The 50647-nt window shown below is 63.5% G+C and carries 47 protein-coding genes, 7 pseudogenes and 2 riboswitches; of the genes and pseudogenes, 30 read left to right on the top strand and 24 right to left on the bottom strand.

Annotated elements, in window-relative coordinates; translation table 11 throughout:
- A pseudogene (locus tag Q427_RS00715) lies at positions 1-277 on the bottom strand (fructosamine kinase family protein); the annotation flags it as partial.
- A gap of 182 nt (positions 278-459) precedes the next feature.
- Between Q427_RS00715 and Q427_RS35865 the strand changes: the two are divergent.
- The 3 genes and pseudogenes from Q427_RS35865 to Q427_RS28445 all read left to right on the top strand — a co-directional run bounded on the left by Q427_RS35865 (position 460) and on the right by Q427_RS28445 (position 3312).
- Positions 460-942 carry an acyl carrier protein gene (locus tag Q427_RS35865; RefSeq protein WP_081785757.1) on the top strand — a complete coding sequence of 161 codons (483 nt, stop codon included), beginning with the start codon at positions 460-462 and terminating at the stop codon, positions 940-942.
- Positions 828-2317 (top strand): annotated as a pseudogene (locus tag Q427_RS28450) (fatty acyl-AMP ligase). The gene Q427_RS35865 and the pseudogene Q427_RS28450 overlap by 115 nt, the downstream one beginning before the upstream one ends.
- Positions 2260-3312: a lysophospholipid acyltransferase family protein gene (locus Q427_RS28445; protein WP_051496011.1), complete on the top strand. Its 1053-nt coding sequence runs from the start codon at positions 2260-2262 to the stop codon at positions 3310-3312. The pseudogene Q427_RS28450 and the gene Q427_RS28445 overlap by 58 nt, the downstream one beginning before the upstream one ends.
- A gap of 63 nt (positions 3313-3375) precedes the next feature.
- Here the strand turns inward: Q427_RS28445 and Q427_RS00705 are convergent, their stop codons facing one another.
- Positions 3376-3885, bottom strand: a complete 510-nt coding sequence (locus tag Q427_RS00705) for a fasciclin domain-containing protein (protein ID WP_051496010.1) — start codon at positions 3883-3885, stop codon at positions 3376-3378.
- A gap of 268 nt (positions 3886-4153) precedes the next feature.
- Here Q427_RS00705 and Q427_RS00700 point away from each other — a divergent pair, with 268 nt between their 5' ends.
- Positions 4154-4465, top strand: a complete 312-nt coding sequence (locus Q427_RS00700; RefSeq protein ID WP_043510228.1) for a Nif3-like dinuclear metal center hexameric protein — start codon at positions 4154-4156, stop codon at positions 4463-4465.
- A 19-nt stretch (positions 4466-4484) separates the two neighbouring features.
- On the opposite strand, the gene Q427_RS00695 is transcribed toward Q427_RS00700, so the two are convergent.
- Positions 4485-5042, bottom strand: coding sequence for an NUDIX hydrolase (locus tag Q427_RS00695; protein WP_043510226.1), 558 nt, complete (start codon positions 5040-5042; stop codon positions 4485-4487).
- Between the two features lie 102 nt (positions 5043-5144).
- Between Q427_RS00695 and Q427_RS00690 the strand changes: the two genes are divergently transcribed.
- The 7 genes from Q427_RS00690 to Q427_RS00660 all read left to right on the top strand — a co-directional run bounded on the left by Q427_RS00690 (position 5145) and on the right by Q427_RS00660 (position 12284).
- On the top strand, positions 5145-5789 hold the full coding sequence (locus Q427_RS00690; protein ID WP_043510224.1) for a CoA pyrophosphatase: 645 nt from the start codon (positions 5145-5147) through the stop codon (positions 5787-5789).
- A gap of 32 nt (positions 5790-5821) precedes the next feature.
- Entirely contained in the window at positions 5822-6481 is a 660-nt protein-coding gene (locus Q427_RS00685) for a 2OG-Fe(II) oxygenase (protein ID WP_043510223.1), read from the top strand.
- A complete protein-coding gene (locus tag Q427_RS00680; RefSeq protein ID WP_043510222.1) occupies positions 6481-8064 on the top strand; it encodes an ATP-binding protein in 1584 nt (527 codons plus the stop codon). The genes Q427_RS00685 and Q427_RS00680 overlap by 1 nt, the downstream gene beginning before the upstream one ends.
- Entirely contained in the window at positions 8061-8675 is a 615-nt protein-coding gene (locus Q427_RS00675; protein WP_043510221.1) for a response regulator transcription factor, read from the top strand. The genes Q427_RS00680 and Q427_RS00675 overlap by 4 nt, the downstream gene beginning before the upstream one ends.
- A gap of 230 nt (positions 8676-8905) precedes the next feature.
- Positions 8906-9394: a FixH family protein gene (locus tag Q427_RS28440; RefSeq protein ID WP_051496008.1), complete on the top strand. Its 489-nt coding sequence runs from the start codon at positions 8906-8908 to the stop codon at positions 9392-9394.
- Between the two features lie 546 nt (positions 9395-9940).
- The gene (locus Q427_RS28435) at positions 9941-10774 is read left to right on the top strand and encodes a c-type cytochrome (RefSeq protein ID WP_051496007.1); all 834 of its coding nucleotides are present in this window, start codon (positions 9941-9943) and stop codon (positions 10772-10774) included.
- A 193-nt stretch (positions 10775-10967) separates the two neighbouring features.
- Positions 10968-12284, top strand: coding sequence for an IS1380 family transposase (locus Q427_RS00660; protein WP_043510219.1), 1317 nt, complete (start codon positions 10968-10970; stop codon positions 12282-12284).
- Between the two features lie 167 nt (positions 12285-12451).
- Here the strand turns inward: Q427_RS00660 and Q427_RS00655 are convergent, their stop codons facing one another.
- The 7 genes and pseudogenes from Q427_RS00655 to Q427_RS30840 form a co-directional block, all read right to left on the bottom strand.
- Positions 12452-13450, bottom strand: a complete 999-nt coding sequence (locus Q427_RS00655; RefSeq protein ID WP_442905417.1) for a L,D-transpeptidase family protein — start codon at positions 13448-13450, stop codon at positions 12452-12454.
- Between the two features lie 241 nt (positions 13451-13691).
- Positions 13692-14785, bottom strand: a pseudogene (gene cls, locus Q427_RS00650) (cardiolipin synthase).
- A gap of 472 nt (positions 14786-15257) precedes the next feature.
- A pseudogene (gene lgt, locus Q427_RS00645) lies at positions 15258-16069 on the bottom strand (prolipoprotein diacylglyceryl transferase).
- A 40-nt stretch (positions 16070-16109) separates the two neighbouring features.
- The gene (locus Q427_RS00640) at positions 16110-16970 is read right to left on the bottom strand and encodes a WD40/YVTN/BNR-like repeat-containing protein (protein WP_043510217.1); all 861 of its coding nucleotides are present in this window, start codon (positions 16968-16970) and stop codon (positions 16110-16112) included.
- Between the two features lie 66 nt (positions 16971-17036).
- Entirely contained in the window at positions 17037-17396 is a 360-nt protein-coding gene (locus Q427_RS00635) for a multicopper oxidase domain-containing protein (protein WP_081785756.1), read from the bottom strand.
- Positions 17360-18748 carry a multicopper oxidase family protein gene (locus Q427_RS30845; protein ID WP_051496003.1) on the bottom strand — a complete coding sequence of 463 codons (1389 nt, stop codon included), beginning with the start codon at positions 18746-18748 and terminating at the stop codon, positions 17360-17362. Before Q427_RS30845 ends, Q427_RS00635 begins: the two co-directional genes overlap by 37 nt.
- Before the next feature lie 73 nt (positions 18749-18821).
- Positions 18822-19334: a hypothetical protein gene (locus Q427_RS30840; protein ID WP_155833407.1), complete on the bottom strand. Its 513-nt coding sequence runs from the start codon at positions 19332-19334 to the stop codon at positions 18822-18824.
- Here Q427_RS30840 and Q427_RS00620 point away from each other — a divergent pair.
- The 7 genes and pseudogenes from Q427_RS00620 to Q427_RS00595 all read left to right on the top strand — a co-directional run bounded on the left by Q427_RS00620 (position 19333) and on the right by Q427_RS00595 (position 24412).
- A complete protein-coding gene (locus Q427_RS00620) occupies positions 19333-19671 on the top strand; it encodes a hypothetical protein (protein WP_043510211.1) in 339 nt (112 codons plus the stop codon). The two genes, Q427_RS30840 and Q427_RS00620, sit on opposite strands and share 2 nt — an antisense overlap.
- A 199-nt stretch (positions 19672-19870) precedes the next feature.
- Positions 19871-20476, top strand: a complete 606-nt coding sequence (locus Q427_RS00615) for a Spy/CpxP family protein refolding chaperone (protein WP_043510210.1) — start codon at positions 19871-19873, stop codon at positions 20474-20476.
- Positions 20477-20640: 164 nt separating this feature from the next.
- A pseudogene (locus Q427_RS35860) lies at positions 20641-23063 on the top strand (heavy metal translocating P-type ATPase); the annotation flags it as partial.
- Entirely contained in the window at positions 23060-23350 is a 291-nt protein-coding gene (locus tag Q427_RS32975) for a DUF2933 domain-containing protein (protein WP_043510209.1), read from the top strand. The pseudogene Q427_RS35860 and the gene Q427_RS32975, both read left to right, overlap by 4 nt.
- Positions 23351-23435: 85 nt before the next feature.
- Positions 23436-23753 carry a hypothetical protein gene (locus tag Q427_RS00600; protein ID WP_043510206.1) on the top strand — a complete coding sequence of 106 codons (318 nt, stop codon included), beginning with the start codon at positions 23436-23438 and terminating at the stop codon, positions 23751-23753.
- A gap of 60 nt (positions 23754-23813) precedes the next feature.
- Entirely contained in the window at positions 23814-23972 is a 159-nt protein-coding gene (locus Q427_RS30835; RefSeq protein ID WP_155833406.1) for a hypothetical protein, read from the top strand.
- Positions 23969-24412: a DUF411 domain-containing protein gene (locus Q427_RS00595; RefSeq protein ID WP_043510204.1), complete on the top strand. Its 444-nt coding sequence runs from the start codon at positions 23969-23971 to the stop codon at positions 24410-24412. The genes Q427_RS30835 and Q427_RS00595 overlap by 4 nt, the downstream gene beginning before the upstream one ends.
- 152 nt (positions 24413-24564) lie before the next feature.
- On the opposite strand, the gene Q427_RS00590 is transcribed toward Q427_RS00595, so the two are convergent.
- The 3 genes from Q427_RS00590 to Q427_RS00580 form a co-directional block, all read right to left on the bottom strand.
- A complete protein-coding gene (locus tag Q427_RS00590; protein WP_051496002.1) occupies positions 24565-26361 on the bottom strand; it encodes a PHA/PHB synthase family protein in 1797 nt (598 codons plus the stop codon).
- A 187-nt stretch (positions 26362-26548) separates the two neighbouring features.
- The gene (locus Q427_RS00585) at positions 26549-26989 is read right to left on the bottom strand and encodes a YtoQ family protein (protein ID WP_043510201.1); all 441 of its coding nucleotides are present in this window, start codon (positions 26987-26989) and stop codon (positions 26549-26551) included.
- Between the two features lie 247 nt (positions 26990-27236).
- Positions 27237-28073 carry an MOSC domain-containing protein gene (locus Q427_RS00580; RefSeq protein ID WP_043510235.1) on the bottom strand — a complete coding sequence of 279 codons (837 nt, stop codon included), beginning with the start codon at positions 28071-28073 and terminating at the stop codon, positions 27237-27239.
- Between the two features lie 142 nt (positions 28074-28215).
- Here Q427_RS00580 and Q427_RS00575 point away from each other — a divergent pair, with 142 nt between their 5' ends.
- Complete coding sequence (locus Q427_RS00575; protein ID WP_051496001.1) at positions 28216-29580, top strand: sialidase family protein; 1365 nt, start codon at positions 28216-28218, stop codon at positions 29578-29580.
- Positions 29581-29647: 67 nt separating this feature from the next.
- A complete protein-coding gene (locus tag Q427_RS00570; RefSeq protein ID WP_043510199.1) occupies positions 29648-30028 on the top strand; it encodes a Rieske (2Fe-2S) protein in 381 nt (126 codons plus the stop codon).
- Between the two features lie 53 nt (positions 30029-30081).
- Here Q427_RS00570 and Q427_RS00565 read toward each other — a convergent pair whose 3' ends face one another.
- Both Q427_RS00565 and Q427_RS00560 read right to left on the bottom strand, forming a co-directional pair.
- The gene (locus Q427_RS00565; RefSeq protein WP_043510198.1) at positions 30082-30492 is read right to left on the bottom strand and encodes a carboxymuconolactone decarboxylase family protein; all 411 of its coding nucleotides are present in this window, start codon (positions 30490-30492) and stop codon (positions 30082-30084) included.
- A 38-nt stretch (positions 30493-30530) separates the two neighbouring features.
- Positions 30531-30797: a hypothetical protein gene (locus Q427_RS00560; RefSeq protein WP_043510196.1), complete on the bottom strand. Its 267-nt coding sequence runs from the start codon at positions 30795-30797 to the stop codon at positions 30531-30533.
- 156 nt (positions 30798-30953) lie between these two features.
- Here Q427_RS00560 and Q427_RS31810 point away from each other — a divergent pair, with 156 nt between their 5' ends.
- The 4 genes from Q427_RS31810 to Q427_RS00545 all read left to right on the top strand — a co-directional run bounded on the left by Q427_RS31810 (position 30954) and on the right by Q427_RS00545 (position 33806).
- Positions 30954-31349: a hypothetical protein gene (locus Q427_RS31810; RefSeq protein WP_197030435.1), complete on the top strand. Its 396-nt coding sequence runs from the start codon at positions 30954-30956 to the stop codon at positions 31347-31349.
- A complete protein-coding gene (locus Q427_RS00555; RefSeq protein WP_197030434.1) occupies positions 31265-31990 on the top strand; it encodes a GlxA family transcriptional regulator in 726 nt (241 codons plus the stop codon). The genes Q427_RS31810 and Q427_RS00555 overlap by 85 nt, the downstream gene beginning before the upstream one ends.
- Before the next feature lie 103 nt (positions 31991-32093).
- Complete coding sequence (locus tag Q427_RS00550) at positions 32094-32990, top strand: DMT family transporter (RefSeq protein ID WP_043510195.1); 897 nt, start codon at positions 32094-32096, stop codon at positions 32988-32990.
- A gap of 186 nt (positions 32991-33176) precedes the next feature.
- On the top strand, positions 33177-33806 hold the full coding sequence (locus tag Q427_RS00545) for a hypothetical protein (protein WP_197030433.1): 630 nt from the start codon (positions 33177-33179) through the stop codon (positions 33804-33806).
- A 100-nt stretch (positions 33807-33906) separates the two neighbouring features.
- Here Q427_RS00545 and Q427_RS00540 read toward each other — a convergent pair.
- The 8 genes and pseudogenes from Q427_RS00540 to Q427_RS00505 form a co-directional block, all read right to left on the bottom strand.
- Positions 33907-34679, bottom strand: a pseudogene (locus Q427_RS00540) (enoyl-CoA hydratase-related protein).
- A gap of 102 nt (positions 34680-34781) precedes the next feature.
- A complete protein-coding gene (gene acuI, locus Q427_RS00535; protein WP_043510192.1) occupies positions 34782-35762 on the bottom strand; it encodes an acrylyl-CoA reductase (NADPH) in 981 nt (326 codons plus the stop codon).
- A 47-nt stretch (positions 35763-35809) separates the two neighbouring features.
- Complete coding sequence (gene acuR, locus Q427_RS00530; RefSeq protein ID WP_043510191.1) at positions 35810-36442, bottom strand: acrylate utilization transcriptional regulator AcuR; 633 nt, start codon at positions 36440-36442, stop codon at positions 35810-35812.
- A 152-nt stretch (positions 36443-36594) separates the two neighbouring features.
- Positions 36595-37443 (bottom strand): 3-hydroxybutyryl-CoA dehydrogenase, encoded by an 849-nt coding sequence (locus Q427_RS00525; RefSeq protein ID WP_043510190.1) that lies wholly within the window; start codon positions 37441-37443, stop codon positions 36595-36597.
- Between the two features lie 21 nt (positions 37444-37464).
- The gene (locus tag Q427_RS00520; protein WP_043510187.1) at positions 37465-39096 is read right to left on the bottom strand and encodes an acyl-CoA synthetase; all 1632 of its coding nucleotides are present in this window, start codon (positions 39094-39096) and stop codon (positions 37465-37467) included.
- A 129-nt stretch (positions 39097-39225) separates the two neighbouring features.
- Positions 39226-41032: pseudogene (locus tag Q427_RS00515) on the bottom strand (acyl-CoA dehydrogenase).
- Between the two features lie 157 nt (positions 41033-41189).
- Entirely contained in the window at positions 41190-42611 is a 1422-nt protein-coding gene (locus Q427_RS00510) for an MFS transporter (RefSeq protein WP_043510185.1), read from the bottom strand.
- A gap of 254 nt (positions 42612-42865) precedes the next feature.
- Positions 42866-43510 carry a class I SAM-dependent methyltransferase gene (locus Q427_RS00505; RefSeq protein ID WP_043510183.1) on the bottom strand — a complete coding sequence of 215 codons (645 nt, stop codon included), beginning with the start codon at positions 43508-43510 and terminating at the stop codon, positions 42866-42868.
- Between the two features lie 40 nt (positions 43511-43550).
- Here Q427_RS00505 and Q427_RS00500 point away from each other — a divergent pair, with 40 nt between their 5' ends.
- The 6 genes from Q427_RS00500 to Q427_RS00470 all read left to right on the top strand — a co-directional run bounded on the left by Q427_RS00500 (position 43551) and on the right by Q427_RS00470 (position 50008).
- The gene (locus Q427_RS00500; RefSeq protein ID WP_043510182.1) at positions 43551-43943 is read left to right on the top strand and encodes a VOC family protein; all 393 of its coding nucleotides are present in this window, start codon (positions 43551-43553) and stop codon (positions 43941-43943) included.
- A gap of 92 nt (positions 43944-44035) precedes the next feature.
- Positions 44036-44425 (top strand): DUF4870 family protein, encoded by a 390-nt coding sequence (locus Q427_RS00495; protein ID WP_043510179.1) that lies wholly within the window; start codon positions 44036-44038, stop codon positions 44423-44425.
- Between the two features lie 5 nt (positions 44426-44430).
- Positions 44431-45360, top strand: a complete 930-nt coding sequence (locus Q427_RS00490) for a lysophospholipid acyltransferase family protein (RefSeq protein WP_043510178.1) — start codon at positions 44431-44433, stop codon at positions 45358-45360.
- A 66-nt stretch (positions 45361-45426) separates the two neighbouring features.
- A riboswitch (TPP riboswitch) is annotated at positions 45427-45561 on the top strand.
- Positions 45562-45640: 79 nt separating this feature from the next.
- Positions 45641-46309: a thiaminase II gene (gene tenA, locus Q427_RS00485; RefSeq protein WP_043510177.1), complete on the top strand. Its 669-nt coding sequence runs from the start codon at positions 45641-45643 to the stop codon at positions 46307-46309.
- 201 nt (positions 46310-46510) lie between these two features.
- Positions 46511-46620, top strand: a riboswitch (TPP riboswitch).
- Between the two features lie 78 nt (positions 46621-46698).
- Entirely contained in the window at positions 46699-48588 is a 1890-nt protein-coding gene (gene thiC, locus Q427_RS00480) for a phosphomethylpyrimidine synthase ThiC (protein ID WP_043510175.1), read from the top strand.
- 169 nt (positions 48589-48757) lie between these two features.
- The gene (locus tag Q427_RS00470; protein WP_043510172.1) at positions 48758-50008 is read left to right on the top strand and encodes a Card1-like endonuclease domain-containing protein; all 1251 of its coding nucleotides are present in this window, start codon (positions 48758-48760) and stop codon (positions 50006-50008) included.
- Positions 50009-50086: 78 nt separating this feature from the next.
- Here the strand turns inward: Q427_RS00470 and Q427_RS00465 are convergent, their stop codons facing one another.
- Positions 50087-50506 carry a porin family protein gene (locus Q427_RS00465; protein ID WP_231613288.1) on the bottom strand — a complete coding sequence of 140 codons (420 nt, stop codon included), beginning with the start codon at positions 50504-50506 and terminating at the stop codon, positions 50087-50089.
- Positions 50507-50647 lie beyond the last annotated feature (141 nt).

Here is a 50647-nt window from a genome sequence, read left to right as displayed (position 1 = left end):
CCGACCGCGACGTGCTCTCGAGGGCTTCCATCACCAGCCAGCCCCCGGCCACCCCCAGGACCTCGGGCACGATCAGCGATGTGCCCGCCTCACTCAGGGCACGCAGCCCATCGGCCTCGCCGGCCAGCCGGCCCGGGTCGTCACGCTTGATCACCACGGGCCCCTGGCGGGTATCCAGCCAGTAGACAGCGGCGATATCACCCCCGCTGAGGGGACGGGGTTCCCCTTTCGGCTCGAGCCCGGCGGCCTGCAGCAGCGACGCCAACGTGTGTTCCATGACCCTCTCCTGCATTGACAACCACCCACTGGACTCATCGGCAGCAAGCCGGCTCTCAAGTTCCCGGTTATTCAGGCAAATGCTGCAATGATCAAGCCCGCGTTATACAAGCCGGCGCCCGAACGCCTACAGTAACATTATCCCCCGTGCACGACTCTGGGAGGCATCACGAGAGGTACAGAATGACGGAACATTCCAACCGCGAAAAACCCAAGGATTCCGAGCCTCAGCAGCGGCTGCTCGCCCTCATTGCCGAGATGGCCCGCGAGCTGCAGCCAAGCCGCTCTTCGCCACCCACCCCGACAATGCAGTCGCGCCTGGACCGGGACCTCGGCCTGGACAGCCTGGCCCGTTCCGAGCTGCTGCTGCGAATCGAAAACGCCTTTGAGGTCAAGCTCCCCGAAGCGGCCCTGATGGCGGAGACGCCCGCCGCACTGCTGGAGGCGGTGCAGACAGCCCAGGGCAAGTCCACCTCCGCGCATACTGCCATCGACACAGCGCCAGCGTCGGTGCAGGAAGCGGCCGCCATCCTGCCACCCCGCTGGCGCCGGTGGAGGGGGAGCCCGCCAGCGCCGAGACACTCAATGCCACCCTGGACTGGCATCTGGAACGCCATCCCGACCGGCCCCACCTGTTCATCTATGGCGATGAGGACGAGCCACTGACGCTGAGCTACGGCGAACTCGACCAGCGTGGGCGAGACATCGCCGCGGCACTGCTCGCCCGCGGCGTCGAGGCCGGCGATCGGGTCGCCTGATGCTGCCGACCTCCCAGGACTACTTCATCACCTTCTTCGGCATCCTTCGCGCCGGTGCGGTTCCGGTACCGATCTACCCACCGGCACGACCGGCACAGCTCGAGGAGCACCTGCGGCGCCATGGCCGCATCCTGACCAACGCCGGGGCAGAGATCCTGGTCACCGTTCCGGAGGCGCGGCGTGTCGCCCATCTGCTGCGAGCCGATGCGCCACATCTCGAGGCCATCGTGACGGTGGCGCAGCTCTGCGATGGACTGGACACCGCGGCGGCCACGATACCCGAAGGCTCTAGCCTGGCGCTGCTGCAATACACCTCGGGCAGCACCGGCGATCCCAAGGGTGTCATGCTGACCCATGCGCAGTTGCTGGCCAACATCCGCGCCATGGGCAAGCGCCTGGAGGCCACACCCGAGGACGTCTTCGTCAGCTGGCTGCCGCTCTACCATGACATGGGACTGATCGCGGCCTGGCTCGCCAGCCTCTATTACGCGATCCCATTGGTGGTGATGTCGCCGCTCTCGTTCCTGTCGCACCCGCAACGCTGGCTTAAACTGATCCACCGCCACCGGGGCACGATCGCCGGGGCACCCAATTTCGGCTACGAACTCTGCCTGCGCGCGCTTCGCCCGGAACAGCTGGAGCAACTGGACCTGAGCTGCTGGCGAGTCGCCTTCAACGGCGCCGAGCCGGTCAGTTCCCATACCCTCGACCATTTTGCCGAGACGCTGGCGCCCTGCGGGCTGCGACAGGAGGCCCTGATGCCGGTATACGGGCTGGCCGAAGCCGCCGTCGGGCTCTGCGTGGCAGAGCCCGGACGCGGCGTGATCCTTGACCACGTCAACCGCGAGGTCTTCGCCACCACCGGTGAGGCCCGGCCGGAGCCGGATCCCGAGGCCGCCCACGCTTTCGTCAACTGCGGCCCGCCCTTGCCGGGCTACAAAATTCGCATCGTCGACCCCCAGGGTGAAGCGCTGGCAGAACGCCAGGAAGGTGACATCGAATTTCGCGGCCCGTCCGCCACCGAGGGCTACTTCAATAATCCCGAGGAGAGCCGCAAGCTATACCACGATGAGTGGCTGCGTACCGGGGACAGAGGGTATCTCGCCGGTGGCGACATCCACCTCAGCGGCCGGCGCAAGGATGTCCTGGTTCGCGGTGGGCGAAATATCTACCCTACGATCTCGAAGAAGCCATCGGCAGTCTCGATGGGGTCAGAAAGGGCTGCGTGGCGGTGTTCGGCAACCCCAATGCCGATAGCGGCATGGAGGAGCTGGTCGTTGTAGCCGAGACGTCTGTCGAGGACGCGGAAGAGCGAGATGCCATCGCCAACGAGATCGCCAGCGTGACGGTGGACATCGTCAACCTCCCACCGGACGACATATGCCTGGCACCACCCCACAGCGTATTGAAGACCTCCAGCGGCAAGATTCGCCGCGCCGCCACGGCAGAACACTATCGTTCCGGCAGCCTGGGGAAGAGCCAGACACCGGTCTGGCGCCAGGTCACTGGACTGGCGCTACGCTCGGCCGCGCAGCGCTGGCGCCATGCCGTCCCCCGAGCCGGCGCATGGCTCTACGCCGGCTACGCCTGGGGCATCTTCGGCATCGCGATGACGCTGGTCGCCCTCATCGCCCTGCCCTTGCCCCGACTCTCCTGGCGCTGGAGAGTCGCCCACCATATTGCTCGCGGTGCTTCGCTGTTGACCGGCATCCGTACCCGGGCACATGGCCTGGCCCACTTTCCCTGCCAAGAGCCCTGCGTGCTGGTGGCCAACCACGCCAGCTACCTGGATGCTCTGATTCTGACAGCCGTATTCCCGCACGACTTTCGCTATCTGGCCAAGGCCGAACTCAGCCAGCCGTTTCTCACCCGATTCGTACTCCGGCGCATGGGCGTGCTGTTCGTCGAGCGCGACAATACTCGGGAGGCTAACAACACCACCGAACAGGTCCTGCAGACCGCCCGAGAAGGAGGCTCGCCCGCGTTCTTCCCCGAAGGCACCTTTCGCCCGGAGCCCGGAGTGCAGGATTTCCATATGGGTGCCTTCGTCTCGGCCGCCAAGGCGCAGGTTCCGGTGCTCCCGGTGGCCATCCGCGGAAGCCGTGCGCTGCTGCGCGGCAGGGAGTGGCTGCCCCATCCCGGCATCGTGGATGTCACGGTGGGCGCCCCGCTCCAACCCAAAAGCTCGGAATGGTCCGAGGCAGTCAGGCTTCGCAACGAGTCCCGTGCATTCATCGTGGCGGAATCCGGTGAGCCGGACCTCGCCTCGGCAGGCTAATGGCCACAAAAAAGCCACTCCGAAGAGTGGCAAGCAGCAGAGAGACGAGATGCGGGGCTCGTCTCACTCCGGTATCAGAACGGTATCGATCACATGGATCACGCCATTGCTCGCCTCGATGTCGGCCTGGACGACGGTGGCATCGTTGATCATCACGCTGCCATCCATGGTGGTGATGGTGATGTCCTGGCCCTGAACGGTGGTGGCGCTATCCAGTTCCATGGCCTCGGCAGCCATCACTTTTCCGGCCACCACATGGTAAGTGAGAATCGCCTGCAGTTGGTCCTGATTCTCAGGCAGCAGCAGGGTGTCGACGGTACCCTCGGGCAGTGCCGCAAAGGCCTCATCGGTCGGTGCGAAAACCGTGAAAGGCCCTTCGCCCTTGAGAACCTCGACCAGCTCGGCCGCCTGAACCGCAGCGACCAGGGTTTCGAATTGCCCGGCGGCAATGGCAGTATCGACGATGTCGTCGTGGGCATGATCATGACTACCGGCATGGGCTGAGGTCGCGAGTGCAAGGCCTAGCAGGCTGGCGCCGAACCACTTGGGTGCTGCGACAATAAAGGTATTCATCGGGTGATGCTCCTGAGTGTCGTACTGCCCCGAGGGGCGGTGAAAGTGACCGGCAGGCGTGGGGCGATGACTGCGACTCCCCATATCCTTGTACACGGCATTATATTTGTACGCTATTTGGACAATTAGTTCAGCTTCTGTACAACCTTTTTTTCGCTGCCAATTCGGGCCCATGCCTGCCCACCGTTACGACACCTCTAGCGAAGAGAAAAAATAGCGAAAAAGAAAGAAAGAAAGAAAGAGCGAACCGAACGAGAGGAGATAGGCTATGTACAAGTTAGCGTTCTACGTCCCCGTCGAAGACGCCGAGGCAGTCAAGGAGGCCGTTTTCGTGACCGGCGCGGGCCGAATAGGCGACTACGAGGCGTGCTGCTTCCAGACCCCGGGTACCGGCCAGTTCCGCCCACTGGATGGCGCCAGCCCGCATATCGGCCAGGTGGGCGAACTGGAGCGGGTGGAGGAACTCAAGGTGGAACTGGTCTGCGAGGATGGCCTAATCGAGGAGGCGGTGGCGGCACTGAGAGCCGCCCACCCCTATGAGGAGCCTGCTTTCGATGTCTGGAAGCTCGAGGATTTCTGATCGTCACCAGAGCGAGGCATCAAGCCGACCCAAAGTAGCGTTCACGATCCTCGGCGGTAATATCGCTGATATGCAGTGGGAACTCGTTGCCGCCCCGGTCGGCATAGAAATGGCGAAGCGTGCGCTCGATGGTGGGGAAGGCCAACTCGTCCCAGGGGATCTCGTGCTCCTCGAAGAGCGCCACTTCCAGGCTCTCGGGCCCGGCGTCAAAACCGCCCGCCAGGTCGGCGCGAAAGATCATGTAGACCTGATTGATATGCGGTAGGTTGATCAGGGTGTAGAGGCCGTGAATGCTGACTTCGGCGCAGGCCTCCTCGAGGGTCTCGCGGGCGGCGGCCTCGACGGTGGTCTCGGCGTTCTCCATGAAGCCGGCGGGCAGGGTCCAGAAGCCCTTGCGCGGAGAAATGGCACGCCGACACAGCAGTACCCGAGAGCCGCTCACCGGCAGTGTGCCGGCAACGATTCGCGGGTTCTGGTAATGGATGGCCCCGCAGGCGTCGCACAGGTATCTTGGCCTGTCGTCCCCTTCCGGGATCGCAAAACGCACGGTATGGCCACAATGGCTGCAGAAGTTCATGGGGCTCCCTGGCAGGCTGACGAGCGGTGCGATACCGCCCGGCTTCGAGCTTGACGATGGCCATGGCGGCCGGTAGAACGAATCAAACCCGATGGAAACCCCATGTTAGAGAAACTTCGCAAACGCCTGCAAGCACATACCCCTTGTCGCATGCGACTCGACATGCCGCAGGCCGCGGTGTTGCTCCCTATCGTCGACCGCCCCGAGCCAACGCTGCTCTTCACCCGCCGTGCCAGCCACCTCAATACCCACAGCGGTCAGGTCGCTTTCCCCGGTGGCAAGCGTGAGTCGGCCGATCCCGACCTGCTGTTTACCGCACTGCGGGAATCCAGGGAGGAGATCGCCCTGCCACCAGAGCGGGTCGAACTGCTGGGGCGGCTCTCCGACGTGATATCCCTGCATGGCATCCTGGTCACGCCCTATGTCGGTCTGATTCCTCCCGACCTGCCCCTCGTCCCCGACCCCAGCGAGCTCGACACCATCTTCGAGGTGGAGCTGTCGCTGTTCCTGGAGGACAGGCGACACCATACCGATGTGATTCCCGTCGATGGGCGCCTGCATTTCGTTCCCAGCTATCATGTCGCCGGCCAGGTGATCTGGGGGCTATCGTCGATGATGCTGGTGGAACTGCTGGCCGAGGGATTCGGCCGGCCAGTCAGCCTGCTGGAGGAGCCACCCACCGGCCGCCTGTGCTACTTTCCCGAACGCCTGCTGCGCACGCTGCACAGCGAGACGCACACGCCCTGACCCCTGCACTCCCACGGAGAAGAGACACCCCGATGCCCCCAGCCCTCCGCCCGGTCCTCGATGTCAGCGCGCTGCCCCGTCTGGTCGACGCCCTGGTCGATCAGGGCTGGTATCTTGGCGAAGGCATGCTCGACGCCGAGCTGTGTCACGACCTGTACCGGGAACTACTGGCCCTGGCCGAGAACGAAACCCTCGAGTCCGCCGGCATCGGCCGTGGCCAGCAGCACGCGCTGCGACGCGATATCCGGGGTGATGCCATCCACTGGCTCGACCACGGCAGCCTGGCCCAGCGGTGCTACCTCGAGGCCATGGCCAACCTGCAGCGTGAACTCAATCAGGCGCTGTTCCTGGGGCTCTTCGAATACGAAGCGCATTTCGCCCACTACCCACCGGGGGCCTTCTACAGGCGACACCTGGACAGCTTCCAGGGCCGGGCCAATCGGGTGGTTTCCACGGTCGGTTACCTCAACCCCGACTGGCCCGCCGACGGTGGCGGCGAGATGGTGATCTTCGCCGCTGACGCCCCGGAGCGGGAGGTGGCCCGCGTGCCGCCCGCCGCCGGCAACTTCGCCTGTTTTCTCTCCGAGCACGTTCCCCACGAGGTACTCCCCACCCGCCTGCCCCGCGCCAGCATTGCCGGCTGGTTTCGGCGCAACGCCTCGCTGGGTGGACTGGTGGATCCGGCTCGCTGATGGCTGGCGACGACGACACCCACCTGCAGCGACGGCTGGCCGCCCTGGAGGCCCGCTGCGCCGAACTGGAAGCGCGCAACACCACCCTCGAGAAGGAGAAACGCCACTACCAATGGCTGGCGGAGAGTACCACCGACCTGATCTCCCGCCACGCCCGGGACGGCACTTTCCTTTACGCCTCCCGGGCGTCGCGGGAACTGCTCGGCTTCGAGCCCGAGGAACTGATCGGCGCCTCCGCCTACGATCACTTCCACCCGACCGACCTGGCTGACCTGCTCAACAAGTCGCCCCGGGTCTACTACCATGACGGCTTCTACCAGCAGACCTATCGCTTCCGGGCCAAGGATGGCCGCTACGTCTGGTTCGAGACCACCAGCCGTACCCGCCGCGATCCGGTTACCGGCGAGCTAATCGATATCCTCTGTGTCTCCCGTGACGTGGGCCGTCGCATCCGCGCCGAGGCCAACCGGGAACGCCTGGCCAGAGTGGTGGAATCGACCACCGACTACGTGCTCTTCGCGGACGGCTCCGAGCGACTCTTCTACTCCAACGAGGCCGCACGTCGGCTGCTGGGCCTGCCCCGGGAAGGCCTCGACGCATCGCTGGACCAGGCCTATACCCCCAGCTCATTGGCGATCCTGCGAGAGATCGTTCTGCCTGCCGTCGCTCGCTACGGCTCCTGGAGCGGTGAGCTGGAAATGCCGGGCCTCCAGGGACCGGTGCCGGTGCTCAGCGTGGTACTGGCCCATCGCGGTCCCGGCGCCGAACCTGATCACCTCTCGCTGCTGAATCGCGACATCGGCCTGCGCAAGGCCGCCGAGGCCCAGGCCAGGCGTCATCAGGAACAGATCGCCCACGCCAACCGTCTGGCCACCACCGGCGAGCTGGCTTCCAACATTGCCCATGAGCTCAATCAACCCCTGGGCGCCATTGCCAACTATGCCAGCGGCGCACTGATGCAGCTGCGTGCCGACCCCACCCGCCCCGCCAGCGACCTGGCCCTGCCACTGGAACGCATCGACGAGCAGGTACAGCGGCTGGGCCAACGGCTGCGCCATATACGCACCTTCGTGCGCAAGGGGCAGACCCGGCCACACCCGGTCACACTGTTCGAGGTCGTCGAGGCCGCCTGTCGTCTGTGCGAATGGCAGTATCAGCAGACCGAGATCGTGCTCGCTATCGACCTCCCGAAAACCCTCCCCCGGGTGCTGGCGGACCCTGTCGCACTGGAGCAGGTGCTGGTCAACCTGTTGCTCAACGCCCTGGAGGCGAGCCGCGAGTGGCCGGCGGCCGCACGTGTCGAAATCCGCGCGCGTCGCAGCGGTCACCGTGAAGTGGCGTTCAGCATCGCTGACCAGGGCCCCGGCATCTCTCCCGACGATGCGCAGACAATCTTCACGCCCTTCCATACGAGCCGCCCGGAAGGGCTCGGCATGGGGCTCGCCATCAGCCGGTCCCTGATGGAAGCCATGGGCGGCAGCCTGGCCCTGGCCGACGGTTCCGACGGCGCCACCTTTACCGGTACACTGCGGTCTGAACCGCGCCCCATCCACCACAACACCCCGCCCCGGAGCCAGCCGTGACCGAGCCTGATCGCGCCCCCTGTATCGCCGTGGTCGATGATGACGAGGCGCTGCGTGACTCGCTGGCCTGGCTGCTCGACACCGTTGGCCTGACTACCCTGGCCTTTGCCGACGGCGAGGCCTTTCTTGCCGCCGCGCCCGATGCCTGCGATACCGTGTTGCTGGACGTTCGCATGCCGGGACTCTCCGGACTGCAGGTACAGCAGCGCTTGATTGAGCGAGGCGACACCGCACCGGTGATCTTCATGACCGGCCACGGCGACGTACCCATGGCAGTTGCGGCACTCAAGGCTGGCGCCTTCGATTTCATCGAAAAACCCTTCAATCACCAGCAACTGATCGATGCCGTCCAGCAGGCTCTGGCAGAGCACCAGCGCGTGAAGGCCATGGGCGAGCGTATCGATGATCTGCGAGCCCGCTATGAGGCCCTGCGACCCAAGGAGCGCCAGATACTGGTGCATGTGGCAGAAGGCATGACCAGCCGCGAGATAGCCGAGCATCTCGATGTCAGTGCCAAGACGGTGGAAATCTACCGGCTACGCGCCATGAAGGCACTGGGTGCCAACAACCTGGCCGAACTGGTACGGATCTGCGTGGCGCTGGGCTGGTGAGTCCGCTACCCGATTGAGCCTCGCCTTGAGGCCACTCTGATTCAGGGCCTGCGCCGCCCTTCCAGCATGGCCGGGGGTCACGGCCTGGCAGCCAGACCCGCCGCCTATCCGGCAGAGGTTTGACCGACATCATGAGGGTGGTGACTTCTGCCGCAGGCTGGTTGGTGCCATGGCATGATGAAACGATTCGTTAACCAACGCCGTATCACCTCACCTTGGAGCGATTCCCGATGACCGGCTCCCGCACCACCTCAGACCCCGCGACTCGCGCGGCCCGCCGTGTTGTACTGGCCCTGGGCATCCCCATCCTGCTGGTGCTGGCCGTATTGTTCGCCATGCCCTTCATGGCGGGGAACGAAACCACCCTCCAGGTCGACGGCCATGTACCGGCAGAGCCCGGCACGGAAAGGGGCGGCGTACATTTTTCAGGTACCGTCCACCAGTGGGCCGTTTCGGGCAGCCTGGCGATCGATGCCGACAGGCAGACACGACTCTCCTTCCGGCTGCGCGGCCCCGACGGCAGCCCCCCCAGGCAAGCCATGCAGGTTCCCATCACCTTTACCATGCCCGGGCACGACATGGAGGTCACTGTGACGGCACACCAGACCGGACCCGACAGCTTTGCCGCCAGATCGTCGCTGCCCATGTCCGGCGACTGGCAAATGCGCATGACCTTCTCCGACGTGGACGGCGTGCTCTCCTTCGATACCCGGGGATAAGCGGAACCGACTCGCGAATTGCCTGACCAGGATCAGATAGCGGCCACCTTTCGCGGGATCGTACCCATTCATGGCTTGCGCCGAATCACCGTCAAGGTAATGATTGGCGTAGCACCCTATTCCACTGGCCACCAGGTCCTCCATACATGCGTCGAGTCATTTGCCAGTTGGTCAGTCTCAGCCTGATCCTCGTCCTTTCGGCGGGGACACTGGCACTGGCCGGTCTCGACACCCAGGGTGTAGCGTCCCACGAGCTGCACATGAGTTTCGAGGCAGGCAATGCCGCCTGTGAGCACGCCACTCACACCGACCTGATGACTGCTGGACGCCCTGCCTGGGCGCCAGCCACTGTCTGTCCGGTGCGACGAACCTGGATGGGGCCATGCCGGTCACGGCCGTCAACTACCCCCCGATGACCTGGCGTGGCCAGTTGCCACCATCGCCCTACTACCTGCACGAACGGCCCCCCAGAACTACCTGATTACCGCGGATCCTACGGCGACTCCTGTGAGTGGCCGAATACCGATTGTAATCAGGAGACTTTCCATGCTCATGAATGACAGCAAGCGGCCCACCGGCTCGCTGCCACTGCCCGGCCCCGTATCGCACTCCCTTCGCCACGTGGCCCTTCTCGTCGGAGGATTAGCCCTGGCTGTGGCGATAACCGCCCCCGGCCAAGCCGATGCCTCACCGAGGCACGACACAGGCGGCCATGCCCATGCGTCACCTGACCTCGCTGAACCGGCTCACGGCGACGATGACCACGCCCATGGCAGTCACGACCACAGTGATAACGAGCACGCCCATGGCGACGACGACCACGCCCATGGCGATGACAACCATGCGGCACACGGCGACGACGGCCACGCCCATGGCGATGACGACCATGCGGCACACGGCGACGACGGCCACGCCCATGGCGATGACGACCATGCGGCACACGGTGACGACGGCCACGCCCATGGCGATGACGACGATGCGGCACACGGTGACAACGACCACGCCCATGGGAATGGTGGTCATGGCTGGCAGGCACCGCAGGGTTGGGCCGAGCGCGAAAGTCCGCTGGAGCCTGATGCGGAGACCCTCGCCTATGGCCAGCAGGTCTACCAGCGCTACTGCTCGGCCTGCCACGGACCAAGCGGACAAGGTGATGGCCTGGCACCCGCCAGCATCTACTACGACCCCAGCCCGACCAACCTGGCCCTGCATGGCGCCGCCCATGCTGCCGGCGAATACGTTTGGCTGATCAAGGAAGGCGGCCATGCCAGCGCCATGCCACGTTACCAGGACAAGCTGAACGAAGACGCCATCTGGTCCGTGGTGCTCTATATCCGACATGAGTTAGCAGGCGGCCAGTCCTCCGATCATCAGCATTAGGCTGTGCAATCAAAGCCTGGTCCAAACAAGAGGACGGGCGCCTGGGGCGCCCGTCCGCTTTCTCGCTCTGATTGCCTGCTTCAGCCTGACAGGCCCTGAGGCCTAGCCCGGAAATTGCACCAGACATGCAAAGAGCGGCTGTAAATCGGTTATGATTCAAGGGCCTAATCCAGAATCAACCGCTACAGCCGCCATGACAAAATGTACCATGCCGACCGCCTCCTTTCCACGCTGTAAAGGCCGCCAGATCACCGCCAGTTTCGACGGCGGCGAGATCACCTCTGAGGGTGGCGCCTTGCTGCTTCGCCAACTTGACCGTGAGATGGGCCTGACCCGCGCCATCGCGCGCCGACTGGATGACGCCCGTGTCTCTCACCGTTGCCAGCACCGGGCCGAGACCATGCTCCGGCAGCGCGTCTTTGGCCTGGCGCTGGGGTACGAAGACCTCAACGATCATCATGCCTTACGCCGCGACATCGCCCTGCAGACCGCGGTCGATACCGACAGCGTGCTGGCCAGCCAGTCGACGCTCTGTCGCTTCGAGCAGCAGGCAAGTCGCCAATGGGCGGTGGCCATCCAGGAAGAAATCGTCGAGCAATTCATCCGCTCCTTTCGGCGACCACCGAAGAAGCGCTTGATCCTCGACTTCGACGCCACCGACGACCCGGTGCATGGCGAACAGCTCAGTCGGCATTTCTCCGGCTTCTACGACGGGTATTGCTTCCTGCCGCTCTACGTCTTCTGTGGTCAGCAATTGCTGGTCAGCTACCTGCGGCCGGCCAATCGTGATGCGGCCCACCATGCCGGCGCCATCCTGGCGCTGCTGGTGCGACGGCTGCGCCAGGCCTGGCCCGAGGTGAAGCTCGTGTTCCGCGGCGACAGTGGCTTCTGCCGACCGCTGATCCTCGCCTGGTGTGAACGCCACGGCGTCGAGTACATCGTGGGTCTGGCCACCAACAGCCGCCTCGAGAAGCTGTCGCTGGATATTCGCTATGAATCCGCCATCCGCTGGGACGCCGAGCGCACCAAGCAGCGCCACTTCGGACGCATCGACTATGCCGCCCACAGCTGGAAGCGCCCTCGACGCAAGGTGGTGGTCAAGGCCGAGACCAGCCACCGCGGCTTCAACACCCGCTACGTGGTGACCAACCTGCACGGCAGTCCGAAGTGGCTCTACGACCACCGCTACTGCCCGCGTGGCGACATGGAGAACCGCATCAAGGAGCAGCAGTGGCTCTTCTCGGATCGCACCAGTTGCCATGAGTGGTGGCCCAATCAGTACCGACTGCTGCTGGCCGGGCTGGCCTACCTGCTGCTGGAACGACTGCGTCGGGTTTACCTGAAGCGTACCGCCTATGCCACGGCTCAGGTCACCACCCTGCGCCTGAAGCTGCTGAAGATCGGCGCCGTGGCGATCCGCAATACTCGGCGGGTTCGGCTGATGCTGAGCAGCCACTACCCCGACCAGGACCTCTTCCTCAAGCTGGCCAAGAAACTGGTGCCGGGATGACCGGCACGGTGCTGTCCCCGGCACGGCATAAACAACGGGGGTAGGGGGCAGTGCGTCTTGAGGCCGGAAAATCGATCAAAAAGTGATTAAACTGCCGACGGAGGGTACCGGTCCCGCGACTCATGAGCCAGAGAGCGCCGACTGGCGGCGCTCATGAAATATCCGGGCTAGAGAGCAGCGAGCTCTTCATAGAGCCCCCCCGCTTCAGGTTCTTCCGGCTTCTCTTCGGGCTCCGGCTCCGGCGCCTGCTCCAGTGCGACGACCGCACCATTGGGGTTCTCCAGCAGGTAGCGCAGCTGCTCGTAGTTCAACGGCACCGAACTCTCGTCGCTGCTGCGCTCCAGCAGCGACAATGTCTCCATCAGCGCCGCCATGCCATACTCCTGGTCCTCGAGCGTCTCGAAGACCTGCACGTAGGGCATGTCGCCATCCCAGCCGGCCTTGATCGGCTGGTTGATGATATTGACCTGCATGCCCACGGGCACACGGTCGAAGATCGACTCGATGTCTTCGGGGAACATGCGAATGCAGCCGCGGCTGGCCCGCATGCCAATACCATCCGGATCATTGGTGCCGTGGATGAGGTAGCCCGGGATATCCAGCAGGATGGCGTGCCTGCCGAGGGGATTATCCGGTCCCGGTGGTACCACGGCGGGCGCCGGTTCACCTCGCTCGGCGGCTTCTTCACGCATGGAGCGGGGGGGATACCAGGCCGGGTCCTTGAGTCGCATGGTCGTCTTGGTCTTGCCTAGCGGGGTGTCATACCCCTCTCTGCCGATACCAATCGGATAGGTCTCCACCCGGGGCGTTTCGCCATCGGCGACCGGCGGATAGTAGTAGAGACGAAGCTCGGCGATGTTGATCACGATGCCTTCCCGTGCCGCGGCGGGCAGAATGTGCCGCCCGGGAATGACCACTTCGGTACCTTCACCGGGTAGCCATACGCTCACTTCGGGGTTGGCAAGCCGGATCTCCTCGTACCCCACATTGTGGTCCCGGGCGATATCGAGCAGCGTCTCTTCCTCGCGTGCCTCGACGGTATAGTTCTCGCCGATGACGTCGCCGGCCTCCGGCAACGGGTGGTGGCCCTTGGGCCACTCCGTCGCCGCTTCTTCATCGGCCTCATCGGCTACCGCAGCGATCGTCATCAGCATGGCACCTGCCATCACCAGGCTCAGTACAGCGGACCACACCGCTGAGCGCGTGCGAAACGGCATTGACCATGCGCTATTGCTGCCAGTGTCTCTCATGTCATTTGCCTCATGCGCAACCTCTACCCTAGGGATGCGAAGTCTTTGAAACGTTGGTCGGCATCATATCGACTCCCTTACACTTTCTAAAGCGACACCGGATTCTCAATGGAGGCACCGGGATTCCGGCGATAATCTCAGCGCTTGTCACGCGCTCTTAGAGTACCGGCGCAAACAGATAGGCCCCTCGGGCAGCCAAGCGATGCCACAGCGGCTGCCGCTCGATCTCCTCGAGCTCCATACGGCGGGAGCGAGCAAAATCTGCCTCGAACATCGCTTCGACATCGGCCGCAAACGACGGATCCATGACCAGTGCAGTGATCTCGAAATTCAGTCGAAACGATCGGTTGTCCAGGTTTACGGTTCCCACCGCGGCGCTGGCATCATCCACCAGGAATGCCTTGCCATGCAAAAATCCCGCCTGATAGCATGGATCTCGACGCCGGCATCCAGCAGGGGGCCCAGGAAGGCGTAAGCGGCGTAGTAGAGCAGGATATTGTCAGGCTGCTCGGGAATCAGTATCCGTACGTCCACTCCATTGATAGCCGCCAGCTTGAGCATCGATTGCACCCCCTCGTCCGGCACGAAGTAGGGGCTCGAGAACCAGATTCGCTCCCGGGCGGAATGAATGGCCTGCTGGACCATCAGGCTGGCGGTTTCGAAGCGATCCGCCGGGCCGGAAGGCAGGACCAGTACCGGTGCGCCCTGGTCGGAGCGCACTACCGGCTCCCAGGGCAGCTCGGGCAGCTCTTCCGTGGCCCAGTGCCAGTCCTCCAGAAATACCAATTGCATGGCCAGTGCCGCCGGCCCCTCGACCTTGAGGTGGGTGTCTCGCCATGGCCCGATACCTTCCTCCCCATGCAGATACTCGTCGCCGATATTGAACCCACCTAGCCACGCCCTGGCGCCGTCGGCCACCATGACCTTGCGATGGTTGCGGAAGTTGAGCTGGAAGCGGTTCCCTGGCCCACGGGTGGAGTGAAAACGGTGGACATTGACCCCCGCCTCCTCCAGCTCCTTCACATAGGAACTCGGCAAGGCGTAGCTGCCGATCTCGTCATAGAGGAAATAGACGGCCACCCCCTCCCTCGCCTTCTCGATCAGGCGCTGCTGGAACTCGGTGCCGACATCGTCATCCCTGACGATGTAGAACTGCACCAGCAGATAACGCTCGGCAGCCTCAATTCCGGCGAAAAGGCTCTCGAAGGTCGCCTCGCCATCGATCAGCAGCGTCGTCTCGTTACCGCCCATCAGCGGCAGCTTGGCCAGGCGCTCCACGCCATCCAGATAGTGGCTGCTCCTCGACGACTCAACCCGATGCGATTGCAACTCGGTCAGCTTTCCGGATAGTGCCCGCCGGATCTCCGAGTCCTCATCGCGCCGTGACATCGCATAGCCTTCGAACTTGTTGCGCCCGAATACCCAATAGGTAGGTACCGCCACATAGGGGACGGTATTGAGGGACACGATCCAGGCGATGGCCCCTTCGGACGTTCGGCTCGACATCAGCGCCTCGACCGATGAGGCCAGCCCCACCAGGTGTGCCAGCACCATGAAGATAACAAGCTTGCTCCAGCGCCTATGACGCCTGCCGGCCGGGTTCACTGGCGAACCAGGCGTCTCACCCTGGTCGCTCCTGTCCTGTGACCGAACGTCTTGCCCTCCTTGCATGGATGACTTTCCTCGCATCCTCATCGGGCCAGCCCCGACCTGCCGGACGCCATCAGGCATCGCCGCTCGGAGCCAATACCGCTTTCGTGTCTCGAGTCTGTTGCCGCGACCATACTATCAGGCCACACCGCCAAGGATCATTGGCAACGTCAGCAGCATCCCCATGGTTACCCAGCCAAAGGCGATGAAGCCGATGTGCGGATCGGGCAGGCGCACGAATTCGACGGCAAATCGGAACACGCCATAGAGCAGCAGGAACATGCCGGAAACCAGGCCGCGACGGCGAGGCTGGCTCGACAACCACCACAGCACCACGAACAGCACGACCCCCTCGAGGACGAACTCGTAGAGTGCCGATGGATGACGCGGCTCCGGACCCATGTGGGGAAACGGCATGGCCCAGGGCAGCTCGCTGACCCGGCCCGGCAGTTCATGATTGATGAAGTTGCCGATCCGCCCGGCGCCCAGACCGATTGGCACCAGGGGAGCGATGAAGTCGGTCAGTTGGAAGAAGGTGAGGTTTTTCTTGCGAGCAAACAGCAAAGCCGCCAGAAGCACCCCGATCAAGCCGCCGTGAAAGCTCATGCCACCGTCCCAGATGCTGAACAGCCACAGCGGGTTGGCAAAAAACTGATCCATGCCGTAGAACAGCACGTAACCCAGGCGCCCACCGGCAACGACGCCGATAGCCGCATAGAAAAGCAGGTCGCCGATGTCATCGTGGCTCAGCCCCAGGCGATGGGCGCGGTAGCGCCCCAGCAGCCAGGCGCCAACGAAACCGACGACGTACATCAGGCCATACCAGTGAATCTGCAGCGGACCGATGGCAATGGCCACCGGGTCGATCTGGGGATAGTCCATCAGGAATCATCCATGTCGGTTGCAGTATATGAGGGAGCGGAGGTCACAGGTTTGACCACTCCCTGCCACCGTCCTCGCTGAGCAGCAGCACGCCTTGGTCATCGGCTGCCACGAGGCGCTGCGGGTCCCTTGGGTCTACCGCCAGGTGGGTGAAATAGCGCTGGCCCCAGTCGCTGCTCAGCGGCTCCCACTCCCGGGTCGCCTCATCGGCCTTGATCAGCCCCACGCCGAGCATGAAGGCATACAGCTCGCCACCGCTCGCCACGACGACACTGGCCGGGTTGCGCTGGGGATGGACCTGACGCCAGCGCTGCCCGCCATTGGGACTCATCACCAGCCCGGTCTGGGTCGCAGCATACAGATGCTCCGGGTTTCGACTGGATGCCGCCAGACCGATCAGCCCCTCCGGGGCAGTGGCCTGGACCTGCCATTCATGGCCCCCGTCACGACTCACCTGCAGCCGGCCGGCATAGGCGCCATAGAGCACGTCCGGGTCGGCCTCGCTGACCGTCATCTGGTGAAAGTCGACCGGCCCGTTGACGCCGGCGGAACGCTGGTCCCAGGTACTGCCGCCATCGGTGGACACCATGATGCCGAGGTTGCCACCGCGAGCCGGGTGGCCGCTGGCAAAGAGTGTGTCGGCATCCTGCGGGTGGGGTGAAAAGCCCATGAAATCGTGTGTCTCGCTGGAGACCTGGTGTGCCCTGCCATCGGCACCGATGACATGGAAGCCGTGGTGTGTCGCCAGCTGGATTCGCTCACTGTCGGCGCGGTCAAAGGCCACGCCATGAATATGGGTCTTCTGGCGCAGCTCCTCGAGGCTGATGCCTTCGGGCTCGCCGGAACAGCCGGCGAGTGGCAGCGCTAATAGCAGCAGGGGGAGAATCAATCGAAATCGTGTCATGTTCGTTGGCTCAGTGCTTCGCCTTCGACCAGCAATAAGCAGGCCGAAGGCGAGTAAGGTGGAGGATCAGCGAATCCGAATCGTGGCCATCATGCCCAGCTCTTCATGCTCGATGATATGGCAGTGGAACAGCCAGTCGCCGGGCTCCTGAAAGACCATGCGCAGGCGCAGCCGCTGATAAGGTGCCAGGTTGACGGTGTCCTTCCAGGCCACCCAGGGCGAATCCGTCCATTCACCGTCAACCTGACGGCTGGCGAGCACCTGGAAGTGGGTGCCGTGCACGTGGAAGGGGTGGTCCATATGCGAATTGTTGAAGACCTCCCACTCCTCGACCTCACCAGCCTTGCCTTCGAACAACACCTCATCCATGGCGAAGGCACGGCCATTGATCAGGAAATCCACCTGGGGTGGTTCATCGCCGGGCATGCCTCATGACCAGCACCGCCATGGTCGGCATGAGCGTCTTGGGCAGCGTGCCCACCGCCATGATCGCCGTGATCGCCGTGATCGCCAGCGTCGTGCTGGACACCATGGGCGGCACCGTGGTCGCCGTGGTCGCCGTGGTCGCCGTGGTCGCCGTGGTCGCCGTGGTCGCCGTGGTCGCCGTGGTCCATCATGCTGCTGTCATCACCATGGTCCATACCAGGCATCACTTCGGTGAGCTCGACCTGTCGGCGCACCGAAGGCTCTTCCAGACGGTCGATCATGGTCAAGCGGTCGGGCAGCGTCACCGCCGGCTTCACGTCAGCGTTTCCAGTGCGGATATTCAGCAGGGGCGATACCTCGCTCAGATGGGCGGGCTCGGGTCCCATCCAGCCACGGTCATAGGGGTGGCTGGCAAGCTGGAAGCCGCTATCGGGCTGATCACTGATTCGCACCAGCAGATCGGCCCGCTCCCCAGGGGTGAGCAGCAGTTCATCCAACGGTTGCGGCTGCTCGATGAGGCCACCGTCGGTACCGATCAGGGTGAGTTCGTGACCCTCCAGGCGTAGCCGCAGGTAGCGACCAGCACAGGCATTGATCAGCCTCAGCCGCAGCGTGGTGCCTGGCGCCACGTCCAGATACGGCTGCTGCTGGCCATTGACCAGCAGCAACTCGCCCTCGCGACCATTCATCCAGTCGACCGCCGTATGCGGCGCCACCCGTCCATCGGCCGTGAGCCGCAGATCGCTGACCAGCAGCAGATGCTCTTCGACCTCCGGGGGGATAACTTCCTTGGCCGGACGCACCAGCAGAGCCCCCGCCAAGCCATGGGCAACCTGCCTGGCCGTGCCCTCGTGCGGGTGAGGATGAAACCAGTGCAGGCCGGCACTGCCTTCAGCGAAGCGATGCCGGTATTGGTGAGAGGCCCCTGGCGCTACGGCATCCCAGGGCGTGCCATCGTGCTGATGCGCTATGCGTACGCCGTGCCAGTGCACGGTCGTATCCTGTTCCAGCTCATTGATCAACGTGATGTCGAAATCATCCCCCTCCCGAACCTCGATCAGGGGCGCCACCTTGTGATTGTAAAGCCATAGATGGGCCTGTCGGTCTTCGCCCAGCGCAACCTCGCTGGGCGCTGCCGTCAGGGCACTGCGAAACAGGTCGGAGCGATCGCTCAGATTGGTGATCCGGGGCAGTGACTGAAGCGGCTGCCCGTCGGGCAAGGCCGACGGGGACAGCAGTGAACGCTTGCCGTGGTCACCATGGCGAGACGCCATGCCATAGGAGATCAGGCCGGACGTCGAGAGAGCCAGCCCGCCCAGGGCGGAATAGAGCAGAAAATCACGACGCTTCATGGGGTCGTTTCCTCGTTATTTGAACAGCAATTACCATCCGCCTTGTGCGGAAGGTTACGTCAGGGAAGGCTGTTCAAGCGCGAGGAGGACGATCGAGACGATCACTGGGCGACCAGGGCCACGAGTGGACGAGCATCAGCTGCGGTGGCGCTGATGCCGCGGACAAGCCGGAAGCCTGAGGCACTAGTGCGGCACAGAATCCGGCCGACGAACAGCTGAGCGATTGGCGTTCATGATCATCCGTCGCAGCGTCGGCGATATGAATTGCCGAGGCCGACTCCAGCACAGTCACGCTGAGACAGGCATCACCATGACCATGATGAAAAGTACCCGCCATGGCGCCCATGGGCATCACCAGGGTGAATGCCAACAAGAAGAGCAGCCAGGTCGCGATGGAGCGGATCATTTGCGTCGCTTTATTGCCGTAGGGATTAGCCAATGGGAAGTATTTCACGCTGCCGAGGTGAACGGCAACCCATGGGCAGCACGCAGGTTTTTCTGATATAGCACATTGACCTGAATCAAATGCGAAAGTGCCTTTCTGTTCTATGGTGTTAGTAGAATACACCACGGGAATCTCATTCATGGTTCAGCACCGCGCGACCACTTCATGCCAGACCCTGCCCTTTGCGGCATGGCTGCGCCATGGGTTGTTCGCACTGCTGTGCCTGGTGCTGCTGTTCGCCAGTGGTGTAGCAGCCCATGTCGCCACCGATTCCGGTACTCACCATGGCGCTGTCGGCCATGTCCACACCACGGCAACCGCCACCGCCTTCGCGGCTGATGAGTATCAGACACCACTCTGCCATGCAGGGCATGCCCCCCTCTTCGCGCCTCATACGCTAATGCGCACCGAACGCCAGGAGATCGAGCATGGCGTAGCGCTGTGCAGCCTCACTCACTTGGCTCCTCCCCCGCTGTGATTGCCGTATCAGGTAGCCGAATGGCCAACCTGATTCCAACGCCCCGCCTATCTATCTATTGACCCAGCGCCTACGGCCCTGAGCCCTGCGCTCGGGGGCACGCACCTCCCCGCCTTTCTCATTGATTCCGGTGACGTCTTTTGGACAGTCGCCCCTTGCAGTACTCATCACTGGGCTATCAAGCCCACAGGAGACAGACATGACACTTCACAAACACGCCATTGCCTTGGTTCTCGCCATGGTAATCGGTGGTACCGCTTCTGGTGCTGCCTTCGCTCAGGGTATGGAGTCGGGGCAAGGCGCCATGATGCAAGGCGACAGTCAGGGCGGCATGGGCCCCGGCATGATGAGCGGTGGCCAGGGCGGCATGATGGGCGGCGGCCAGGGCCCCGGCATGATGGGCGGCGGCATGGGCCCCGGCATGATGGGCGGCGGCATGGGCCCCGGCATGATGCCCTGCCCGATGATGGAGGGCGGTATGGGCATGATGTCGATGCTCGACCCCGAACAACGCAGCGAGTTACGCGAGCTGATGCAGGAACACCGCCCTGCCCAGTTCGAGCGCATGGGGCAGATGATGAACCTGCGCGATGACCTGATGGCCGCCATGCATGCCGAGCGCCCCGACCCCGATGAGGTACAGGCCCGGCATGGCCGGATGGCCGAACTCCACGGCGAGATGATGGCGGAGATGGTGCGCATGCGAAACGCCATGCACGACCTCATGACCGATGAGCAACGCGCGCAATTGCAGCAAATTATGCCGGAGGCCGCCGATCCGGGCGATCACGACGCCCATCACTGATCGACGGTGCCACTGAGCAGGCAAAACAGCGGGCGGCCGACCTTGGTCGCCCCCTCGGCCCCGCCAGCAGGAGAGACGCGATGAGCGACACCGCGACAAGGATGATCACCCTGACAGTACCGGGCATGGGCAGTGACCACTGTGCCGGCATCGTGCGCAAGACGCTCGAACGCCTCGATGGCGTGGGCGAAATTCAGACCAATATCGCCAGCCACCGGGTCAGCGTGACCCTCGATGATGGCGGGCCCGACGGCGATACCCTGAAGGAAGCCGTCGAGGGGGCCGGCTATGACGTGGCCGCCGTCAGTGGCGGTAACGGCAAGCAGCAAATTCGCCTGACGGTGCCCGGCATGGGATCGGACCATTGCGCCGGCATCGTACGCAAGACACTCGAGCGCCTGGAAGGCGTCGAGTCAATCGACACCAATATCGCCAGTCATCGGGTCTCGGTGACCGTTGCTACCGATGGCCCCGATGGCGAGGCGCTCAAAGGCGCCGTCGAAGGGGCCGGCTACGACGTGGCCGCGGTGCAGACCGAGGAGCAGGAAACCGGCGAGGGCGATGCCGAGATCGAGGAGGCCTACCTCTCCCAGGCCCGCAAGCGGCTGATCATCGCCGCCGTGCCCACCACCCTGATCATGCTGCTGATGATGCCGCACATGTTCTGGCAGCCGATCCCGGGCTACCTGGCCATCGTCGCCCTCCTCGCCTTTCCGGTGGTGTTCCTCTACGGCGGTATCGCCACCCATAAATCGACCTGGCGCTCACTGAAGAACGGCACCTTCAACATGGACGTGCTGATCTCCATGGGTAGCCTGCCACCCTACCTGATTGGCCTGATCGGCTTCGTCTTCCCGATGACCTCGTTCATCGAGATGGCCGCCACCATCATGACCTTCCACCTGCTGGGTCGTTATCTGGAGGCACTGGCCAAGGGGCGCGCCTCCCAGGCCATCCGCCGCCTGATGACCCTGGGCGCCAAGACGGCACGTGTCGAGCGCAACGGCGAGGAAGTCGAGGTACCGGTGAAGGAACTGGCACCGGGCGACATCATGATCGTACGTCCCGGGGACAAGATCCCCACCGACGGCGAGGTAGTCGAGGGCGAGAGTCATCTCGACGAGTCCATTGCCACCGGCGAGTCGATACCGGTCTACAAGAGCAACGGCGACAGCGTGATCGGGGCCACCATCAACAAGGAAGGGCGATTGCGGGTCAAGGCGACCCGCGTCGGCGGGGATACGTTCCTGTCCCAGGTGGTGCGCCTGATCGACCAGGCCCAGGCTCGCGGGTACCCATACAGGAGTTCGCCGATCGCATGACCGGGCGCTTCGTGCCGGCGGTGCTGGCCATTGCCCTGGCCAGCCTGGTCGTCTGGTCGCTGTTCCCGGATGCCCTGCGACCGATCCTCGAATGGGGCGCCAACTTCCTGCCCTGGGTGAACCCCGAGGCTACCACGCCGGTACTGGCGATCCTCGCTGCAGTCGCAGTGCTGGTCATCGCCTGCCCCTGCGCCCTGGGACTGGCCACGCCCACGGCACTGATGGTCGGTTCCGGCATCGGCGCCGAACGCGGCATCCTGATTCGCTCCGGCGAGGCGATCCAGACCTTCAAGGACGTCAAGGTCATCGTGCTCGACAAGACCGGCACCATTACCCGCGGCGAGCCGAAGCTCACAGACGTGATCACCGCCGAAGGCGTCGATGAAAGCGAGCTGCTGCAACTCGCTGCCAGCGTCGAGAACGCCTCGGAACATCCCATCGCTCGCGCCATCGTGGACGGCGCCGGCGAGCGTGATGTCAAGCCCGGCGAGGTCAGTGAGTTTCGCTCCACCGGTGCCCGCGGCGTTTCCGGCAAGGTCGATGAGAAGTACGTGCTGATCGGTAACCGCCGGCTGCTGGAAGAAGAGGGCATCCGGGGTCTGGAAGCGCTTGATGAAGCCATGCAGGAGCTCGAAGGCAAGGGACGTACCGCCGTCATCGTTGCCGCTGACGGCCAGGCCATGGGCATCGTGGCGGTCGCCGATACCCTCAAGAAAGAGTCGGTCCAAGCCATTCGCGGCATGCATGACCTGGGCCTTCACGTGGTGATGATCACCGGCGACAACGAGCGAGCCGCCCACGCCGTGGCCGACGAGGTCGGCATCGACGAGGTCCAGGCCGGCGTATTGCCGGAGGGCAAGGTCGACGCCATCCGCAAGCTGCAGGAAAAGCACGGTAACCACGTGGCCATGGTCGGCGACGGCATCAACGATGCCGCGGCCCTCAAGCAGGCCAATGTGGGCATTGCCATCGGCGCCGGTGCCGATGTCGCCATCGAGGCGGCAGACGTAACCCTGGTACGCGGTGAGCTCACCGCCGTGGTCGACGCCATGCTGCTCTCCAAGGCGACCTTCGGCAAGATCGTGCAGAACCTGATCTGGGCCAGCGCCTACAACCTGGCCGCCATACCCATCGCCGCCGCTGGCCTGCTGCACCCCATGATCGGTGTCATCGCGATGACGGCCAGTTCACTCTCGGTGATCGGTAATTCACTGCTGCTCAAGCGGCGCTATGCGAAGGAAAAACCCTCAGGAGAATACTCATGACTCGACCTCACCTCGTCAAACAGCATGCGCGAGAAGAGATGGCGCAAATTAATGGCGACCACTCAAATGGCTCGCAAGACAATAAACTGCCACAGGACGGACACTCACGCTTGCACCGCTGGATGATGACGATTTGCCTGGTGGCGATGGGGGGTGCCCTGCTGTTCACCGTCTTGCGTGGCCAGAGCCTGGGTAGCGGTACCTGGCTGCTGATTCTGCCCATGCTGCTTTGCCTCGGCATGCATTTTCTGATGCATCGCCATGGCTACCGACATGACGATGACTGATCGGCACGCACCCTTTGCGCTGCGTCAATGAAATGTCGCGCTGGATCGGTTCCAATGAAGAAGCACCACCCTTGAGGAAGTTTCCATGACACGACATATCAGTACATCACAGCACAGACGAGCGGGAGGCCGATTCCTGGCCCTGCTGCTCGCGCTGTTGCTGGCGATGACCAGCCTGTCGAGTCATGGCGCAGCCCAGGCCAATCAGGCCGACTGCCTGCAGCCCCAGGCAATGATGCAGCTCGACTCGGTCGACACCGACGACCATCGCTGCTCTGCCTGCTCGGCGCTGATGTCCTCACTCTCCCTGTCGGCTGAAGAACCAGCCGTAACGGCCACCGTACCTGCCGTGGCCTATGTGGACCGCACCACCCTGCCTCCCCGGCGCCCTCCTAAAGCCTGAGCGAATGCATGACGAGCCGTAACAACTCGGCACTCGAATCATTCTTCAGGAGTTACTGTCATGATGACCAACTGTCTTGCCCTGATGGGCAATATGAGCTGGCTTGGCTGGCTGATGCCACTGGCCGTCCTAACCCTTCTGGGCCTGGGCATCGCCGCCCTCGGGAAATACCTCTTCACCTCGACCAAGCCAAAACCGACGTCCGGAGCACACTCATGAACCGTCCCATCACCTCACTCATGTTCTCCTCCGCCCTGCTGCTGGGTGGCATTGCCACGGCACAGGCGACCATGCCCGATGAAGCCACGCTCTACATGAACCCGCAATGCGGCTGCTGCCACGAATACGCTCGCCTGCTGGAGGAACGCGGCGTGGCAGTCACCCTCATCGACGATGTGGAGGTCGGCAAGATCAAGCAGCAGGTGGGACTGCCCTATGGCAAGGGCTCCTGTCACACCACCTTGATGGGCGACTACGCCATAGAGGGGCACGTGCCCTTCGAGGCCGTGGAGCGACTGTTCCAGGAGCGGCCGAAGATTGGCGGCATCGGCCTGGCCGGCATGCCCATCGGCACTCCCGGCATGCCCGGGCCGAAGCGTGGTGATTGGGAGGTCTATCAGTTTACCGACCAGCAGCCGCTGCCGTTCATGACCCTGTAGTCGGTACGTCGCGCTCTCGACCCAAGGTCGGGAGCGCGCAGCCCAGCCTGAAGCCCTTGCGGCAGCTCGGGAGTACGCAGGTCGCGTCATCTCCCGACAGGCAGGCGACGCCTACCCTACGGCCAACCAGGGATCCGCCGATACGCCTCGGCTCAGGGCATCAGCACATAGCGCCCGGGGGCATCCTCAAGCGGCGGATAGCGTTCGCTACCCAGGTCGGGTGGAGCCACCTGCCCGCCGGAATGCCCCACCAGCCACTCCTGCCAGGCCGGCCACCAGGAGCCCGGTTGCTCCGGAGTGGTCTGCTGCCAGGTGTCGGGATCGAGGTAGCGCTCGCCCTGTCGCTGTGTACGCAAGCGAAAACGGCGCCGCGGGTGAGCAGGCTCGCTGACGATCCCCGCATTGTGGCCACCGCTGGTGAGCAGGAAGGTCACTTCGTCCGCATCCGTCAGCAGGTGTATCTTGTAGACGGACTGCCAGGGCGCCACGTGGTCGGCGGTGGTGCCGACGGCGAAGATCGGTGCACGAATATCCTGGATCGCTACCGGACGATGATCGACCTGATAGCGACCGCTGGCCAGGTCGTTGTCGAGAAACAGCCGACGCAGGTATTCGCTGTGCATGCGGTAGGGTAGCCGCGTGATATCGGCATTCCAGGCCATCAGCGCGTTCATCGGCTGGCGCTGGCCGAGCAGGTAATCATGCACCACCCGCGACCAGATCAGGTCATTGGAGCGCAGGATTTGAAAGGCGCCGGCCATCTGGTAACCGTCCAGGTAGCCCTGGCCCCACATCATGTTCTCCAGGTAGGACACTTGGCTCTCGCCGATGAACAGCATCAGCTCCCCGGCCTCGGTGAAGTCCACCTGGGTGGCCAGGGTGGTAAGAGTAGCCAAGCGCTTGTCGCCGTCTCGCGCCATGGCAGCAGCGGCGATGGAGAGCAGAGTGCCCCCCAGGCAATAGCCGACGCCATGGACGCGGGGGCTGCCGGTGATCTCGGTTACCACCTCCAGCGCTGCCATGGGGCCGAGTCGACGATAGTCATCCATGCCCAGGTCACGATCCTCCGAGCCGGGGTTTCGCCAGGAGATCATGAATACCGTATGGCCCTGGTCGACCAGGTACTCCACCAGCGACTTGCCCGGGGCCAGGTCGAGCACGTAGTACTTCATGATCCAGGCCGGCACGATCAACACCGGCTCGGCCTGAACCTGCCGGGTGGTCGGCGCGTACTGAATCAGCTCCATCAGATGGTTGCGGTAGACGACCTGGCCGGGGGTAACCGCCAGGTTCTCCCCCACCCGGTAGGCCTCCGCTCCCACCGGTGGTTTTCCGGAGAGGGCACGCTCCCCGTCCTCGAGGAAGTTCTGCCAGCCTTCGACCAGGTTCCAGCCGCCGGAGGCCAACGAGGCACGAGTCACCTCGGGATTCAGCCAGGGGATATTGGAGGGCGAGGCGTGATCGAGCAGTTGGCGCGTGACGAAGTTGATCACCTGCTCCCGCGCCGGCGACACGCCCTCCACGCCGGTGGTGGCGTTGTGCCACCACTGCTGGGTCAGCAGGAATGACTGATATATCAGGTTGTAGGGCCACTGCTGCCAGGCGTCATCGCGAAAGCGGCGATCATGGGCCATGGGTTCGATGCAGGCCGGCGTCAGCGGGTCCATGGCCAGGCGACCGGCATACCGGGCCAGGCGATTGGACTTGCGCACGAGCTTTTCACCGAGCTCGAGCTGCTTGCCGGGTGAAAGCGTCAGGTGCGCCAGCCACTCGACGTAGACGCTGGCGAGACCGGCGGGCGTGATGCCCGCAGTCATTCTGGCCAGGTTGGCCTTGAAGGCGCGATCCAGCGCATGGGTGGCGAAGTAGCCTGGGTTGGGCCGCTCAGCGGTAGCGGGTGGCGATGTACAGGGCTTGTGCTCGGGTGCCGTCCGGGATTCCTGCGCCATGGGACTGAGCCTCCATGATGACAATAGCTATCGGCGAATCGTCGGTGACTATTCTCCAGACTAGCATATATTGCACCGCATCATGGAAGGGACAGTTGCCCGGGTAGAGTCGGCTCGACATCCATTGAAGTCGCCCCAAGACGAGCAACGAAATGGCCAGCTCGTACTTGGGACAGGGGGCCGGCTGTCAGGCCTTGGTGACGTAGCGCAGGATCTCGATCACCTGCTCGGTGGTGGTCGCCCATGCCATGGCCTGGGCATCGACTTCCTTGAGCGGATGAATGATCTCCTCGCCATGCAGGGTGACATAGGGCTTGCCCAACGCCGCACAGTAGCCGGCATCGAAGGCGGCGTTCCACTGCTTGTACTTGTCGCCGAAGCGCACCACCACCAGGTCACTCTGTTCGATCAGCGTCTTGGTGCGGATGGCGTTGACCTTGGAGGACTTGTGGTCGCGCCAGAAGGGATCGCTCTCCGCCCCGAGGTGGTCACCGGCGGCATCGCTGGCCGCGTGGTCTGTCACCGGCGAGGTGAAGACGATGTCCAGGTCGGCCGCCTCGGCGCCACGCTGAATTTCATCACGCCAGTCGGTGTGAATTTCACCCGAAAGATAGACGTAAAAGCTCATGAGTCCTCCTGCAGACAAGAAATGGGCGCCATCATAGCCTAGGTAACCGCTCATGACTTCCTGCCCGGCGCGATATCTGGCGTAAGCCATATCGCACGGAAAGTGAGTCCATGGACTGACATGCGAACAGCAAACAGACAGCTACACTAGCAACGACTCACAGGTCCCTGCATAGCAGTCGTGAGTTCCCTTGCCTTGATGCCCGCTCCTGCGGGCTTTTTTCGGATTGCAAGATCTACCGGACGGCTCAGCCGACCAGACTGTCACCGACGGCGATGAACTGGTCCCGGCCTTCGAGCAGGGTGGCATTCTGGCCGAAGTACGCCCCGGGGCGAAACGGCTGGGTCTGCATCTCTATCAGTGTCTTGAGCGGCTCGCCGGGGGTAGCGATGCTTCCGCTCGACTGGTCCACCGTGGTGATCTTGCACCGCTGGCAGGGCTTGCGGATACCGAAGCGGTAACTCCCTTCGAAGGAGACAAGCTCACGCCAGCCGTCCTCGGCAAAGGGCGCGGCTCCCTCCACCACGATATTGGGGCGAAAGCGGTTCATTGGCAGTGGCGCCAGCCCCTTGCCCTGCAGCACCTGATTGAGCGCCGTCAGTGACGCCTGCGAGGCGATCAGGAAAGGATAGCCGTCGGCGAAGGCGGTGTGGGCACACTCCCCCTGTTGGTAGAAGGGCTCCACGGCGCGACGCTCGTCGGGGGCAAATCGCACCAGACGCAGCCCGCTGCCTTTCCAGTCACCCAGGACACTCGTCAACCAGCGTGACGCCTCAGTGCCTTCGTCCAGGGCCCGGCAGGCATCTTCCCAGACATACACCGTCAGTGTCGGCTGGTCGCTGCACGCCAGCTCGATGCTCAGCGGCGCCACACCGGGATGTTCCAGCAGCAGCCGGTCGTTTTCCAGATGGACCGCAATCCGGGCCATGGCCGGTATCTGGCGCTGGGTCACGAAGCGCCCCACCTCGTCTACCACCATCCAGTTGCGGTCGTGGGCAATACCCCGTTCACCGAGTACCGCACGCTCCAGGGCAATGCCTTTCAGCGACTTGACCGGATACAGATGGATCCCTGAAATTCTCACGTCGACCTCCCCCTGTCGTCCAAACTGGTCTTTCACACCTGTCCTTCACCCCTGCCCTTCATCAGAGAAGCGGCTAGGTCATGCGGCCCCATCTCGCTGCTACACTGCGTTGATATCATCCTCAGCCGCACGAGGAGACGCCATGCACAATGTCCGGACATGCCGCCTGGCCCGCCACCCTTCGCCTTTGACACTTCGACAGCCGATCATGGCAGCGACCACGTCACTGCTGCTCTCCCTGGCGGCCACCGTTATCGCCGACGAGAGTGGCATTTGCTGGCAACCCGCCCAGGTGATCGCCAGCGGTGACGCCCATGTAGGGCCATGGCGCATGAACGAGTCGGACTTTCGCTACGTGGACGACCCGACGGTTGCCCTGCGCCAGGACGGCACCGCTGCCGTGCTCTGGGTTGACCAGGCGCGCCAGGACATCTTCTTTCAGTCTATCGACCCTGGCGGCGAACCACAGCAAAACGAGCCTAGCAACGTATCACGCAGCGGCGATACCTTCTCCTGGCTTCCTCGCGTGACAATCGCCGGCGACGACCCCGAGACTCTCTACGTACTCTGGCAGGAAATTCTCTTTTCCGGCGGCAGCCATGGCGGCGACATTCTTTTCGCCCGCACGCAGGATGGCGGCAAGACATTCAGCGAACCCATCAATCTCTCGCAGTCGCGGGAAGGCGCCGGCAAGGGACGGCTGACCGAACAGCGCTGGGACAATGGCAGCCTGGATCTGGCAGAAGGCCCCGATGGCACGATCTGGGCAGCCTGGACGGCCTATGAAGGGGACCTGTCCATCAGCCATTCGCTGGATGGCGGCAGCACCTTCACCCAACCTCAGCCGGTCGCCAGGGACGACAGCCGTCCCGCCCGGGCCCCCAGCCTTGCCGTGGATGGTGAAGGGAGAGTGCATCTGGCCTGGAGCCTGGGCGAGGACACCGCTGCCGACATTCATTACATCCTGCTCGACAGCAGCGGCGCCATTCTGGCTGAGCCCGCCGCCGTCGCCACTTCCCCGGGACACGCGGACGCCCCCTCCCTGGCGGTGGATGCCAACGGTACCGTTCACCTGGCCTATGCCGAGGCCGCCGATGGCCCTGGGCACCCGGCCAGCATCCTCTATTCCCGGTCTGAACGTGACGAACACTTTATCGTTCCCAGGGAACTGGTCGACGAAGGGAGTGAACGCACTGCAGGCCAGGGGTATCCATCGATCACGGTGACAGGCCGCCACATTCACCTGCTCTGGGAGCGGTTTCCCGATCCTCGCCAGCGGCCTCGCGGCCTGGGCATGATGCACTCAGCGGATGGCGGCGAGACATTTTCGCCCCCAAGCAGCGTGCCGGAAAGCGTGGTGGAGGCCGGCTTCAACGGCAACCTTCAGGGGCTGTTGACCCACAAGCTCGCGGTGAACGACAACGGCGACATCGCCGTGGTAAACAGCACTTTTCTACCCGACGAGGCCAGCCATGTCTGGTTGATCCGAGGGCGGCACGAGCGCTGACAAGCGAGTCCCGATACGCAACAATGCCGGCACCCCCGAGAGCATAAAGAGCATAAGGAGAAACGGCATGTCCCAGGCATGGCAGCAATATCGTAGTGCACCCAAGCAGGGAACGCGCCTCATGCGATTCGAGGAGCTGCCTCCCGGCGACACCCGCTCGCTGACCCTGCAGAGCGAAAGTGGCAGTTTTCCGCTGCTGTTGGTTCGCCTGGATGACACCCCGCTCGCCTACGTCAATGCGTGCCCTCACCAGTACCTGCCCCTCGACCAGCGCGGCAAGCGCGTTCTCAGCCAGGATGGTGAACAATTGCGCTGCACCAACCACGACGCGACCTTCTCGGCCCGCACCGGCGAAGGGATCGGGGGGCTTGGCGAGGGGTGTGCGCTGGACCCGGTCCCCCTGAGCCTCGACGACGACGGCTGGCTGGTGATCGGCATGTCCGACTAGGCGGTAGCGACAGGGCGCACGCCATGATGGCCCGCGCCCTGCCAACGCGCCACTCACTCCTGCGCGAAGATGGCATCGACCTCACGACGCCACTCATCCTGATCATACTGCGACCCGTTGAGCATCGTGCTCCACTTGCGGACCAGTGCCGCCGACGCTAGCGCCTCCCTGATCTCGTCGTCGCTGGCTCCATGGGCCTGGGACGCCTTGGTGTGGTAATAGACGCAGTAGTCACAGGGAACCTGCGCAGAAACCGCCAGGGCAATCAGCTCCTTGGTGCGGGCGTCCAGGGCCGCATCGGGGTCAAGAAACACAGACTGGTAGCTCTGCCAGGCCGCCTCGATCCCTTGTGTGGGGAAGGTCTCCTGGATAAAGCCCGGCGCCTCTTCTGCCTGGACGGGAACCAGGCTTGCCATTCCGGCTATCGTCAGGGTGGAGACGGTGGTCATCAGCAGGGATTTCATAGCAACCTCCTCTCTCGGTTGTCAGTGTGATACGGAATTCAGGCCAACTGCTGCATGGGCAACCCGATGGCGTGCGCCTCGGCGACCGGGAAGTAGCGCTGGGTGCTGGTTTGCCCAAGGAGTGGATCCAGATAGTCGCGAAGCCGATCGATCGAGGGCGCTTCGTAGAGGCAGACGGCACGGCTCAGATCCTCAGCGGGCAGGAACTGGTGCACATGGAGCGCTTCCGGCAACGGAAAGACACGCTCGGCGCACTGCTGAAACCCGGCCGAGTCGTGGATCTGGTGCTCAATGGTGATAAACATGATTTTCTCCTCGCCATTGATGGTGGGTTATCCAGGATTCCGGCACAGGTTTGCGCCTTCCTCCTGCTGCCCACGATCCACCTTGCGAGCCCCCCTCACCAGAGCCAGACTGATCGTAAACGGCCCATTCTGATCAGCGGGGCTGAAAAAAAAGCGATGAGCGTATATCCCAGGCGGGTCAGCTTGCTTGCGCTGCCGGCAGAATCCACCGGTACGCCGATCCACGGTCTCTACGAGACCTTGGTGCTTGCCGATGCCGTAGTGGCACGGCCGGAGAACAGCGTTACACGCCTGTTCGAGGTCGAGATCGTCGGTCCCCAACGGGGGATATTCCCCAGCGCCTGTGGCCTGCCGCTAGAGGTGCACCGGGCCATCAGCGAGGTGGACGACACCGATATCGTCATCACCGCCTCCATGCTGTTCGAGAATCAGGCATGGGTAACCGGGCAGCATCCGGAGACAGTGGCGTGGCTACGGCGCATGCATGCCCAGGGTGCCGACCTCTGCTCGGCCTGCGCCGGCGCCTGCTGCTCGCCGAAACCGGCCTGCTAGATGGGCTGGACACCACGACGCACTGGGCCTTCGCTCCCACCTTTCGGCAAAATTTCCCCGGTATCCGGCTGCGAGTCGAGGAGCTGCTTATCGTCACAGGCCGGCATGGGGAGTTCGTCATGTCCGGCGCCGCCAGCTCCTGGCAGGACCTGATCCTGTTCCTGATTGCCCGCCATGTCAGCCCGACTGCGGCCCAGGAGATAGGCAAGTTTCTCCTCTACCACTGGGACTCCCGCAGCCAGGCCCCCTTTGTTCCCTTCGTCCCGCCCACCGACCATGGCGACGGCACCATTCGACAGCTTCAGGAGTGGCTAAATGCCCGTGATACCGTGGATGTCTCCGTCGACGACCTGGCCCATCGGTGCGACCTGCCAAGGCCGACCTTCTACCGCCGCTTCAAGCGGGCGACAGGCTATTCGCCGGTCCACTATCTGCAGCAGCTTCGCATCGAGGAAGCCAAGCGCCTGCTCGAAAGTACCAATGAGCCGGTGGACGACATCAGCTGGCAGGTAGGCTACGAGGAGACGGCCGCTTTCCGCCGCGTATTCAAGCGGATTACCCGTCTCAGCCCCGGCGAGTTTCGCCGGAAATTCCGTTTCCCCGTCAGCCATCGGAAAAGTGCGGACATCAACAAGGGTTAACGTCAATAAAGGCGTTCAGCGCGATATATTCGGGTTACAGCCTTCCCTTGTAGTGTTTTCAACCGTAACCTACAGGATCCCCTGGGACCCATAAGGATGCCGCATGTCGCCGGCCGATACCCTCCGCCTGATACTGCTCTCGTCACTGTGGGGCATGTCATTCATCTTCATGCGGGTGGCGGTTCCCGAGTTCGGCCCCGTGCCGCTGATTCTGGTGCGGATGGGCGTGGGTGCCCTGCTGCTGATTCCCCTGCTGCTCAGCCTTCGCTACCTGAAACTGGTCTGGGAAAACAAGGGGGGACTGCTGCTGCTGGGCCTGGTCAACCATGTGCTGCCCTTCGTCCTGCTGGCGCTGGCCACGGTGCGCCTGGAGGCAGGCTTCACCTCGCTGATCAACGCCACCACCCCGATCTTCACCGCGCTACTGGGGGCCCTGTTCTTCACGACACCGGTACAGCGCCAGCAGTACCTGGGACTCGCCCTCGCCTTCATCGGGGTCTATGTGCTCTCGGCCAACCGGCTGGACTTCGCGCTGGGCGGTGACGGCTGGTTCATTCTCTCGGCCCTGGGGGCCACCTTCTGTTATGGCGCCGCCAGCAATTATTCGAAGACCTATCTCTCGCACCTTCCGGTACGCGTCCTGGCGGCGGGCAGCACGGCGATGTCGGCCCTGATCCTGCTGATACCCGGCCTCTTGCTGTGGCCGACCGAACCCATCAGCGGACTGGCCTGGGCCAACGGCCTGGGCCTTGCGGTGTTCAGCACCACCGTGGCATTCCTGCTCTATTTCGGGTTGATCTCCAGCGCGGGGGCAACGGCCACCTCGACGGTCACTTTCCTGGTACCGGTCAGCGCACTGCTGTGGGGTTATCTGCTGCTCGGCGAGCGACTCAGTATGCAGATATTGGTCGGTATGGCGATCACCCTGGTGGGTACCGCCGTCGCCACCGGCATCCTGCGGCTACGTCGACGGAGAGTGATACCCACCCAGGAACAATGACCTGCTTCTTTGACCACGCTTTCAGCCACCTTACAGACTAAAAACCCCGTAGCACATGGGATTCCGCTTGCTATTCTGAGAACGATGCCGGGAATAGTCGCGTCAGCGTTTCACTCACGACTATCCCCATGGACCATGACGGTTGTCCATGAACCCGGCAGGTCTACTCTGCATGGGGATAAAACCATGAAAACAACAAACACATTGAGCGCCACATTGGCGGGCCTGCTAATCACTGGCAACCTGGTTTCCAGCCTCGCCCTGGCACATTCATCTGACACTCCGGTAGGTGAAGATGTCGCCGCACTGGTCGAGTCGATTCGAATTGCCAATCAGAGATTCGAGGACGTGAACGTAGCACTGGCAGAGGGCTATATCCCGGACCCCTCCGGCCAATGCGTCAGCGCGGCTGAAGAAGGGCTGCCCGCCGAACTCGGTGATATGGGCATCCACTACATCCGCCCCGACCTGCTGGGCATCACGGCGACCGAGCCGCGAATCGACGGCACCGGAACCCATACCGACTTTCTCAATCCCGCCATCCTGCTCTACGAGCCGCTGCAGGACGGTTCACTGGTGCTGGTGGGAGTCGAGAACCTGGTGTTCCAGAAGGCCTGGGAGGCGGCAGGCAATACCGAGCCCCCCACCTTCGCTGGCCGCACCTGGGACTACATGGCCAACGACCCTGATACCGAGATCGACGAGGCTCACGGCTTCGCACCCCACTACGACCAGCATGTGTGGTTTCGTGACAATGCCGCCACCCATCTCGAGCCCTTCAATCCCTTGGTGAGCTGCGCCTATCACGCAAAGTGAACCGATAGACTCCCACAGTGCCAGTTGGCAGTGACACCGGAGAACGAAAAAAGGCGGTAGTGGGGAATTCGCCACTGCCGCCTCTTCGTATTTCAGCGCCTTAGAAGTTCGGTTTGCGCTTCTCGACGAAGGCACTCATGCCTTCGCTCTGCTCCTCACCGGCGAAGCAACAGGCAAACAGGGCCGTTTCCAGGGCCAGGGCGCTGTCCAGATCCTGATCCATGCCATCGTGAACCGCCTGCTTGGCACCGCGCACCGCCTGAGGGCCGTTACCGGACAGCTGCTTGGCCAGCTCCTCGGCATAGGCTTCGAGTTCCGCCTGGGGCATCACACGATTGACCAGGCCGATGCGCAACGCTTCCTGGGCATCGATCTTGCGACCAGTGGTGACGAGATCCAGCGCCATGGCCGGGCCGACCCGGCGCGGCAAGCGCTGGGTTCCACCGAAACCCGGAATCACGCCGAGCAACACCTCGGGCTGGCCGAAAATGGCATTGTCGCTGGCTACTGCCCAGTCGCAGGCCAGTGCCAGTTCGCAGCCGCCGCCAAGACAAAACCCGTTCACCAGGCGACCACCGGCACCGGCAACAGCTCGAGTCGCTTGATGGTACGCAGCGCCTGGCTGGCGAAGGCCCGAGCCTGTTCCGGTGTCTTGTCCCGCATCTCGGTAATATCGGCACCGGCGACAAAGGACTTTTCACCGGACCCGGTGATCAACACGCCGCGAAGGTCATCGCGCTTCTCGAGCTCCGTCAGCACCGCTTCCAGTTCAGTCAGCAAGGCGCTGTTGAGGGCATTCAACGCCTTGGGGCGGTTGATGGTCAGGCGCACGATGCCGGCGTTCTCCGCCAAATCGATCAGCTTTTCGCTCATGTGGGGCTCCTGATGAGTCGCGTTCTTGTGGAGTGGCTACCGACCAACCCTAGCGAACGCTTGGTTGGTCGGCAATCCCTCATTTTGTCGGAGACGAGTGAACTACTGCATGCTGACGACGACTCTTCCCCGCACCTGGCCCTTCAAAAGCTCCCCTGCCTTGTCGATGGCCTCATCGAGGCCTACGGTCTGGGTGATGGCATCGAGTTGAGCGGGATCGAGCAGCTCACCCAGGCGACGCCATGCCTCGATTCGCTCCACGCGAGGTTTCATGACACTGTCGATACCGGCAAGCGTCACGCCTCGCAGAATGAACGGCGCGACGGTGGCGGGAAGGTCCATCCCCTGGGCCAGGCCACAGGCTGCCACCGTGCCACCGTACTGCGTGGAGGCCAGGACATTGGCCAGCGTGTGGCTACCCACCGAGTCAATGGCGCCCGCCCAGCGCTCCTTGCCCAGGGGCCGACCTGGCTCCGACAGTTCGCTGCGATGCAGGATCTCCTGTGCCCCCAGCTCACGCAGATACGCCGATTCCTGCGGCCGCCCGGTGGCGGCAATGACCCGATATCCCAGTCGCGCAAGCAGCGCGATGGCATAGCTTCCAACGCCACCATTGGCACCGGTCACCAGTACGTCTCCCCGGTCCGGCACGACGCCCTGACGCTCCAGCGCCATGACGGCAAGCATCGCCGTGTAGCCGGCAGTGCCGATGGCCATGGCTTGGCGAGCGCTGAACGCCGCTGGCAGGGGAATCAGCCAATCGCTCTTGAGGCGTGCCTTTTCAGCCAGGCCGCCCCAGTGCGCTTCACCCACGCCCCACCCATTGAGCAGAACGCTGTCACCAGCCTTGAATTCAGCAGATGAAGACTCTTCCACTGTTCCTGCCAGGTCTATCCCCGGCACCATGGGAAACTGCCTGACCACCGGTCCCTTGCCGGTAATGGCGAGGGCATCCTTGTAGTTCAGCGTGCTGCATTCAACCCGCACGGTGACGTCACCTTCGGGAAGTTGCGAATCGTCCAGCGTCTGGATGGCGACTTGCTGGCCCTTATCCTGCTTCTCGATCAAGATTGCCTTGAACATCATTCACCTCACTTTTAGACCGATCGTCTAGTTAATGGCATGAAAAATCAGCGAGGCAGCCCTTGAAGATAGCACTCGAGAAACACTTCCATGGGCCGCACGCTGCGTGCCAGCCGGGAACGCATCACGGCGCCCTCCCAGCCGATCCAGAAAGCTTCGGCAAGCAGACTGCAATCGGCGTCCCGGGAAAGCTCACCCGCCGTTTGCGCCTCTTCCAGGCAACCCGCCAGGCGCCGCTGCCAATCATCCAGCGTCTCCTGCAGCCGGTGTCGATACGCATCCGGCAAGCTGCCGACCTCCTGCCCCAGGTTCCCCACCAGACATCCCCGCCGAAAATCATGACGCGCCATCCCGGTCTTGGCATCGGCCACGAAGGCATCGATTCGACGAAGCGGCGGTAGCTGCGTGTTCAACAGGTGGCGATCCAGCTTGTTGGCGAAATAGACCCCGTAATGCTCCAGGATGGCGAGGCCGAAGGCGTCCTTGCTGGAGAAGTAGTAGTAGAAGGACCCCTTGGGGACGCCGACTCGCTTGAGAATGCCGTCGATCCCGGACGCCGTGAACCCCTGCTCGGTCAGCACCTCGGTGCCGCTTCGAATCAGCGCGGCGCGCGTGTCCTGATCGGCCCGAGGCGACTTGGGGGGACGCCCGCGGCGGGGCTTGGCTGCTGAATGGGTCATGCGACACAATATAGACCGACCGTCTATAAAATAGCAAGAACAAGCCGGGGGACATGTCGCCCCCCGGCTCGTATCACAGCATTACCGCGCCATTGCGCCGATATCGGCCCAGCCATCGCCGAAGGACGACCGGACCTGGCTTCGTCGACCTGCTATTCGTAAACGTGGAAGCCGCGTCCGCTCTTGCGACCCAGATAGCCGGCCGCGACCATGCGCCTGAGCAGCGGGCAGGGGCGATACTTGGGATCGCCGAAGCCCTCCTGCAGCACCTCCATGATGGCCAGGCAGACGTCCAGGCCGATCAGGTCCCCCAGCGCCAACGGCCCCATGGGGTGAGCGGCACCGAGCTTCATCGACTGGTCGATATCCTCCGCCGTGGCGGCTCCCTCCTGGAGCAGGAAGGCCGCCTCGTTAATCATCGGCACCAGCAGCCGGTTGACGGCGAACCCGGGGGAGTCGGCAATGGCAACCGGCGTCTTGTCCAGTTCCTTGGCCAACGCCTCGATACGGGCCACGGTGGCGTCACTGGTCTGCTCGGCGCGAATCACCTCGACCAGCTTGAGCACCGGCACCGGATTGAAGAAGTGCATGCCCACCACTCGCTCGGGCCGTTCGCACACGGCGGCAAGCCGGGTCAGCGACAACGAAGACGTGTTGGAGGCCAGGATTGCCTCATGGGTCAGCCGGCTGAGATCGCGGAAGAGCTTCTCCTTCAGCGCCGGCTGCTCCGGTGCCGCCTCGATGATCACCGCGCAGTCACGCAGGGCGTCCAGTGCCGTGGTGACTGCAACCCGCTCCAAGGCCGACGCCTTGTCGGCCTCGGAGAGCTTCTCCTTGGCCACCAGCTTGCCCAGCCCCTTTTCGATACCCGCCTGGGCCCGGGTGAGCTGTTCGTCGGCCACGTCATAGAGCTGGACCGAGAAGCCGCCTATCGTCAGAACCTGAGCAATCCCCTGGCCCATGGTTCCGGCGCCGACCACACCTATCTGCTGTGAGCTCATCTGCTTTTCTCCTGTGAGGCGTTATGACTTGCGCGCTTCTTCACGCAGCACGAATTTCTGGATCTTGCCGGTGGAGGTCTTGGGGAGTTCGCTGAAGATCACCGTCTTGGGCACCTTGAAGCGAGCCAGGTGCTCGCGGCAGTGCGCGATGATGTCCGCCTCGGTGACCTCACCGTAACCCACCTTCAGCTTGACGAAGGCGCAAGGGGTCTCGCCCCACTTTTCGTCGGGCTTGGCCACTACCGCGGCCTCTTCCACGGCCGGGTGCGCATAGATGGCGTTCTCCACTTCGATGGTGGAGATGTTCTCGCCGCCGGAAATGATGATGTCCTTGGAGCGGTCCTTGATCTCGATGTAGCCATCCGCATGCCATACCGCCAGGTCACCGGTGTGGTACCAGCCGCCCTCCAGCGCCTGCTCGGTGGCCGCCTCGTTCTTGAGATAGCCCTTCATCACGTTGTTGCCGCGCATCAGGATCTCGCCAACGGTCTCGCCATCCTTGGGTACGGGTTCCAGGGTATTGGGGTCGGCAACACAGAGCGCTTCGAGCATGTGGTAGCGCACACCCTGGCGCGACTTGATCTTCGCTCGCTCCTCCACGGGCAGCTCATCCCAGGCCTCGCGCCAGGCACAAACGGTCACCGGGCCGTAGACCTCGGTGAGTCCGTAGACGTGGGTCACCTCGATGCCCATCTTCTCCACTCCGGAGATGACCGAGGCGGGTGGCGCGGCACCGGCGGTGGTCACCTTCACCGGATGGTCGAAGTCGCGCTTGTCCTCGTCGGGCAGATTGACCAGGCCGTTGAGCACGATGGGCGCCCCGCTGAAGTGGGTCACCCTCTCATCGACGATCAGGGCCATGATCTTCCTGGGATCGACCCGGCGCAGGCAGACGCTGGTCCCGGCATTGGCGGCAATGGTCCAGGGGAAACACCAGCCGTTGCAGTGGAACATCGGCAGCGTCCAGAGATAGATCGGATGGTGCGGCATGGCCCATTCCAGGATATTGCTCACCGCATTGAGGTAGGCGCCGCGGTGATGGTAGACCACCCCCTTGGGCTTGCCGGTGGTGCCGGAAGTGTAATTGAGCGAGATTGCCTGCCACTCGTCCTCGGGCAACCGGTAGGCGTAGTCCGGGTCGCCCTCGGCCAGCAGCGCCTCGTACTCCAGCTCACCGATATGGCGGGCGTCTCCCTCGAACAGCACATCGTCCACGTCGATCACCAGCGGCTTGATGGCCAGCTGCGAGACGGCCTCCTCGACGACGTCGGCAAACTCCGGGTCCACCAGTACCACCTGGGCCTCGCCATGCTCGAGCATGTAGGCGATGGCTTCGGCATCGAGTCGAATGTTGAGCGTGTTGAGTACACAGCCGGCCAGCGGCACACCGAAGTGCGCCTCGAACATGGCCGGCACGTTGGGCAGCATGGCGGCCACCGTCTCGCCCGGCTTGATGCCGCGCCTTTCCAGCGCCGAGGCGAGCCGGCGGCAGCGCGACCAGGTCTCGGCCCAGCTGCGGCGGATATCGCCATGCACCACCGCCGGGTAGTCCGGGTAGATGGAGGCGCTGCGCTCGATGAAGGTGAGCGGCGACAGCGGTACATGGTTGGCCTGCGTCTTGGGCAGGCCCTGTTCGAAGATGCTGTTGTTCATGGTGGGCTCCATTCTGGCGTCATTATTATGGTGCTGTGCGGTCATTATGGTGCTGCGCTGTCGCTGTCCCATGACAGGAGAACACAAATGCCGCCGGCTTGGCTCTAGCGCCCAGTACCGGCGGTGGGATCAGATGGCCGTGGCATCGAAACCAGCCAGACTGGCCATGCCGGCTTCGATCACGCTGCGGTTCGCACGCCCTACCGGCAGCCACTGGCGCAGCGCGAAGTCCGCGGCGACCAGCTTGGCCCGGTAGAACGGCTCGCTGCTGCCCCCGGCCTGGGCAGCGCTGGCCTTGAGGGCGGAGAGCCCCATCTGCCAGGCACACAGCACATGGCCGGCCAGGTTGAGGAAGGGGGTGGCATAGGCTGGATGGCATCCGCTCCGTTCTCGGGATCGCTGCCCTGCTCCAGCACGATGGCCATGGCGGCACGCAGGTCGGCGGCCCCGGCGGCAAGACTCTCTCCCAGGGCGACCAGTTCGCCATGGCCGCGCAGCGCCTCGGCGGTAGCTTCGACACGGTCGAGCAGATCGTTGAGTGCCGCGCCACCGTCGCGCTGCAACTTGCGGCCGGCCAGGTCGAGGGCCTGGATGCCGTTGGTGCCCTCGTAGATGGGTGCGATGCGGGCATCACGCAGCAGTTGGGCGGCGCCGGTCTCCTCGATGAAGCCCATGCCGCCATGAACCTGCACGCCCATGGAAGCGATATCCACGGCCTGGTCGGTGGAGAAGCTCTTGACCACGGGAATCAGGACGTCGACCCGGGCCTGGGCCGCCTTGCGCTCGGACTCGCCTGCGCCGTGACGGGCCACGTCGAGTTCGGCGGCACAATAGAGTGCCAGAGCTCGCAGGGCATCGGTGCGAGCACGCATGGAAAGCAGCATGCGCCGCACGTCCAGATGCTCGCTGATGGTGGTCTCGGCGCCCCGCGCCTTGCCCTGCACGCGGTCCAGGGCGTAGGCAAAGGCGTGCTGGCAGGCCCGCTCGGCCACGCCGATGCCCTGGATGCCGACCTTGTGACGCGCCTCGTTCATCATGGTGAACATGTGGTTGAGGCCACGCCCCTCCTCGCCCACCAGGTAGCCGATGGCACCGTCGCCCTCGCCGAAACTCAGGGTGCAGGTGGGCGAGCCATGAATGCCGAGCTTGTGCTCGATGGAGGCACAGGTGACGTCGTTGCGCTCACCCAGCGAGCCGTCAGCATTGACCAGGGGCTCAGTTACCAAGTACTTCGGCACCAGGAACAGCGAAATTCCCTTATTGCCCTCCGGGGCATCCGGAGTACGAGCCAATACCAGATGAACGATGTTCTCGGCGGCGTCATGCTCGCCCCAGGTAATGAAGATCTTCTGGCCGAACAGGCGGTAATGATCCCCCTCTTCATCAGGGCATGGAACAGCCCGGGTGCGTACCTTGGATAGATCCGAGCCGGCCTGGGGCTCGGTGAGGTTCATGGTACCGGTCCAGCTGCCTTCGACCAACCTGGCAGGTAGGTCTCCTTGAGTGCGTCACTGCCGTGATGCGCCAGCGCCTCGATGGCGCCAGCGGTGAGCATCGGGCAAAGACCCAGCGCCATGTTGGCACCGTGAAGCATCTCCTGCACGCTGCTGGCTACCACCTCTGGCAGACCCTGACCACCGAGCGCCTCGGAGACGCCGATCCCGTTCCAGCCGCCGTCGACATAGGCCTGATAGGCCTCGATGAAGCCGTCGGGCAGGGTCACGCCGCCATCCTCGCGACGGGAGCAGCCCTGCCGGTCGCCACTGGCATTCAGCGGCCCCCACACCTCACCCGCCAGTCTGGCGGCCTCCTCCAGCACGGCTTCGACCAGATCCGGGCTGGCTTCCTCGAAGCCGGGCAGGGCCAGCGAACGATGCTCAAGCAGTTCCTCGAGCACGAAACGAAGGTCACGGACGGGGGCAGTATAGGGAAACATGAAAATACCTCGGGAAAATGATAGCAAGAATAGTAGTTTCACTACTTTTCATTAACCATTATCCCTATGTCGCATGCCGTTCACCAGACAAAAGCACTGCGCCCGATACGGGAAGGTACCGGGCGCAGAAAAGTGGTGGGGCAAAACAGTGACCGCTTCAGCCGCGGTAGGAGCCTGCTGCCTCTTCAGCCGACCGCGCCTGGTCGAGATCGGCCCCGTTGGGCGACTCCTCGTCCTCGTAGTAGGCGATATGCGGCTCATCGGGGGGCGGCGGGCCCACCAGCGGCTCGGCCGTCTCCACGTCCGGCACCGCCTCGGACAGGTCCTCCATGTACTCGTGCTCGGTGGCGCCCTGCATCAGCTCTTCGGTCACCGCCAGCTCGGCACCAGCCGACGACATGGGCGTAGAGGGTGCGAAGGGTGCCACCGGCAGCGGCGCCGGGCGCACGCTGCGCCGCCAGCCGAAGAAGGCCACCATGCCGATGCTCATGGTGCCGAACGCCCAGAACAGCCCCGCGTCGCCCACCGCTGCCATGATCGGCGAAATCAGCGGGGGGCTCACGGTGGAGCCGATGGCATTGATCAGCAGCAGGCCCTGGCTCATGCGCACCAGCGCGCCGGCCGGGGCACGGTCCGCGGCGTGTCCTACCGCAACCGGATAGAGGGCGAATACGCCACCGCCCAACAGGAAAAGCAGGCCCGCCAGCACCCAGGTATTCAATGGCAACAGCAGCATGCCCGCCGATATGAGCGTACAGAAGGTGCAGATCAGGATCAGCACCATCTGGCGATCATGCCGGTCGGACCAGCGGCCGATGGGGTACTGCAGCAACATCGCCCCCAGAATCACCACTGCCATCATCTGGCCGATCTGGTTCACTGTCAGGCCAACGCGCTGGAGGTAGAGCGGCAGCAGTGAATAGACGGCAGCCACCGCCAGCCCCGAGCCGAAGCTGCCCATCACTCCGGTTGGCGTCAACGTGATGAGTCGCATCGGCGAGAGCGGTTCGGCATGTTCGATCAGTGGCGACACCCGTGGAATCATGGCCATGGGCAGCACCGACAGCGATGCCAGCATACCGATCACCATGAACGGTGCGGTGACGCCCATGGCGTCGGTCACGCCCAGCAGCAGCTGGCCGAGGACACCGGCGGCATATAGCGAGATCATGTAGAGCGCCAGCAGTCGACCGCGAACCTTCTGGTCTCCGGAGGTAAGCAACCAGCTCTCGATGACCAGGTAGACCCCGACGGTGGCCCAGCCGCCGATCAGGCGCAGCACGAACCAGGAGATCGGGTCGAGCCATAGGCCCTGCAGCAGCACGGTGACGGCAACCAGCGAGGCGAAACTGCCGTAGGCGCGGATATGGCCGATGCGCAACAGCAACCGGTCGTTGAACATGGCACCCAGCGCCAGGCCGATAAAGTAGGCCGACGAAACCCAGCCGATTACCACCGGCGACTCGCCCGCGGCGTCCAGGCGCAGGGTAATCAGCGTAGCCAGGAAGCCGTTGCCGATCCCCAGAATGAAAAGTCCCAGCAGGGGCGCCAGGGCCATGGCCAGCAGTTGCCGCGACATGAAAGGCCTCTCGACAGCAGTAGAAGAATCGGTAAAACGGTGCGATAGGGAAACAGTGTGGCAGGACCTGCCGAGAATGCCCGCCAGGCAAGACTTGCTACTATGCAGAAACATTTGAGACGGGATGACGCGGCGAAAATCATACGCCGCCGGCACCATAAGTCAACGCCGGAATGGTGCCTTCAGGACTCTATAACGGCGGCTTATCGAAAAGCGACCACAACCCCCATCGAACGTTGATTTCCGGCGTTGTTTTACCCTGGCTTGCGCTGCAACAGGGCCACATCGGCGGCAGGCAGTTCAAGGCGCATATCGAGATGAGAGGCCAGCCACTCGAAGGTGGTGTCGCTGAAGAAAACCACATGGGTGGGATCGAGAATATAGTGCCAACGGGTAAAGGCTTCCCAGGTTGTCACCCGCTTGGTCATCAGGCCCAGCCAGCCAGCGGGCCGCAACATGCCCGCCAGTCGTTCGAGTTCACGCCCCGGTTCGAAGAGATGCTCCGCCACTTCAGTGGCCGTGATGAAGTCGTACTGGCGCTCGAGCACCACCCTGTCAGCGGCATAGAAGGGATCGTAGATCGCCATGGGGTGCCCCGCCTCCTCGAACATGAGCGAAAGCGTGGGGCCGGGGCCTGCGCCGAAGTCGAGCCCTTGCGCACCCGGAGTCAACCGGGCAAGCAGTGGCGTATATAGCCGTGACAGGAACTGCCGATAACCGCTGTCGTCGGGGCTGTTCTCGTGCTGGTCGTAGACCGCTTTCTCCGCAGCGGGAGCCAGACGCTGGGCGGGAGGCACGAAGACCAGTTTGCAGTGTTCACAACGGGAATAGTCGCGTCGGACATCGCAATGATAGTGGTGCGTATCGCGAGATCCGCATAGCGGGCAAGTCTGCATCATCGTATCCTCTGTGCCAGTACAATCTTTCAAGGAGATGTGAATGCTGTCAGGTCTCGACCACCTGGTCATCACCGTGACCGATATTTCCCGCGCCGTGGACTTCTATTCCCGGGTGCTGGGGCTGGAAGTGCGCTACCGCGACCGTGAACGCGTCGACCTGCTGCTCGGCGACGTCGCCCTGCGACTGCACTGGACCGCCACCGACATCGAGCCCCGTGCTGCCACCCCCACTCCCGGGAGTCTCGACCTGTGCCTGCGCAGCCTGTTGCCGCTGGACGAAGTGCAACGGCACCTGGAAGCGCTCGATGTCGAGGTGGAGCTCGGCCCGGTCGACCGTCAGGGCGCCACCGGCCCCATCGAATCGCTCTACCTGCGCGACCCGGACGGCAACCTGCTGGAGATCAGCCGTCCGCTGAAGACAGCCAGCGAATAGTCGCGCCACTGGCATTGTCCCATCTGGCCGGTATCATTGGTGTGACTGGCCAAATCAGCAACACATCTCGCCATTCACCTGCTGGACGTGACATGACCGATAACCTGCATCCTGATGATAACCATGATCGCCGGAGCGTGAACGATCCGGGGTCTCCCGACACCACCATACCCATCGTCATCTATGCGCTGTTACTTGCCGGCATCATCAGCGGCGGGCTGACACAGGTGATCGGTGTGATAATGGCTTATGTCTACCGCGGCAAGGGTCCCCACTGGCTCGACGAGCATTACCGCTACCATATCCGTACTTTCTGGATGGCGATGCTCTATTTTGCTATCTCCGGCCTGCTGACGCTGATCATGATCGGCTTCGTCACCTGGCTACTGACAGTGGTCTGGCTGGTGATTCGCTGCGTGAAAGGGCTCAAGAGCCTGCAGGAGAAGCGCGCTCCCGATAACGTGGACACCTGGCTGTTCTGACGCCCATGAGTGCAACACGGTCTCGTTCACACGCCGTTCAGGCGCGCCTTGCCACCACGCTGTGGCGCACCCTCGCCGGCCGTCGCCTCACCAGCCTGTGGCGCCTTTCCCGCCTGGTCGGCCCGCTGGTGTATCGCCTGAGCCGACGCGAGCGCGACGTCACCGAAATCAATCTCGCCCAGGTCTATCCCGAGCAGAGCGCGACAGCGCGTCGTGGCCTGGCCCGCGAAAGCCTGACCCACTCCACCGCCACCATGCTGGAGCTGGGCTTCGCCTGGATGGCCGACCCCGGGCGGGTCGAGGCTTCCATCGTCGAAGTCCATGGCCGGGAACTGCTCGACGAGGCCCGCGCCCAGGGGCGAGGCGTCATCGTACTGGCGCCGCACTTCGGCAACTGGGAGGTGCTCAACTTCTGGCTCTCCGGTCACTTCCCCTTCACCGCCATGTATGAGCCGCCCAAGATCGACGAACTCGACCCGGTGACACGTGAGGGCCGTGAGCGCATGGGGGCATCACTGGTGCCCACCAACCCCCGCGGCGTGGCGGCATTGCTAAAGGCCCTGAAGCGCGGTGAAGCCATCGGCATACTGCCCGACCAGGAGCCCAACTGGGGTAGCGGCGTCTTCGCCCCCTTCTACGGCCGCCTGGCCTATACCGCCACCCTTCTGCCCAAGCTGGTGGCCCGGACCGACGCCCGCGTCGTCACCGGGGTGGCAAGGCGCCTGCCGGGTCGCGGCTTCGCCATTCACTTCCTTGCCGCCGACGAACGTGTCTACGAAACCGACGAGACTACCTCGGCCACGGGCGTCAATGCCTGTGTCGAAGATGCCATTGCGCTGGACCCGGCCCAGTACCAGTGGGAGTACAAGCGCTACCGCAAGGTGATCCAGCAGCAGGAAGGTCATCCGGATCATGGCTCGTTTCGACTTTACTAGAATCAATTTCCATAACTTTGTCTTCCCGATGGCTGGCAAGCCGCCACCATCCTGCTAGACTGCCTGCAACGCTTGACGGGGTGCCGGTGGAACCGGCTGAGATCGCCATATGACACGCACGGCAGTGCGACCGTCATCACGGCGGGGCCCGTAGAACCTGATCCGGCTCGTACCGGCGTAGGGATCAAGCGGTGGCCCTGACGCGGCATCTGCCGCCACCTGACCCGGCCACCTCTTTTCCCCCCGCCCGCTCCGGATCCGAGCTGATACCGGAGGAAAGATGGGCTATCGCTTCACCGACCTTACCGCCGCATGCCACGACGACTGGCGCGCCTATATCGAGCACGACTTCGTTCGTCAGTTGGGCCAGGGCCGCCTCGCCGATGAGGCCTTCCGCCACTACCTCAAGCAGGACTACCTGTTTCTGATCCACTTTGCTCGTGCCTATGCGCTGGCCGCCTACAAGAGCCCGACCCTGGCCGACCTGCGCCAGGCGTATGAAGGCTTGAAGGCGATCGTCGACGTCGAGCTCGAGCTGCACGTCGGCTACTGCCGGGAGTGGGGCATCAGTGAGCAGCAGCTGGCCGAGCTCCCCGAAGCCCGCGCCACCCTCGCCTATACCCGCTACGTGCTCGACACCGGCAACCGCGGCGACCTGCTCGATCTCCACGTGGCGCTCGCCCCCTGCCTCATCGGCTATGGCGAGATCGCCAACTGGCTCAATGCCCAGCCGGAGACCCTGCGCGGCGACGCCAACCCCTACGACGCCTGGATCGCCATGTACGAGGGCGAGGAGTTCCAGGGCGCCATGCGTGCCGAGCTCGACTGGCTCAATGCGCGCCTGGTCGACGTCACGCCGGCACGCTTCGAGGAGCTGACGCGGACCTTCCGCGACGCGACGCGGCTCGAGATTGACTTCTGGCAGATGGGGCTGGATGGCAGCGATTGACCCCACTGCCTTGTAGTAGACCCGTTGCTGCTGCCACAGGGTGAGGGGCGCCGGGGGCAGGCCGAAGAGGAGGTCCTACGCCATGGATGGCGTAGGTAGCGTACAGGGAGGTATTCACAGCGCCTCCTCGCAGGCCTGCCGCCGGATCAGCCCCGGACTCAAGGCAGCAACAACCCTGCCCGCCTATGACGGCGAGCACCACCACGCTTGACGGGGTGCCGTTACCGACGGCTGAGATCATGTGCACAAGCATGGATCCCGTTGAACCTGAACTGGCTAGGACCAGCGTAGGGATCAAGCGACACGCAGAGAGGCCCCGGCCGCTCTGCCCCTGTCCTCCCAGCTGTCCTCCCTGACAAGACCCTGACAACCCCAAGGGAGAACACCATATGAGCAAGACCCAGCACTTCCTCGCCGAGACCGCCATGGTCGACCAGGCCGCCATCCAGCCGCTGCCCGGCTCGCGCAAGGTCCATATCGAAGGTTCGCGGCCCGATATCCGCGTCCCCTTCCGCGAGATCTCGCTGTCGCCGACCAGGACCTCCGGTGAGGACGAGCAGAATCCGCCGCTGCTGGTCTACGACACTTCCGGCCCCTATACCGACCCCGAGATCAGCGTCGACCTGCGCCGCGGCCTGCCGGAGCTGCGCCGCGCCTGGATCGAGGAGCGCGGCGACACCGAGTTCCTCGACGGCCCCACCTCCGAGTACGGCAAGCGCCGCGCCAACGACCCCATGCTGGCCAAGCTGCGCTTCGACCTGAAACGCACGCCACGACGGGCCAAGGCCGGCAAGAACGTCACCCAGCTGCACTTCGCCCGCCAGGGAATCATCACCCCGGAGATGGAATTCATCGCCATTCGGGAAAATCAGCGCCGCCAGGCACTGGGTACAGCCGAGGTCGAGCGGATTCTGGGTCACCAGCACCCGGGCGAGGGTTTCGGTGCCCGACTGCCGGAGGAGATCACCCCGGAGTTCGTCCGCGCCGAAGTGGCAGCGGGCCGGGCGATCATCCCCTGCAATATCAACCACCCCGAGTCCGAGCCGATGATCATCGGCCGCAACTTCCTGGTCAAGATCAACGGCAACCTGGGCAACTCGGCGGTGACCTCCTCCATCGAGGAGGAGGTCGACAAGATGACCTGGGGGATCCGCTGGGGCTCGGATACCATCATGGACCTCTCCACCGGCCAGAACATCCACGAGACCCGAGAGTGGATCATCCGCAACGCTCCGGTGCCCATCGGCACCGTGCCGATCTACCAGGCGCTGGAGAAGGTCAACGGCGTGGCCGAGGACCTCACCTGGGAGGTGTTTCGCGACACCCTGATCGAGCAGGCCGAACAGGGGGTGGACTACTTCACCATCCACGCCGGGGTGCTACTGCGCTACGTGCCGCTCACCGCCAAGCGCGTCACCGGCATCGTCTCCCGGGGCGGCTCGATCATGGCCAAGTGGTGCCTGTTCCATCACCGGGAGAGCTTCCTCTATACCCACTTCGAGGAGATCTGCGAGATCTGCAAGCAGTATGATGTCGCCTTCTCCCTGGGTGACGGCCTGCGGCCCGGCTCGGTGGCCGACGCCAACGACGAGGCTCAGATGGCCGAGCTCAGGACCCTCGGCGAGCTGACCCATATTGCCTGGAAGCATGATGTCCAGGTGATGATCGAAGGCCCCGGCCACGTGCCCATGCACCTGGTCAAGGAGAACATGGAGAAGCAGTTGGAGTACTGCGACGAGGCGCCTTTCTATACGCTCGGCCCGCTGGTCACCGACATCGCTCCCGGCTACGATCACATCACCTCCGGCATCGGTGCGGCGATGATCGGCTGGTACGGCTGCGCCATGCTCTGCTACGTCACGCCCAAGGAGCACCTGGGCCTGCCCAACAAGGACGACGTCAAGACCGGCATCATCACCTACAAGATCGCCGCCCACGCCGCCGACCTGGCCAAGGGGCACCCCGCCGCCCAGCGGCGCGACAATGCGCTGTCCAAGGCGCGCTTCGAATTCCGCTGGGAGGACCAGTTCAACCTCGGCCTCGACCCGGATACCGCCCGTGAGTACCACGACGAGACCCTGCCCAAGGACTCCGCCAAGGTGGCCCACTTCTGCTCCATGTGCGGACCCAAGTTCTGCTCCATGAAGATCAGCCAGGAAGTCCGCGACTATGCCAACGAACACGGGCTGAACGGCGATCAGGAAGCGGTGATGAAAGGCATGGAAGAGCAAGCGGAGAAGTTCCGCAAGGAGGGTGGCGAACTCTACAAGGAGGTGTGACCTTCCTCGCCAACAGCCAACCTCTGCACGCCGGCCACTGGTCGGCGTGTTTTTTTGTGCCACATGGCGACAGCGAAGAAGGTCTGGATGTAGCCTGTAGCCATGACGGTGGCCGCTACCTGCTTATGCCACCCCTTGTGCAAGGACCCAGTGCAGAAGGACAACAATGATGCCCCACCTGCATGTAGCGCTAGTGACAGAGCGTCCGGAAGCCTGCCTGATCCCACTGCTTCAGCTGCGCCCCCAGCGGGTCGTGCTGGTTGCCGGAAGGCTGAAGCAACAGGCCGCCGAGCGGCTGCAGATACTGCTGCAGCACGAACTGCCCGCCAACACCGAGATCCATCGGTGGGACGAAATGCCGGAGCGCGATCCGCAGCGTATCGGCGACTTCGCCACTCATCTGGCCCGATGGCTCTCTCAACAACAGCAAGACGATCCTGAACTGACCGTCACCTATGACCTGGCCGACAGCGACAAACTCACCGCCCTGCTCTTTCAGCAGGCCATGAGCCACTGCAAGGCCGACTGGCTCTATGTCGACAACCGTGCCGGTGCGCTCTACCGCATGGGGCCGGGACTGAACACCTCAACGCTTGCGGCCGTGGCCATCGAACCCGTGCTCGACATCGACCTCTTCCTTCAGGCAAACGGCCGCAAGCGCATCAAGGCGCTATCCGATAATCCGGCCTGGCGCAGTGCCGTCGAGCGTCACCGGGCCCTGACCCACTATCTGGGCCATCAGGCCGACAAGCTGGCCTGGCTATTGAGCGAGCTCAATGAGCGGGTTCATGGTCCGCAGGGTGCTCTGGTCACCACCGATCCAGCCAAAGGCCCGCACCTCGCCCCATCCCGGTGCCAACAGCTGCTGAGTCGCGCACCGCACTTCCCCTGCACCGACGCGCTGAACGAGTTGAACGACGCCGGCATGCTCGAGTGGTCGAGCGCCGCCCCCCAGCGGGTCAGCTTTTCCTCCCTCGCCGGCGCCCTCTACCTCGGCGGTGGCTGGCTTACCGAATATGTCTGGCTCTGCGCCCAGGAAGTCGGCCTGCACCAGGCCTGCTGTGGGGCCCATGTTCTCGATTTAAGCGGGAATCACAACGGCGAACCCGTGGTCTCGGACTGCCTGGCCGTGCACCACAACCAGTTGCTGTTCATCGAGTGCCTGACGACTCGCCCCGGCCCCGACGCCTGCCTTGAGCAGGGGCTCAAGCGACTGCACGACATGCTCGACCACTCGGCCGGCCTGGCAAGCACCCGCCTGCTGCTAGCCTGCGGCGAATTCGACCGTGCACGCCAACATCTTACCGAGCTGCAGCACAGTCAGGGGCTCAGGGTGGCCGTCATTGAATGCGGCGAGTTGAAACGACTACCCAGCTACCTGCGGCACTGGATGGAGACCGGCAACTGGCCACAGCCATGAGCCAGATGAAAAAACCCCTGCCAGACGGCAGGGGCGAAGAAATAGCTTGGGAAATACTGGACCGGGTATAGCGACCATTCAGAAGCGGAAGCGTACACCGACGCTTGCCGCATCGAAGGTATAGTCGGACTTGTCCAGGTAACGCATGTAATCGGCACCAACTGCCAGGTTGGGTGCCACGTCGAACTCGGCGCCAGCCCCGTAAGAGAAGCCGCTCTCACGGTCCATGTCGAAATCCACTTCGGTCATGCCTACCAGGCCGTAAATCCGGAACTCCTGGGAAATAGGCGCTATACCCTTGGCGTAGGCACCCACCAGATAGTCCAGTTCGACATCACCATCGGAACCGCCGGTGCCGACATGGGCCTCTGCAGCAAAGAATTCATTGAATTGGGCGCCACCTCTGATACGCAGACCCGTGGAATTGGAGGACGAAGCACCATCGGGGTTGAGATCCCAGAACATGGCATCGCCACCGACATAACCTTCAGGATACATCGGCGTCTGGTATTGGGCCTGCGCTGCGGTTGCGAAGCGCCGGTGATCAAAAGAGCAGCGGGAATGGCTAGCAGTTTCATGATGCACCTCCAATTAAAAAACAGCGTTTCCTTACACGCAGAGCTAGTTTGGCTCAAGAAC

Source organism: Halomonas sp. BC04, assembly GCF_000568385.1.
This window is presented reverse-complemented; position numbering and strand designations above follow the sequence as displayed.

Excerpts from the sequence above, each read along its gene's own strand:
- Q427_RS35865 (WP_081785757.1), top strand. The coding sequence starts at position 460 with ATGACGGAACATTCCAACCGCGAAAAACCCAAGGATTCCGAGCCTCAG.
- Q427_RS00705 (WP_051496010.1), bottom strand. The coding sequence starts at position 3,885 with ATGAATACCTTTATTGTCGCAGCACCCAAGTGGTTCGGCGCCAGCCTG.
- Q427_RS00700 (WP_043510228.1), top strand. The coding sequence starts at position 4,154 with ATGTACAAGTTAGCGTTCTACGTCCCCGTCGAAGACGCCGAGGCAGTC.
- Q427_RS00695 (WP_043510226.1), bottom strand. The coding sequence starts at position 5,042 with ATGAACTTCTGCAGCCATTGTGGCCATACCGTGCGTTTTGCGATCCCG.
- Q427_RS00690 (WP_043510224.1), top strand. The coding sequence starts at position 5,145 with ATGTTAGAGAAACTTCGCAAACGCCTGCAAGCACATACCCCTTGTCGC.
- Q427_RS00685 (WP_043510223.1), top strand. The coding sequence starts at position 5,822 with ATGCCCCCAGCCCTCCGCCCGGTCCTCGATGTCAGCGCGCTGCCCCGT.
- Q427_RS00680 (WP_043510222.1), top strand. The coding sequence starts at position 6,481 with ATGGCTGGCGACGACGACACCCACCTGCAGCGACGGCTGGCCGCCCTG.
- Q427_RS28440 (WP_051496008.1), top strand. The coding sequence starts at position 8,906 with ATGACCGGCTCCCGCACCACCTCAGACCCCGCGACTCGCGCGGCCCGC.
- Q427_RS28435 (WP_051496007.1), top strand. The coding sequence starts at position 9,941 with ATGCTCATGAATGACAGCAAGCGGCCCACCGGCTCGCTGCCACTGCCC.
- Q427_RS00660 (WP_043510219.1), top strand. The coding sequence starts at position 10,968 with ATGACAAAATGTACCATGCCGACCGCCTCCTTTCCACGCTGTAAAGGC.
- Q427_RS00655 (WP_442905417.1), bottom strand. The coding sequence starts at position 13,450 with ATGGCAGGTGCCATGCTGATGACGATCGCTGCGGTAGCCGATGAGGCC.
- Q427_RS00640 (WP_043510217.1), bottom strand. The coding sequence starts at position 16,970 with ATGACACGATTTCGATTGATTCTCCCCCTGCTGCTATTAGCGCTGCCA.
- Q427_RS00635 (WP_081785756.1), bottom strand. The coding sequence starts at position 17,396 with ATGCCCGGCGATGAACCACCCCAGGTGGATTTCCTGATCAATGGCCGT.
- Q427_RS30845 (WP_051496003.1), bottom strand. The coding sequence starts at position 18,748 with ATGAAGCGTCGTGATTTTCTGCTCTATTCCGCCCTGGGCGGGCTGGCT.
- Q427_RS00620 (WP_043510211.1), top strand. The coding sequence starts at position 19,333 with ATGGTTCAGCACCGCGCGACCACTTCATGCCAGACCCTGCCCTTTGCG.
- Q427_RS30840 (WP_155833407.1), bottom strand. The coding sequence starts at position 19,334 with ATGAATGAGATTCCCGTGGTGTATTCTACTAACACCATAGAACAGAAA.
- Q427_RS00615 (WP_043510210.1), top strand. The coding sequence starts at position 19,871 with ATGACACTTCACAAACACGCCATTGCCTTGGTTCTCGCCATGGTAATC.
- Q427_RS32975 (WP_043510209.1), top strand. The coding sequence starts at position 23,060 with ATGACTCGACCTCACCTCGTCAAACAGCATGCGCGAGAAGAGATGGCG.
- Q427_RS00600 (WP_043510206.1), top strand. The coding sequence starts at position 23,436 with ATGACACGACATATCAGTACATCACAGCACAGACGAGCGGGAGGCCGA.
- Q427_RS30835 (WP_155833406.1), top strand. The coding sequence starts at position 23,814 with ATGATGACCAACTGTCTTGCCCTGATGGGCAATATGAGCTGGCTTGGC.
- Q427_RS00595 (WP_043510204.1), top strand. The coding sequence starts at position 23,969 with ATGAACCGTCCCATCACCTCACTCATGTTCTCCTCCGCCCTGCTGCTG.
- Q427_RS00590 (WP_051496002.1), bottom strand. The coding sequence starts at position 26,361 with ATGGCGCAGGAATCCCGGACGGCACCCGAGCACAAGCCCTGTACATCG.
- Q427_RS00585 (WP_043510201.1), bottom strand. The coding sequence starts at position 26,989 with ATGAGCTTTTACGTCTATCTTTCGGGTGAAATTCACACCGACTGGCGT.
- Q427_RS00575 (WP_051496001.1), top strand. The coding sequence starts at position 28,216 with ATGCACAATGTCCGGACATGCCGCCTGGCCCGCCACCCTTCGCCTTTG.
- Q427_RS00570 (WP_043510199.1), top strand. The coding sequence starts at position 29,648 with ATGTCCCAGGCATGGCAGCAATATCGTAGTGCACCCAAGCAGGGAACG.
- Q427_RS00565 (WP_043510198.1), bottom strand. The coding sequence starts at position 30,492 with ATGAAATCCCTGCTGATGACCACCGTCTCCACCCTGACGATAGCCGGA.
- Q427_RS00560 (WP_043510196.1), bottom strand. The coding sequence starts at position 30,797 with ATGTTTATCACCATTGAGCACCAGATCCACGACTCGGCCGGGTTTCAG.
- Q427_RS31810 (WP_197030435.1), top strand. The coding sequence starts at position 30,954 with ATGAGCGTATATCCCAGGCGGGTCAGCTTGCTTGCGCTGCCGGCAGAA.
- Q427_RS00550 (WP_043510195.1), top strand. The coding sequence starts at position 32,094 with ATGTCGCCGGCCGATACCCTCCGCCTGATACTGCTCTCGTCACTGTGG.
- Q427_RS00545 (WP_197030433.1), top strand. The coding sequence starts at position 33,177 with ATGAAAACAACAAACACATTGAGCGCCACATTGGCGGGCCTGCTAATC.
- acuI (WP_043510192.1), bottom strand. The coding sequence starts at position 35,762 with ATGTTCAAGGCAATCTTGATCGAGAAGCAGGATAAGGGCCAGCAAGTC.
- acuR (WP_043510191.1), bottom strand. The coding sequence starts at position 36,442 with ATGACCCATTCAGCAGCCAAGCCCCGCCGCGGGCGTCCCCCCAAGTCG.
- Q427_RS00525 (WP_043510190.1), bottom strand. The coding sequence starts at position 37,443 with ATGAGCTCACAGCAGATAGGTGTGGTCGGCGCCGGAACCATGGGCCAG.
- Q427_RS00520 (WP_043510187.1), bottom strand. The coding sequence starts at position 39,096 with ATGAACAACAGCATCTTCGAACAGGGCCTGCCCAAGACGCAGGCCAAC.
- Q427_RS00510 (WP_043510185.1), bottom strand. The coding sequence starts at position 42,611 with ATGTCGCGGCAACTGCTGGCCATGGCCCTGGCGCCCCTGCTGGGACTT.
- Q427_RS00505 (WP_043510183.1), bottom strand. The coding sequence starts at position 43,510 with ATGATGCAGACTTGCCCGCTATGCGGATCTCGCGATACGCACCACTAT.
- Q427_RS00500 (WP_043510182.1), top strand. The coding sequence starts at position 43,551 with ATGCTGTCAGGTCTCGACCACCTGGTCATCACCGTGACCGATATTTCC.
- Q427_RS00495 (WP_043510179.1), top strand. The coding sequence starts at position 44,036 with ATGACCGATAACCTGCATCCTGATGATAACCATGATCGCCGGAGCGTG.
- Q427_RS00490 (WP_043510178.1), top strand. The coding sequence starts at position 44,431 with ATGAGTGCAACACGGTCTCGTTCACACGCCGTTCAGGCGCGCCTTGCC.
- tenA (WP_043510177.1), top strand. The coding sequence starts at position 45,641 with ATGGGCTATCGCTTCACCGACCTTACCGCCGCATGCCACGACGACTGG.
- thiC (WP_043510175.1), top strand. The coding sequence starts at position 46,699 with ATGAGCAAGACCCAGCACTTCCTCGCCGAGACCGCCATGGTCGACCAG.
- Q427_RS00470 (WP_043510172.1), top strand. The coding sequence starts at position 48,758 with ATGCCCCACCTGCATGTAGCGCTAGTGACAGAGCGTCCGGAAGCCTGC.
- Q427_RS00465 (WP_231613288.1), bottom strand. The coding sequence starts at position 50,506 with ATGTATCCTGAAGGTTATGTCGGTGGCGATGCCATGTTCTGGGATCTC.